Origin of the sequence: Microbacterium sp. p3-SID336, assembly GCF_025143365.1 — a bacterium.
Lineage (GTDB): Bacteria > Actinomycetota > Actinomycetes > Actinomycetales > Microbacteriaceae > Microbacterium.
In genome coordinates, this window is record NZ_JALXPE010000024.1 from 1 (window position 1) to 56,486 (window position 56,486).

Below are 56,486 nucleotides of genomic sequence, written 5' to 3' on the forward strand. Positions count from 1 at the left end.
CGTCTCTGCGACCGGCCTACTGCTCGTCGTCGAAGCGCACGCCGTAGGTGATGCCGCCCGGGGTCTCCGCGAGGCGGATCATCCCCAGCCGGTCGTAGAACGCGGCTGCCCCCGCGTTCGCCGGGTCCATGCCGAGGTGCAGGCCGGGCACCCCGCGGCGCCGCAGCTCCGCGAACAGCGTCTCGATGAGACGACGACCCAGCCCCTGGCCCTGCGTCTCGGGCAGCAGGTCGATGTGCAGGTGCGCCGGGTAGGCGGCGGCGTGCGGCTCGACCCCGGGCGCGCGGGTGTAGCCGTAGTCGATCAGCCGCTCCTCGCGACTCGCGGGCGCCGCCGGTCGGGGGTAGCGCTCCTGAAGGGTCGGCCACCACTCGTCGCGGAACCAGGCGTAGAACGCGTCGGTGTCGTCGGTCGCGACGAGGTAGCCGATCGCGTGCCCGTCCTCGCCCTCCACCACCCAGGCGAGGTCGGGGTGCCGTTCCACGTAGGGGACGGCGAACAGCGCACCCCAGAGGTCGTCGTCCGAGAGGATTCCCGTCGCGTCGTCGCCGGCGTCCGCCGTCTCGAGGCAGATCTCGTACATCGCAGGACGATCGGACGGACGGTACGGACGGATGCGCGACACGGGGGCTCCTCGGCTGGGGTCAGGTAGCGCTCAGCCTATCGGCGCCGTCGACGCGTTCCTGGGCTCCGACGACCCACGGCAGGAGCCAGGCGGCGAGCACGAGCACCACCCCGGCGCCGACGAGCGCGCCGCCGAGCGTGTCGGTGGCCCAGTGCACCGACAGGAACGTGCGGGACAGCGCCATCGCGACCACCCACAGCGCACCGGCGATGGCCATCCACACCCGCGGGAAGAGCACCCACAGCACCAGGGCGATCGTGGCGGCGTTCGCCGTGTGCCCGGAGGGGAATGAGCCGTAGTCGCTCACCACCAGCATGTCGTCCGGCCGCGCCCGTCCGAAGATGTTCTTCAGCAGCTGGACGGCAGCCGCGCTCGCGAGGAAGCAGATCGCCGCGAACAGCGCACCCCGCCATCGCCGCACCAGCACGAGGACCAGGATCGTGAGCAACGGCACCCCGAGGATGGCGACCCATCCGCCGCCGATCCAGTTGAGCGCGAGCGCGAAGTCGAGCATCCACTCGGCCCTGATCCGCGCGATCGTCTCGTTCCACCACTGGTCGAACGCGGGCGCCTTCGGGAAGACGGACACGACGAGCGCGCCCAGGGCAGTGGCCAGGAGAAGGCAGGCGACGCCCCACCAGAGCAGCATCCGTCGGTTCATCGTCCCATTCTGACCGATGCCGCCTGGATCCTCGGGACGTCGCCCTGAGCTCACGGAGCCAGCATGCCCACCGTGCGCGGACGCACGACGAGCCACAGCGCCAGGATGCCGACGGCCGAGCAGCCGACCATCACCGAGGCCATGCTGGTCGCAGTGATCCCCGCGTCGTGCGAGATCCACCCGACCACCGGGGAGACGAGCCCCGCGACGCCGAAGTTCGTGGCGCCGATGATCGACGCGGCCGTGCCGGCCGCCTTCCCGTGTCGATCCAGCGCGAGCACCTGCACGTTGGGCATGGTGAACCCGCATGCCGTCATGAACACGAACAGCGGGATGAGTGTTCCCCAGAGCCCCAGCCCCAGCTGATCGGTCACGACGATGGCGGAGCCGGCGAGCAGCAGCACGGCGGTCGAGTACGCCATGACCCACTGCGGCCCGAACCGAGCGGCGAGCCGCGACGCGGTCTGCACGCCGACGACGACCCCGAGCGAGTTGACCGCGAACACCAGACCGTACTGCTGCGCGTCCAGCCCGTGCGTCACCTGGAACAGGAACGGCGAGGCGGAGAGGTACGAGAAGAGTCCGGAGAAGGTCATGCCGCCGATCACGAGCACACCGAGGAAGACCCGGTCGGTGAGCACCGAGCGATAGCGCTGCAGCATGGTGGCGCCGCCGCGGTCCCTTCGCCGGGCGACCGGCAGCGTCTCGCGGATGAAGAGCACGGTCGACAGCAGCATCACCACGCCGTATGCGGCGAGGACTCCGAAGATCCCCCGCCACGGCATCAGCGTGAGCAGCCACGAGCCGATGAGCGGAGCCACCACGGGGGCGACACCCGACACGAGCGCGAGCCGGGAGAGCATGACCACCAGGCGTCGTCCGCCGAACAGGTCCCGCACGATCGCCATGGCGACGACGCCGCCCGCGGCCGCCCCGATCCCCATCAGCACCCTGGCCGCACTGAGCAGGCCGAGGTCCGGCGCGAACGCGGCACCCAGGCTCGCCAGGACGTGCAGAGCGGTGACGGCGATGAGCGGCACGCGTCTGCCCACCTTGTCGCTGAGCGGCCCCACGACGAGCTGTCCCAGCGCGAAGCCGATCATGGTCCCTGTCAGGGTCAGCTGGATCGCGGCCGCGGTGGTCTGGAAGTCCTCCTCCAGCAGCGGGAACGCCGGGAGGTAGAGGTCGATCGTGAACGGCCCGAGCGCGGTCAGCGCGCCCAGCAGGATGATGGAGAGCGTGCGGCGGCCGAGGGAGAGGGCGTCGCCGGGGTGCAGCATGACCGGCGCGGTCTCGGGGTTCGAGCCCAGCGTGCGGATCGCGCCGGTCGCTGTGGAGGTGCGGATGCTGCCGGTCGCGGTGCGCTCGGCGGGCACGGAATCGGGTGCGGGCGGGACGGAATCGGGCGCGGGCGGAGACGTCGGCGCGGATGCGGGAGTGGGAACGGAGTCGGTGCGCGGCGCGTCGGGCACGAGGTCCTTCCGGTGTCGAGGGCGATGTCGAATCGATTCGAGAAACGAACCCCTCATGCTACCGCGCCCATCGGCACCGCACCGGAAGCCGAAAGGCGCCCCGCGCAGTGCGGGGCGCCTCCGATCGGGCAGGACGGTCAGCGGGCGATGCGCGCGAGCCCCTGCTCCAGATCGGCGATCAGGTCCGCCACATCCTCGATGCCGACCGACAGCCGCACCACGTTCTCCGGCACGGCCAGCTCGGTGCCGCGCACCGAGGCGTGCGTCATCTCCGGCGGATAGCCGATCAGCGATTCCACGCCGCCCAGCGATTCCGCGAGCTGGAACAGCTCCGTGCTCTCGGCGAACGCACGGGCGGCGTCGGCACCGGCGGCGAGGCCGAGCGACAGCATGCCGCCGAAGCCGATCATCTGCCGCCCGGCGACCGCGTGGCCGGGGTGGGCGGCCAGACCCGGGTAGTACACCTGCGCGAACTCGGGCCGCGACGCCGCCCATTCCGCGATCGCCTGGGCGTTCTCGGAATGCTGGTGCATGCGCACCGCGAGCGTCTTGATGCCGCGCGTCGTGAGCCAGGCGTCCAGCGGCGCCGAGACGGCACCGACCGCGAACTGCTGGAACTTCACCTGCTCGACGAACCTGTCGTCTCCGAACACAACGGCGCCGCCGAGCACGTCGGAGTGCCCGCCCAGGTACTTGGTGGTGGAGTGCACGACCAGGTCGGCGCCGAGGCCCAGCGGCTGCTGCAGCGCCGGCGACGCGAAGGTGTTGTCGACCACCACGAGCGCGCCCGCCGCGTGCGCGACCTCGGCGATCAGTGCGATGTCCACGATCTTGAGCAGCGGGTTGCTCGGGGTCTCCAGCCACACGATCCGCGTCTCCGGACGGATGGCCGCGCGCAGCACGTCGATATCCGACAGCTCCACCGTCGTGGTCTCGATGCCCCACGGCGCCAGCACCCTGGTCAACAGGCGGTACGTGCCGCCGTACACGTCGTTGCCGAGTAGCACGTGATCGCCCGGCTTCAGTATGCCCCGCAGCAGGGCGTCCTCCGCGGCCAGCCCGGACGCGAACGACAGGGCGTCGACGCCGCCCTCCAGCGCCGCGAGCTGCGTCTCCAGAGAGGAGCGCGTGGGGTTGCCCGCCCGGTTGTACTCGTAGCCGTCGCGGAAGCCGCCGATGCCGTCCTGCACGTGCGTGGACGACTGGTAGATCGGCGGGATGATGGCGCCCGTGGTCGGGTCGGGCGCCTGTCCCGCGTGGATGGCTCGGGTGGCGAAGGCATGCTCGGACATGACCTCAGCCTACGACCGGGCCGTCCGCGCGGGTTGCCCCTGTTACGCCGCGCGTCAGCGTGCCAGGTACGCGAGCAGGTCCTGCCGGGTGAGGACCGTGTGCGGCTTGCCGTCCTCCGTCACGAGCAGGGCGTCGGCGTCGGCGAGGGCAGCGCGCGCCTGTGCCACCGGCGCGTGGATGCCGATCAGCGGGAGCCGCTCCCCCACGTGGGAACCCACCGCGTCCGTCGGCTCGGCGTCTCCGCGGAAGAGCAGGTCGAGCAGCCCTTTCTCATCGACCGTTCCCACGACCTCGCCCATCATGACGGGCGGCTCGGCGCTCAGCACGACGAGCTGCGACACCTCGTACTCGGTCATCATCGCGATGGCTTCCAGCACGGTGTCCGTGGGGTGTGCGTGCACGAGCTCCGGGAGCCCTTGGCCCTGCCGCGCGGGGCGCGCCGCGAGCACGTCCGCCACGGTCTCCCCCTCCTCCACATCGCTGAAGCCGTAGGAGCGCATCCATCCGTCGTTGAAGATCTTCCCGAGGTAGCCGCGACCCCCGTCCGGCAGCAGGACGACCATCACCGCCTCGGGGGGAAGCTCGCGCGCCACGCGGAGCGCGCCGACCACGGCCATGCCGCTGGATCCTCCGACGAGGATGCCCTCTTCGCGGGCGAGCCGCCGTGTCATCTCGAACGCCTCGGCGTCGCTCACGGCCACGATCTCGTGCGGGACGGTGGGGTCGTAGGCACCGGGCCAGATGTCCTCCCCGACGCCTTCGACCAGGTACGGCCGCCCGGTGCCGCCGCTGTACACGCTGCCCTCGGGGTCGACCCCCACGATCCGCACCCGCCCCTCGGACACCTCGCGCAGGTAGCGGCCCGTGCCGGTGATGGTGCCGCCGGTGCCGACGCCCGCGACGAAATGCGTCACGGCGCCCTCGGTGTCGCGCCAGATCTCGGGGCCGGTGGTCTCGTAGTGGCTGCGCGGCCCGTTCGGGTTCTCGTACTGGTTCGGCTTGAAGGCGCCGGGGATCTCCCTGGCGAGCCGATCGCTGACGCTGTAGTACGACTCCGGGCTGTCGGCGGCGACCGAGGTGGGGGTCACCACGACCTCGGCCCCATAGGCGCGGAGCACGTCGATCTTGTCCTCTCCCACCTTGTCGGGGAGCACGAAGACGCAGCGGTATCCGCGCTGCTGTGCGACCAGCGCGAGCCCGACGCCGGTGTTCCCGCTGGTCGGCTCCACGATGGTGCCGCCGGGCGTGAGGTCACCGGCTTCCTCCGCGGCATCGATGATGCGGGTGGCGATCCGGTCCTTCGACGAGCCGCCGGGGTTCAGGTACTCGAGCTTCACGAGGACGGTGCACGCGACACCCTCGGTGACGCGGTGGAGCTTCACGAGGGGCGTGTCGCCGACGAGGTCGACGATGGAGTCCGCGTAGCGCATGAGCCCAGGATACGGCGGCAGACGAGCGCCCCACACCGGTATGACGGAGACGGCTGCGGACGGTATTCCGGCTGATCGCGCGCGAAATGTTAGCGTGCCTGCGGGTGCCGGTCGCCCCCGGGGCCGCCGCCTGTCGAGTGTTTCGCTCTGCCTCGACCACGGCTCCGGTCGCGGCGGAGCTCCGACCGAAGGAGCAGCACATGACCGTCCGACCATCCGTCTTCTGGCTGCGCGCCGCCGCCGTCCTCGCCCTCGGCTCCGCGCTGCCGTTTCTCGGCGCATCGCGAGGATCCGCTCCGGGAGCCGACGACGTCACACCCCCCGCGAGTACTGCCGCCCCGGAACGCACCGCCCGGCCCGGAGAATCCCCCGGGCACCACGGTCATGCACGGGGAAGCGCGACGAAGAACCCCCTGATCGTGGCGCATCGGGCGGGCACCGCCGACTATCCGGAGAACACCCTCGAAGGCATCCGTGGGTCTCTGCAGGACGGCGCTGACGCCCTGTGGCTCACCGTGCAACTGTCCCGCGACGGCATCCCGGTGCTCTACCGCCCGGTCGATCTCGCGGCGAACACGAACGGGGCGGGCATGGTCGCCGAGAAGACCGCCGCGGAGCTCACGCAGCTCAATGCGGGGTGGAACTTCAGCCCCCGAGGCTCCGCGGACACCCCCTATCGCTCGACCCCCGCTCTGCTGCCCACGCTCGCGCAGGCGCTCTCCGAGGTCCCGGCCGACGTGCCCCTCTTCCTCGACCTGAAGCAGGCGGATCCGGTGGCGCTCGCCGATGCGGTCGTGACCCTGCTCCGCCGGAGCGGCCGCGTCGATCACACCGTGATCACCTCGACGGACGCCGCGGCGACGGGACGCGCCAGGGAGGCGGGCGACGTGCAGGTCGCGGAGGACCGGGACGTGACGCGCGCACGGCTGCTCGACATCGCCCTCGCGCACCGGTGCGATACGCCCCCCGCCGCCGGGACGTGGATGGCGTTCGAGGACCGCCGCACGGTCACGGTGAGCGAGACCTTCACGCTGGGCACCGCGACGACCGAGGTGGAGGTCACTCCCTGGGATGCCGAGGCGGTGTCGTGCCTCGACCCGAAGGACCGCGTGAACCTCATGGCCATCGGCGTCGCGGATGCTGCGCGCTACCGGGAGCTCGCGCGCCTCGGCGTGGACGCCCTCCTGGTGGACTCCCCGCGCGAGGCGGCCACCTGGGCGACCCGCAGCGCACACTGACGCGGTGGCCGCCTCGCGGGAAGGCCGGCGCCCGAGCGGGCGCGCCGGAGGGCCGGTCGCAGCGGCGCGGACGGGAACCGCTCAGCCCGGGGCGCTGCGGAGGTGAACACGGGGCGTGCCGGAGGGCCGGTCACCGTGTGGCGGCCGGCCCTCCGGGTGTGTTCCCTTCCCGTGTCCTTTCGTGTGTTCCCTTACGTCTGCTCCCGGGGTTACCGGGGCATGGTGAGGACGAGGTCGAAGCTGAGGTCGGGCGTGGTGCGATAGTTCGCGTGCACGCTCGCGGCGAGGACGTTGGTGCCCTCCACCAGCAGCTTCGCCGGGACCTGGAACGTCACCTTCGCACCCGCCGCCGTCGTCGACCGCGGGGCCGCCGTGGCGTAGGTGTTCTGGGTGATCGTGCCGGTGGGCAGATTCGCCCGATCCAGCTCGACCCCGTTCAGGTAGAGCACGACCCCGTCGTCGGCGATCACCGACACCGTCCCGTCCTTCACCGTCGACGCACTGGTGACCGTGAACGTCTTCCGGAACTGGGCGCTCAGCGGTTTCGTGGCCAGGTTGGTCGGGTCGATGTTCGTCGCCACGGTCGTGCCCCGACCCAGCACCGCCGCCCCCGTCGCCCACGACGACGCGTCGAACCCGGTCGTGTTCCAGGTCGTCGGCAGCACGTCCGCCGAGTACCGCCACGACCACGACGACCCCGCCGGCACCGACACCGGCGGCCCCACCGGAGCTACCGCGGTGGTCGTCGTCGACACCGACACCGGCGTGGAGCTGGTGCCCGCCGCCGCGACGGCGCTGACCGTGTAGGTGTAGGCGGTCGACGCGGTCAGGCCCGTGTCCGTGAACGAGGTCGTCGGAGCGGTCACCGTCCCCACCTTCACCCCGTTCCGGGTGATCACATACGTCGCCGGGGCCGTCCCACTCGACGGCGCCGTCCACCGCAGCGCCACCGAGGTGGCCGACGGTGTGGCCGTCAGTCCGGTCACCGCGTTCGGCGCGGGCGCCGGAGCGGTGCCGCGTTCGGCGGTGAACGCCAGATCAAAGCTCAGGTCCGTGGTCGTGCGGTAGTTCGCATGGATCGACGCGGCCAGCACGTTCGTGCCCTGCACCAGCACCCCGGCAGGGACCGTGAACACGGCCCGGCTGCCCACCGCGGTCGCGTTGGACACCGCCGTCGTCGCGAGCGTGTTCTGACCGATCGTGCCGGTGGGCATCCGCACCCGACCGAGCTCCACCCCGTTCAGATACACCACCGCCCCATCGTTGGCGACCACCGACACCTTCCCGTCGACCACCGTCGTCGGATCGTCCACCGTGAACGACTTCCGGAACTGCGCACTCAACGGCTTCGTGGCCAGGTTCGTCGGATCGATGTTCGTCCCCGCACCCGACACACCCCGCGCGAACAGGCCCTTACCCGTCGCCCACGACGACGCATCGAACCCAGTCGCATTCCAGTTCGTCGGCAGCACGTCGGACGAGTACCGCCACGACCACGTGTCACCATTCGCGACCATCGTCAACGCGGTCGACGACGCCGGAGCCACCGTGAACGCCGCCGTCGACGCCGAACGGTTGCCCACCACATCCCGCGCCCGCACGAAGTAGTCCGTCGCGGTCGACGACACCGGCACCACATACGACGTCGACGTCGTGGTCGCGATCACCCGATTGCCCCGCAGGACCTCATACGTGACCTTCGCCGCATCCGTCGACGCCCCCCACGACAACGTCGTCGTCACCCCGTCCGCGTTCGGCGTCGACGTGATCGCCCCCGGCGTCGACGGCGCCACCGCATCACGCGGCGCGAACCGGACGAAACCACCCGACCACTGCTCCGACCCCGTCGACAACTGCGAACGGTTGAAATCGCCACCCACCCACAGCGTTCCGGTGCTGTCGAAGAATGTGCCCCAGGCGCCATAGCCGGCCCGGGCCTCCACCGCGGGCGACCAGTCCGGGATGTACTTCCCGGTCTTCACATCCCACGCACCCATGAGGTTGATCTTGTCCGCCTCTGTCCAGCCGTCCTGCACGGTGCTGAAGCTGTACGAGTCGTGGTAGACGTAGTCGCCGCAGTGGCAGCCGCCGATCACCACGGAGCCGTTGGTCTCCACCGTCTGGAGGTCTCCGCCCGACCGGGTGATGGAGCCGCTGAGCCGCTCGAACGTGTTGCGGTCGTACGAGACCATCGAGTGCTCCGAGCCGCCGAGCCAGACGCGGCCGCCGACCTCGACGACGCCGAGCTGCCAGATGTTGCCGGAGTACGTGCCGTCGGCGTTGATGGTGGCCTTGCTGAACTTCGGCACCCACAGCGGCGACACCAGCGGCGCGCCGGCCGTGGTCTGGATCGCTGCCGCCGACGGCGTCGATGTGGTCGACTTCATCTTGAAGTAGCCCGAGAAGTAGGCGCGGTCGCCCTGGGCGTTCGCGTCGACCGCCGCGGCCGTGCCGTTCAGGTTCGCGTTCCAGTTCGTGTCCGGCTTGCCCGTGGCGAGCACGATGCGCCCGCCGTTCCACGCGGAACCGGTGGTCGGCGTGGCTGAGACGGACGTGAGGTGCGTCATGGCACCGGCCACGTAGAGGTAGCCGTTCTGCACGTCGAGGTCCTTGATGTACGGCGTGGCGCCGGTCGCCCGATGCTCCGCCTTGACCTGCCAACCCGAGAGCTGCCCGGTCGCCGGGTCGAGGATCGCGAGACCCGGCTGTGCCGTGCCGTTCACCGTGGAGAACTGTCCGCCGATCGCGAGGCGCCCGTCCGGCAGCGCCTGGATCGACTTCACCTGCGCGTCGAGCTTCGGGCGGAACGTGGAGATCCACTCCCCCGTCTTCACGTCGAAGGCGGCGAGGAACGGCTGCTCGACCTGGCCGACGCCGTCTTTGGTCTGCTGCACGAACTGGAAGTTGCCGCCCACGAAGACCTTGCCGGCGACCTCGCCGAAGTCGGCGACCTCCACGTTGTTCTCGTTCGTCAGCCCGTTGGCGAGACCCGACACCCCCCACGCCGTCTTGCTGGCGTACGTGTTCGGGATCGCGGGCAGGGTGCTGGCCGGGGTGCCTGTGGTGGGCACCGTGCCGAAGTCCATATCCGACAGCAGCAGCCGCGGGCGCAAGTACACCTGCGTGAACGGCGTCGCGTAGCCCTGTCCTGTGGGCGCCCACAGATACGACGACGCATCCGTGGTGCCAGTGACCGCAGAGCCGTACGCCCACCCCATGCGGTAGCCGTGCGTCGCCCGCTGCGAGAAGACGACGTTGTATAGTCCGGTCTGGCCGGTGAGGTTGCTCGTCGTGCCGCCCGTTCCAGAGGAGAACACCGGGAATCCGAACTCCCAGCTGTTCACGAGATGTTGGGCACCGAACGTCCACACCCACCGGTCACGGTCCTTCAGATGGATGCGGAGGTTCAGGTAGTTGGATCCCTCAGCATTCGTCGCACGCTGCACGCGAATTCCGTCCGTCAAAGCGTCGACGCGCCTGCCGTAGATGAGCGCGTCCACCGTCTTCGCGGGAAGCTCCGCCGGCGCGAACGCCGCCGGTCCGGTGGGCGTGTTCGCCACCGCCTCCGGGGTGCCGAGGCCGTTGTAGCCTTCCTTCCAGCCCTCGCGGCCGCGGCCGACGAGTACCCACCCGCCGCCGTCGGTCGTCTGGTCGCAGTAGAACTGCTGCGGATACACCAGCCCCGGAGTGACCAGCCAGTACACGCCGTTCGTCGCGGCCGGGTTGTTCTGCTTGATCTCCCAGCACGACGCCGCCGCCGTCTCCTGCGTCTTGCCGTCGGGCCCCGTCGCCGCGGATGCCGAGAGATTCGGCACCAGCAGAGACCCCATCACGGCGAGTGCGGCGACCGCCGCCCCCGCGATCGCGCGCGCTCTGCGCCCGGGCGATCTCACTCCTACAACACTCATCGGTTTCCTTCTGGCTTCTGTCGCCAGGCCCGAATGTCCCCGATGCTCGCACAGTGCGAGCGGGCGGCTTCTGGTCCTGCCGACGCGAATGAACACATCCGAACACCCCGAAGCCCCACCTGCACGACTGCCCCAGCACCCGTGCGATCCGCCCACCCCTGGGCAGACATCCCCAGAATGTCCCTGCACGAGAGACGCACTCCAGGGCAGTTCATTACGCGAAAGCGCGAAATCGCCCGATGCCGCGTGCGGGCACGTCGACGGGGCGCCGCCGCGACTGTCGTGCAGTCCGCGGGCGACGCCCCGTCGTGGTGGTGCGGTGTCTAGCCCTTCGTGGAGCCCGCCAGCAGCCCTCGCACGAAGTAGCGCTGCAGAGCGAAGAACACGATCAGCGGCACGATGATCGATACGAAGGCTCCTGCCGTGAGCAGGTACCAGTCGTTGCCGCGTGTTCCGGTGATCTCGGCCAGCAGCTTCGTGATCGGCGCGGCGGCACCGTCGGCGAACACGAGGGCCACGAGCAGGTCGTTCCACACCCACAGGAACTGGAAGATCGCGACCGAGGCGATCGCCGGCATGGTCAGCGGCAGCACGATCCGGAAGAAGATCTGCCCCCGTGAGGCGCCGTCGACCCTGGCCGCCTCGATGATCTCCCCCGGGATCTCGGACATGAAGTTGTGCAGCAGGTAGATGGCCAGCGGCAGCGCGAACATGGAGTGCGCGATCCACACCTGCGCGTAGCCGTCCGAGGCACCGAGCGGCAGCGTGACCTGCAGTCCGAAGAGGTTCAGGCCGCGGGAGAACGAGCTCAGCAGCGGCACGAGCGCCATCTGGATAGGCACGATCTGCAGCGCGAACACGAAGATGAACAGCGCGTTGCGCCCCTTGAAGTCGATCCACGCGAAGGCGTAGGCCGCCATCGCCGCGATCATCAGCGGGACCACGGTCGCCGGGATGGTGATCGCGATGGAGTTGATGAACGACTCCAGGATCGTGAGCTGCGTGGTGCCCGACTGCAGCACGTCCACGTAGTTCTCGAGCGTCACCTGCGGGTCGGTGAAGAACGTCCACCAGCCCGTCGACTGGATGTCGTCGCGCGGGCGGAACGAGGAGATGAACAGTCCCAGCGTCGGAATCGTCCACAGGAACGCGATGAGGATGGAAGCGATCGACGCCCACGGCCGGGAGAGTCGCTTGCGTGCACGTCCGGCCGCGGCGTCGAACCCGCCACCGGTCGTGATCGCGCGGGTGCTGGCCGGGGTCTCGGTCTTCACGGTGTCGGTCATCGGATCTCCCGCTGCTTCTTGATCTGGCGCGCGTTGTAGATCACGATCGGCAGCACCAGGATGAACAGGATGACGGAGAGCGCGGCGCTGCGGCCGGCCTCGAACTTCGAGAACTGCGTGTACATCTCGTTCGCGAGCGTCGACGTGCCGTAGTTGCCGGCGGTCATCGTCCGCACGATGTCGAACACCTTCAGCGAGGCGATCGAGATCGTGGTCAGCACGACGATGAGAGCGGGCCGGATCGCGGGAACCGTCACCGAGATGAAGCGCTGCCAGGCGTTGGCGCCGTCGAGCTCCGCCGCCTCCAGCAGTTCGGTCGGCACGCCCTTGATGGAGGCCGAGAGCACCACCATCGCGAAACCGGTCTGCACCCAGATCAGCACCACGATCAGGAACAGGTTGTTCCACGGCTCATTCAGCAGCCACTGCTGCGGCGTGCCGCCGAACCAGACCAGGATCTGGTTCAGCAGACCGATCTGCTCATACTGCGGGCCGCGGTACTCGTACACGAAGCGCCAGATGATGCTCGCGCCGACGAACGAGATCGCCATCGGCATGAACACCAGGACCTTGTAGATCTTCTCGCCGCGGGTGCGGTCGATGAACACCGCGTACGCGAGGCCCACGATGGTCGACACGGTCGGCACCAGCAGCACCCAGATGATCGTGTTGATCACGGCGGTGATGCCGTCTGACTGCGTGAAGATCCACAAGTAGTTCGACAGGCCGACGAACTCCTTGCCGGAGGAGTTCCAGAACGAGGAGTACATCGTCTGGATCGACGGGAGGACCAGGCCGACGAGCAGCAGCAGCAGCGCGGGCGCCATGAAGGCGACGAGCTGGATCAGATAGCCCGCCCCGTCGCGGGAGCGGTAGTCCAGGAAGAAGAAGAGGGCGCCGACGAGGACGGCCACCCCCATCGCCCAGTAGTAGGAGTTGAAGAACCACATCACGGCGAGCGGGATGAGCAGACACATCGCCAGCCGGATGCCGGTGTAGAGCGGCCCCCGTCGTGGAGCGATGTCCACGAGGAGCAGGATGATCGCCACCACCACCGCGAACGCGATGACCACGGCGACCGCCTGCAGGATCGGCGGGAGCGAGCCGATCCACTGGAAGAAAACTGTCGCGTTCACGGATTCCCCTTCTTCACGCGGACGGATCGTCGGCGTCGCACCTCACTGTGCGCCGCCGCGGGTGCAGAGGGGCCGCCCCTGGTCGGAGCGGCCCCTCTCCCCGGATCAGCTGGCGGGCCAGCCGGTCTCGATCTGCGTGAGCACCTCGTCCGTGGAGGTGCCGTTGACCCAGGCGACCATGCCCTTCCAGAAGGTTCCGGCACCGACGGCACCGGGCATCAGGTCGGACGCGTCGAAGCGGAAGGTCGTCTCCGGGTCCTGCAGGATCTTGATGGTCTCCTGCAGGATCGGGTCCTTCGCGTTCTCCGGGTCGAGGCCGTTGTTGGCCGAGGTGACGCCGCCGAGGCTCACGCGGCTGTTCGCCCACTCCGGGCTGGACAGGTAGGCGAGCACCTTCTGCGTCGCCTCGGAGTCGCTGAACGCACCCACGATCTCACCGGCGCCGGTGACCGCGGTGTCGTCCTCGGACTCGCCGGGGAGCATGAACGCCCACACGTCGCCGTCCTCGGCGATGGTGGTGCCCTCCGGGTAGAAGCCCGAGAGGAAGGACGCCTGGTGCGTGAGCGCGCACTCGCCGGCGGCGAGCGCGGGCGCGACATCGCCGAACGCGGTCGAGTTGATCGAGCGGACGTCACCGAATCCGGCGTTGACGTTGGCCGGGTTGAGCAGGATCGCGCCCACCGAGTCGAAGGCCTGCTTGATCTGCGGGTCGGTGAACTTCACCTCGTTGGTGACCCACTGGTCGTAGACGTCGGGACCGGACTGCCGCAGCACGTAGTCCTCGACCCAGTCCGTGCCGGGCCAGCCGGTCGCGGTGCCGGACTCGAAGCCCGCGCACCAGGCGGGCGTGCCCGTGGCGGCCTGGATGGTCTCGGTCAGTGCCGTCATCTCGTCGAGGGTCTTGGGCACCTCGACACCCCACTCGGCGAACTTCGCCGGCGAGTACCAGATCCAGCCCTTGACGTTGGCCATCAGCGGCGCGCCGTAGAAGGTGCCGTCGACCGTGCCGTAGTTGACCCAGTCCTCGGTCCAGTACTCGTTGGCGTTCTTCTCGACCTCCTCGGGCGCAGGCTTGAGGAAGTCCCGCTTGGCGAAGTCCGCGAACAGGCCCGGCTGGGGGAAGATCGCGATGTCCGGCGGGTTGCCGCCCTGGGCGCGCGTGCCGAGCTGCGTCTCGAAGTCCTGGCTGCCCTCGTACTTGATCGTGATGCCGTTCTCGTCGGCCCAGTCCTTCCAGGACTCCTGGAGGAGTTCGGCCTCCGCGTCGACGATGGTCCCGTAGATCGTGACGGTGGCGTCGTCGCCTCCGCCGCCGCCGGTACTGGGCGCACCGCCCGGAGCCCCGCAGCCGGCGAGCGCGATGCCCGCGACACCCATCAGGGCGAGCGGCACGACGAGCCGGGAACGCTGTGACAGAGCCATGTGAATTCTCCTCTTCGAGTACAGGGTCCCGTGCGTGCGACGCCACCCCCGGCATCGATCGGGAACCGATTCCAGGCCAACATACTGGGGCCTCGCGCCCCGCACAACACAGAAGGGTCACAAGCTCACAACCTTTCGGGGCGAGCGACGTGCCGCGGATGGGAGCGCTCCCTCGTCAATCGTATGGAACCGGTTCCTTTTCCGCTGCCGAGCCGCTACGCTGTCTCCCGGCGAGCGCGCCGCCGCCATCCCCACACCGCCGTGGACCCTGGTCGAGGAGGACCGATGAGCACGATCGCGGATGTCGCGTCGCGTGCCGGGGTGTCGAAGGCGACAGCCAGCCGGGCCCTGAGCGGGCGTGGCTACGTCTCCGAGGACACCAGGCGCCGAGTGGCCGATGCCGCCGCCGACCTCGCGTACGTCGCGCACTCCTCCGCCACCAGCCTCGCCACCGGGCGCACGCAGACGGTCGGGCTGGTGATGCCCCCCGTCGACCGCTGGTTCTTCGCCGAACTGCTCGCCGGCGTGCAGGAGTCGCTCCTCGCCCTCGACTACGACCTCTCCCTCTACGGCGTGCCCGAGGGCTCGCAGACCAGGGAGCGTCTGTTCGAGAGCGTGCTGCCCGGTCGACGGTTCGACGGCATCATCGCCGTGGGGATCCAGCCCAGCGCCCGGGAGCTCGAGCGCCTGCAGCGCACCGGGCTCCCCCTCGTGAGCGTCGGGCCGTACAGCGAGGGATCCAGTGCGGTGTCCATCGACGATGTGGACGCCGCACGGATCGCCACCGAGCACCTGATCGACCTCGGGCACACGGACATCGTCTTCATGGGCGGGGCCACGGACTCCGGGGAGGCGAGCTTCGGCGCCACCCGCCGCGCGGAGGGATACCGGGACGCCCTCGCTGCGGCGGGGTTGTCGTCGCATGAACGTGTCATCGGCGCCGCCCCCAGCATGCCGGGCGGCTACACCGCGGCGGCGGGACTGCTCGGCGACCGCCGCCACCGGCCGACCGCGATCGTCGGCGTCTGCGACGAGGCCGCGATCGGCGCCGTGATCGCCGCGCGGCGCCTGGGCATCGCCGTGCCGACCGAGCTCAGCGTGGTGGGCATCGACGACCACGAGCACGCCGACATGTTCGCCCTCACGACGATCGGCCAGTCGCCGCGGGAGCAGGGGCACGAGGCCGTGCGGCTGCTCACCCGCCGGATGGAGGAGCCGGACGCGCCGATCGAGCATGTGTCAGCGGCCTCGACGCTCGTCGTGCGCAGCTCCACGGCCGCGCCGCGCTGAGCGCGCCCGATGCGCTCCGGCGTCTCCCGCCTCCGGATGCACGAAGGCCCGGCTGCACGGAGGTCGGGTGCACGAAGGGCCGGGACGCACGAAGGCCCCGGGCGGAACCCGGGGCCTTCGCAGAAGCGCTGGTGCGCTGGAATTACTTGAGGGTGACGGTCGCGCCGGCCTCTTCCAGAGCAGCCTTGGCCTTCTCGGCCGTCTCCTTGTTGGCGCCCTCGAGGACGGCCTTCGGAGCACCGTCGACGACGGCCTTGGCCTCGCCGAGGCCGAGCGAGGTGAGCTCGCGGACAGCCTTGATGACCTGGATCTTCTTGTCGCCAGCAGCCTCGAGGATGACGTCGAAGGAGTCCTTCTCCTCCTCGGCCGCGGCCTCGCCTGCGCCGCCAGCAGCACCGGCGACGGCGACGGGGGCAGCAGCGGTGACCTCGAACTTCTCCTCGAACGCCTTCACGAACTCGTTGAGCTCGATGAGGGTCAGGCCGGCGAACTGCTCGAGCAGCTCCTCGGTGGAAAGCTTCGCCATGATGTATCTCCTAGATAGATGGGGTTGTTGTACGAGAACGTCGGACGCTTACGCGGCCTCGGCGGTCTCGAGCTTTTCGCGAAGCGCATCGATGGTGGCGGCAGCCTTGCCCATCGTCGCCTTCATCATTCCCGCGGCCTTCGCCAGCAGAACCTCGCGGCTCTCGAGCGAGGCGTACGTGTTGACCTCGTCGGCGGTGAGGGCCTTGCCCTCGAAGATGCCCGACTTGATCACGAGAAGCGGGTTGGCCTTGGCGAAGTCACGCAGAGCCTTGGCGGTGGCGACGAAGTCACCGTGCACGAACGCGACAGCCGACGGCCCCTTGAGGTCCTCGTCCAGCGCGGAGATGCCGGCCTTGTTGGCGGCGATCTTGGTCAGCGTGTTCTTCACCACGGCATACTCAGCGTCCTGACGGATGCTGTTGCGCAGCTGCTTGAGCTGGGCAACCGTCAGACCGCGGTACTCGGTCAGCAGGACGGCGTTCGAGTTCTCGAATGACTTCGTGAGCTCGTTGACCGATGCATCCTTCTGCGCCATGGTCACTCCTTGGTGTGTACGAGGCGCCGCACGGTGGTGGGGCGCCGGCCTCCGACCCCCTGCAAAAGAAAAGAGCTCCGGCGCAAGCGCACGGAGCTCGGAAGTTCGTGACACCTGCGCGGGCCCCTGCGATGCAGAGCTTCGATCGCTGCGTGCTGACGCACACGACGATGACCAGCGGTCTTCGGTTACCGCTACTCTACCCCAGCCCCGGGCCTGCCCCAAATCGCCGGCGCCACGGGTACAGAGGCGGCGTGTACAGGGTGGCAGGGTCCCCACCCGGGGTTAGGGTTCTCAGGTGACCCCCGAACTCCACGCTCGCATCGTCGCGGACTCGCGCGACCGCGTGGCCTGGATGCGGGCCCGGTCGCGGGGCATCACCGCCACCGATGTCGCGGGGCTCACCAGCGAGCGGTCGATCGCGCGGGCCGCGGACTCCAAGCTCGGCGGCGGTCCCCGCTTCGGCGGCAACGCCTACACCGACCACGGCCGGAGGCGGGAGCCGGAGATCGCGGCCTGGGTCGCCGCGACGCACGGCATCATGCCCTCGTCCGCGCTCTTCCGCGCCGAGGTCGAGCACCGGCACCTGGCCACGCCCGACGGCATCGCGGTCGACGCGGGCGGACGCATCAGCCTTGCCGAGATCAAGACCACGAATAAGGCCTTCCGCGGCATCCCCCGCACCTACCTGCGCCAGGTGTGGTGGCAGCAGCACGTGCTGGGCGCCGAGCGCACGCTGTTCGTGTGGGAGGAGCATGTGGACTTCTCCCCCGTGCACGACGAACCCCGGTGCGTGTGGATCGATCGCGACGAGCGCGAGATCGCGAAGCTCGTCGGACTCGCCACCGACCTGATCGACGAGCTCTACCGCCGCACGACCGGCCGCGCGGTGCCCGGCCGCACCGCGGAGGCCATCTCCAGCAGGCGCGAGCACCTGCGCGAGCGCGACGCCTTCCGCGCCCTCGCCCTCGCCGACTGAACCCGCGGCGGAGCGCCGCCACCGCGTCACGTGCACGTGTTGTTTCCGCCGAGTCCGAGCAGTCCACCCACCGAGAGCGTACGCGTCGCCGCCGGTGAGACCCACGCCGTCCCGGGCTGGACGGCCTCGACCCGCACCGTGTTCGAAGAGCCCAGCAGGCTGCCGAGCAGGGTGCTCAGGAGTCCGGAGCTGATGGTCGCGGAATAGGTGTACGGCCCGGTGCCGCCCTGGCTGACCGAGCCGTTGTCGACCGCCACGTTGTTGATCGACAGCCGCTGCTGCGCCTTGGGATAGGGCGAGGTCCACGTGATGGTGAAACCGGTGAACGTGCCGAGCAGGCTCGACACGCTGCAGGAGGTGATGACGGGTGTGGCGAGCCTGGCCGCCGTGAACGTGCCGCCCGCGTACTCGCCGTCGGAGAACGACGCCTCCGTCGCGGGAATCGCCGACAGCGACGACGCGCCGAGCAGCACGGCGATGCCCACGACTCCGGCGAGCGCTCGTCGCCGCCCGCTCATGATGCGCCTCCCGGGGGTGGCAGCTCGCGGCGTCGGCGCCGGATGGCGATCCCGCCCGCCGCCAGCAGCACCGCACCTCCGAGCACCGCGGGCAGCCACGGCGGTGATCCCGTCGCCGCCAGGCTGCCTCCCGGCCCGACCACCGCGGTCTCTCCGGCCCCGTGTGCCAGCACGCGCACCTGGGTGCTTCCGGCGCCGTCGTGCGGTTCGAGCGCGATCGTCAGGCGCAGGTGCGCCGTGTCGGTGTCGGCGATCTCGGTGAGCGCGACCTCGCGACCGTCGCGGGGGATGCGCCACTGCGTCCGCAGAGGCGTCGCTCCTGGCAGGCACTCATCGCCCTGCCACGGCCGCGAGCACAGGGCGATATCGAGGCGCAGCGGCGCGTCCCCGGTGGCACTCACCCCGATGCGCACGGAACCGGGCTCGGGCGCCCTGGCGCTGACGGTCACATCCCACCCGACGGACTGTCCCGGCAGCAGGCCGCGGGCAGCCTCCCAGTCCGCGACCGAGACCAGCCGCAGCACCCGGCCCTGGATCACCTCGGTCGTGGGCGCTGCCCACGCCGCCGATGACACCCCGAGCACCAGGAACGCCGCCAGCGCGAGCACGGCGGAGGCGGCCCGGCGCGTCACGGCGACTCCCGCTGCGTCGGACCGGCGCGTCGCGGGAGGCGCGGCCAGAACGCCCACACCACGAGGGTCGTGGCCGCGACGGTCAGTGCGCCCAGGACCACCGGGTCCCCCAGCGCCACGACGACCGCCGCCACACCGGGCACCGAGAACAGCACCGTCCGCACCGAGGTCACCGGATAGGGGAACGGGTCCTCGGCCGTGTTCGCGTCGCCACGCAGCGTGAGGAGTCGTTCGGATGCGGTCGCCCCCGGCCGCACGGCCGTGACGCGGTGGGTCACCGGCAGCTGTCCGGGCCGGTCCACCGTGACCACGTCGCCGACCTCGACCTGCGCAGCGGGCACGCGCTGGACGACGGCCACGGAGCCGGCGGGGATCGTGGGCGACATAGAGCCGGTGCGGAACAGGATGAGCGTGATCTGCGCGGTGACCGCGAGGACCACCAGCACGAGGCACACCGCCCCCGCCGCGGCGGCCAGCCACAGCAGGACGTCCGCGAGCGCGCGGCCGAGTCCCCGTACCGGCGGGCGCACCGCCGCGGTGTCGGGAGAGGACGCGGCCTGCTCGCGCAGCGCGCGCCTGGTGAGCCCCGTCATAGCCCCTCCCCTCTCGCTCGTGCTCATCGCCGTCAGGACGACGTGCCCTGGATCTGCCAGGTCTGCGTCATGGTCAGGCCCTGTGCCGCGTTGGGCGCCGTGGTCGGCAGCGTCACCGCCACGCAGTAGTTCACCTGGGTGCCGCCGTTCGCCGCGACCGCCTGGGTGGTGGCGCCGCTCGTGGTGAGCGCCGAGCCGTCGGCCACCACGGCGGTGCCTGCGGGGTAGGTGCTCGCGCTGCGCGCCGTGCCCGCGATGGTGCGCACGCCATAGGTGAGGTACGCCGCGAGCCCCGTGCCGCCTGGGGTTCCTGCGGTGAGCTGCAGGACGCCCGCGACCGAGGGGTTCGCGGTGCGGACGCTGAACAGCGCATACGTGGTGGTTCCGGGGGCCATGGCGGTCGGCGGCAGCTGGAAGTTCAGCACGGCGGCGGCGCCGGTCGTGGCGTGGCTCGCGAAGGTCGCGCCGTCGGCGGCCCCGACGATGTCGAAGCGCCCCGCGGTGAACGTCGCGGTGCCGAACTCGGAGTCGTTCCAGGCCGCGAGGGTCGCGGTGGCCCCGATGCCGAGCACCAGTCCGCCGGCGAGCACGGCCCTGACTCTGCGGGAGCGGATCCTCCGCCTCTCCCGCATCCGCCTGCGGGTCGTCATGGCCTGCTCAGTTCGTCGAGGTCGCCGTGAACGTCCACGTCGCGTCGGTGACGAGACCGGGCTCCAGCGCCGCGTCCGCCGTGACGGCGAAGCACAGCTGGACGGCGGTGCCCGCCGCGGCGGTCGTCGCGCCGGCCGTGAGCGGCACCGTGGTGACCCCGGTCTGCGCGTCGAGGGTGGCGCCGGTCGCGACAGGGGTGCCCACAGCCGAGGCCGCATCGCAGGTCGCTCCGGGAGCCAACTGGTAGATCGCGTAGCCGAGGTGGTCCGCGTTGGACGTCGCCGCGGGGTCGGCGGTGGTGCCGTCGGCCACCAGGTCGGCATCCGAGGTGGTGCCCGCCGCGAGGCGTACCCAGAATCCCGCGTAGACGGTGTCGGTCGGCGACATGTTGCCGACGAGACCCGCGGGCAGCGTGAACGCCAGCGTCGCCGCGGTGCCGCCGGCGTCGACGTCGTGGTCCGCGAAGGTGGTCCCGTCGGTCGAGCCCTCCAGGTTGAAGGCGCCGGCGGTGAACGTGCCGGTCGCGAACTCGGAGTCGTTCCAGGCGGCGAGAGTGACGGCCACCCCCACCCCGAGGACGAGTCCTCCCGCCAGCACCGCGAGGACCTTGCGCTGCGTCGTTGTGGTTGCCATGTCGTTCCCCCTCAGGAATCGGATGTCCGGGGGAACGCCGACGAGCCGATCTCTGGGAATTCTCCCGCGTGCTGGCATCCTCTCCGAGCCCTCGGGGAGAGACAAGGCGATCCCGCGCACGACCGTCGCTCATCCCGCGCAGACCGTGCGGACAAGACGTCACCGCTCCGCCAGCACCGTCCCGTCAGCGGCGCCGCGTCTCCCCGACCGATCCGGGCGCGGCGAGCACGCCACCGGCCTCCGCGGCGACCTCCGCCGCGATGGTGTCCAGCAGCGGCGAGCGCAGGTTCCACTGCTGCCAGTACAGCGCGACGCGCAGCGTCGGTCCGCCGAGCGGCACGAGCTCGCGCGACTCCTGCAGCCGCGGCACCATGCCCCACCCGAGCCCGAGTGACACGGCGACCGCGTAGTCGTGCGAGGCGGGGACGTAGTGCCGGGGCACGCCCTGCTGCCCCACCGACATCGCCGCGAGCCACTCGTGCTGCAGCGTGTCCCTGCGGTCGAAGTCGACGAAGGGAGCCGCGGCCAGGGCCGCCGCGGTCACCCCGTCCGGGAACCATCGCTTCGCGTATCCGCGCGCGGCCATGGCACGGTACTCGAGCACGCCGAGCGGAGTCACCGCGCAGCCGGCCACCGGGGTCTCCTCGCTCGTGACCGCGACCATCACGGTGCCGGACTCCAGCAGCCGCGCGGTGAAGTTCTGATCGTCCCTGTGCAGGTCGAAGTCGATGTCATGGGCGGCTGACAGGCGCGCCATCGGCCGCAGGAACCAGGTGGCCAGGGAGTCGGCGTTCACCGCGAGAGGGATCGTGATCCGGCGCCCGGAGCCGGTGTCGTCGATGCCGACGCCGGCCAGCGCGTCGTGCTCGAGGAGGGCGACCTGACGGGCCAGACGCACCACGGCCTCGCCCGCCTCGGTGAGCCGTGCCGGCTTACTGCGCACGAGGAGGATGCGTCCGAGCTGCTCCTCCAGCGCCTTGAGCCGCTGGCTCACGGCCGAGGGCGTCACGCGCAGCCGCCGGGAGGCCGCATCGAGCGTCCCCTCGTCGGCGACGGCGGCCAGGGTGGCAGCCAGCTCCGGATCGATCCTCACATTAGCGATGCTAATGGTTCGGTAGGAATCTTCGCTTCCCCTCACGGCGAGGGCGTTCCTAGTGTGGAATCATGCTCACCGTCCTCGCCGGTCTCGGACTCGGCCTGTCGCTCATCGTGGCCATCGGCGCCCAGAACGTCTTCGTGCTGCGCCAGGGCATCCGACGGGAGCATGTCCTCGCGGTCGTGATCGTGTGCGCCGTGTCCGATGCGGTGCTGATCGTCGCCGGGGTTGCCGGGCTGGGCTTCCTGCTGCAGTCCGCGCCCTGGCTGGTCGTGGTCGCGCGCTGGGCGGGGGCCGGGTTCCTGCTGGGCTACGGACTGCTCGCGGCACGTCGCGCCTGGCGGGGCGGGGAAGAGCTCGTGGTGGACGCCCCGGCCGCGCCCCCGACCGCGGTCGGCAGCACCGGAGCGACCGCCGTGCAGACCGCCGCGCGCACGGGCACGCGCCTCGCGCCGGTCGTGCTCACCACGCTCGCGCTCACGTGGCTCAACCCGCACGTCTACCTCGACACCGTGCTGATGCTGGGCTCCATCGCCGCCACGCACGGCGATCAGCGCTGGCTCTTCGCAGCCGGCGCCATCGCGGCCAGCGTCCTGTGGTTCACCGCTCTCGGATTCGGCGCCCGCCACCTCGGCCGCTGGCTGCGCACCCCGCGCTCCTGGCGCATCCTCGATGCGGTGATCGCCGTGATCATGGTGACCCTGGCGATCAGCCTCGTGCTCCCCGTGCTGGGCGGCTGAGCTCAGCGGCCCTCGATCTGCGCGAGCCGCGCGCGCACCAGCTGCTCGACGGCCGCCGCCGGCAGCGGATGCTCGGGCTGGAAGCGGATCGTGCCCTTGTCCAGACTCAACCCGGGGTGGTCGGCCAACAGCTCGGCCACCTCGGAGACCGCCGCGGGGCTGAACGGGTACACGCCGATGTGCTTCTTCGCCCGCATCACCGAGAGCAGGGACTTCCCGCGGTGCACGAGCGCCGGCATGCCGTAGCCGGTGCCCTGCTCCGCATCGGGCACGACACCACGCGCGATCGCGTACACCCGCTCGATGGCCTCACGGTCCGCCGGCGCGAGCCCGGCGAGGTAGTCGTCGATGGTCCCCACGAGGGCATCCTGCCACCGATCCGCGACCCGGGCCAGGGGCGAGAGCTGCGGTCAGGCGCCGTCGAGCGGACGCATGATGCGCGTGAGGAACCGCTGCGTCCGCTCCTGACGCGGGGCGCTGAACAGCTCGGACGGAGGTCCCTGCTCCACGATCACGCCGCCGTCGAGGAAGAGCACGTGGTCGGCGGCCTCCCGCGCGAAGCTCAGCTCGTGGGTCACCACCGCCATGGTCCATCCCTCGTCCGCGAGCTCCTTGATCACCAGCAGCACCTCCCCCACCAGCTCGGGGTCGAGCGCGCTGGTCGGCTCGTCGAACAGCAGCAGATCCGGCTTGAGGGCCAGCGCCCTGACGATGCCCACCCGCTGCTGCTGCCCGCCGGACAGCTGATGCGGCCGCGCCTGCGCCTTGTCGGCCAGCCCCACCCGGTCGAGCAGGGCGTGCGCCTCGGCCACGACCTCGTCCTTCGGGCGACGCTGCACGCGCCACGGCCCCTCGATCACGTTCTCCAGCACCGTGAGGTGCGGGAACAGGTTGTGGTGCTGGAACACCATCGCCGAGCGGTCGCGCAGGGCCAGGCGCTGCTGCTTCTCGATGCGCGGCTTCGGACGGGCCTCCGGCGCGAAGTCGATCTCCGGACCGCCGTCCACCACGATGGTCCCGGCGTCGGGCCTCTCCAGGCCGTTGAGCGCCCGGAGCACCGTGGTCTTGCCCGACCCGCTCGGGCCGATCAGCACCACGACCTCGCCACGGTGCAGCGTCAGGTCGACCCCGCGCAGCACCTCGTGGCCGCCGAAGCTCTTGTGCAGGCCGCGCGCCGTGAGCAGCGCCTGCGCCGGGTTCTCAGTGGGCGACATGGCGGTCCAGCCTCCTCTCCAGCGCGCTCTGCCCGAAGGACAGCACCAGGCAGATGACCCAGTAGACCAGGGCGGCCGCCAGATACAGCACCATGAACTCGAGCGTCGTGGACGCGATCTGCTGCGCCACCTTGAACAGCTCCGTGACCAGGATCAGCGACGTCAGGGAGGTGTCCTTGACGAGCGAGATGAATGTGTTGGACAGCGGGGGCACCGACACCCTGGCCGCCTGCGGCAGGATGATGCGCGTGAGGGTGCGCGTGCGGTTCATGCCGACCGTGTACGCCGCCTCCCACTGCCCCTTCGGCACCGACAGGATCGCGGCCCGCACGACTTCGGCCCCGTAGCCGCCCACGTTGAGCGACAGGGCGATGATGGCGCTCGGCCAGGGATCGAGCGTGACCCCGACCGACGGGAGCCCGTAGAAGATCACGAACAGCTGCACCAGCATCGGTGTGCCGCGGATGACGGAGATGTAGAACCGCGCGACGCCCGACACCACCGGGTGCACCGAGATGCGCATCAGCGCGACGCCGATCGCGATCGCGAGCCCCAGGACGAACGACACCAGAGCGAGCGGGATCGTCGCCGTCAGCCCCGCCCAGGCGATCGGCCAGAGCGAGTCCAGGAACAGCTGCCAGGGGTCCTGCATGGGTTACTGCGTGACGTCGTCGCCGAAGTACTTGTCGCTGATCTCGGCGAGCGTGCCGTCCGCCCTGAGCTCCTCCAGCGCGGCGTCGACGGCCTCCACCAGCGACTCCTTGTCCTTCGTGAACACGAACGCCTGCTCGCCCGCGTCCTCGGTCTCCGCCGCGATCTTCAGGCCCGTGGGGCTGTTGGTCTTCTCGTAGTCGAGGAAGGTGAGCTTGTCGTTCACGGTCGCGTCGACCCGACCCTGACGCAGCAGCTCGACCGCCTGCGCCCAGCCCTCGACGCCCTCGACGGTGGCGCCGGACTCCGTGGCGAGTTCGTACCAGTTGCTCGTGAGGGACTGCGCGGTGGTCTTGCCCGCCAGGTCGTCGAAGGAGGAGATCGAGTCGTCGTCCTCCGCGACCACGATCACGCCGGGGGACACGGTGTACGGCTCGCTGAAGAGGTACTTCGCCTCGCGCTCGTCGTTGATGGAGACCTGGTTCGCGATCACGTCGAACCGGCCGGCGTCGAGGCCCGCGAAGATCGCGTCCCACTGCGTCTCCTGGAACTCGACCTCGAGGCCGAGCTTGTCGGCGACCGCCTGGATGATCTCGACGTCGAACCCGGTCAGGTCACCCGAGCCGCCGTCGCCGTGGAAGCTGAAGGGCCGGTACGTGCCCTCGGTGGCGACGGTGAGCGTGCCGTCCTTCACGAGCCCGAAGTCGGAGCCGGCGGAGCTGCTGTCGTCGGTGGACGCGGGCGTCGTGGACCCGCTGCAGGCCGTGAGCGCGAGCGCTGCGGCGGCGAGTGCGGAGACGGCGATGAGACGACGGGACATGGACCCTCCTGGGGTGAAGAGGCGCGCTGCGAGTGTACGCGTGCGACGCGGGACCTCCCCACGATACGTGCCCCGCAGGCACCCGAGGGCCGCGCATGACGCCGCGTTTCATGCCGACACGCAGAAACGCCCCCGGGCGGACCCGGGGGCGTTTCGATGCGTCAGGCTCAGATGGCGTTGACGTCCAGCGGGATGCCGGGGCCGAACGTGGTCGACACGGCGCCCTTCTGGATGTAACGGCCCTTGGCCGACGACGGCTTGAGGCGGACGATCTCCTCGAGCGCGGCGGCGATGTTCTCGTTCAGCTGCTCGGCGGAGAAGGAGGCCTTGCCGACGACGAAGTGCACGTTGGCGTGCTTGTCGACGCGGAACTCGATCTTTCCACCCTTGATGTCCTCGACGGCCTTGGCCGGGTTCGGGGTCACCGTGCCGGTCTTCGGGTTCGGCATCAGGCCACGCGGACCCAGCACCTTGCCGAGACGACCGACCTGGCCCATGAGCTCCGGGGTGGAGACGGCCGAGTCGAACGCGGTCCAGCCGCCGGCGACCTTCTCGATGAGCTCGGCGCCGCCGACCTCATCGGCGCCCGCGGCGATCGCAGCCTCGGCGGCGGGGCCGGTGGCGAACACGATGACGCGGGCGGTCTTGCCGGTGCCGTGGGGCAGGATGACGGTGCCGCGCACCATCTGGTCCGCCTTGCGGGGGTCGACGGCGAGCTTCAGCGCGACCTCGACGGTCGAGTCGAACTTCGCGGAGCCCGTCTCCTTCGCCAGCGCGACGGCCTCGGCGGGCGTGTAGTAGCGGTCTGCCTCGATCTTCTCGGCGGCAGCCTTGTAAGCCTTGGACTTGGTAGCCATGTCTGTTCTCCTCAGCCCTCGACCGTGATGCCCATGGAGCGGGCGGTGCCGGCGATGATCTTCGAGGCAGCCTCGATGTCGTTCGCGTTCAGGTCGGCCTGCTTCTGCTCGGCGATCTGACGGACCTGCTCCTTGGTGATCTTGCCGACCTTGACGGTGTGCGGGGTGGCCGAGGCCTTCTGCACGCCGGCGGCCTTCTTGATGAGCTCAGCCGCGGGCGGGGTCTTCAGGACGAACGTGAAGCTGCGGTCCTCGTAGACGGTGATCTCCACGGGGATGACGTTGCCGCGCTGCGACTCGGTCGCGGCGTTGTACGCCTTGCAGAACTCCATGATGTTGACGCCATGCTGACCGAGCGCGGGGCCGATCGGCGGCGCCGGGTTGGCTGCACCGGCGTTGATCTGAAGCTTGATCAGGCCGGTCACCTTCTTCTTCGGTGCCATTCTCTTTCCTTTCATCGAGGCGGCTGCCGGAGCATCCGCTTCTCCCACGTCACCGGCCCTTCCGGCACGTGGTCGTCTGCGCGCACGCCGAAGCGGCACACAAACCATACGAGTCTACCCCATGCCGATGCCGCCCTCGGTCGGGGCGGATCCGCCACCCGTCCCGAAACGAGAACGCCCCGCCAGACGGACCGGCGGGGCGTTCTGCATGACAGCGATGTCAGATCATCTTGGTGACCTGGTCGAACGACAGCTCGACCGGCGTCTCACGCTCGAACAGGGAGACGAGCACCGTGAGCTTGCCGCTCTCCGGCTTGATCTCGCTGATCGAACCGGGAAGACCCGCGAACGAGCCCTCCTTGATCGTGATGGTCTCGCCGACCTCGAAGTCGACCTCCGCCGGCAGCGGACGGGCGACGGCGACGCCGCCCTTGGCCGCGATGTTCTTCGCGGTCGGGACGTCCTTGACCTCGACGAGCGACTTCAGCATGTTGAAGGCCTCTTCGAAGCGCAGCGGAGTGGGGTTGTGGGCGTTGCCCACGAAGCCCGTGACACCCGGGGTGTGGCGGACGACCGACCAGGTGTCCTCCGTCAGCTCCATGCGCACCAGGACATAGCCGGGGATGCGCACCCGCGTGACCATCTTGCGCTGGCCGTTCTTGATCTCGACCACGTCTTCCATCGGGACCTCGACCTGGTAGATCTCGTCCTCGACCTCGAGCGTCGACTTGCGCTGCTCGATGTTGGCCTTCACCTTGCGCTCGAAGCCCGCGTAGGAGTGGATCACGTACCACTTGCCCGGGAGCATGCGCAGGTCCATGCGGAACGCCTCGTACGGGTCCTCGTCGGACTCGGACTCGTCCTCGTCGGACTCGGCCGCCGGACGGTCGTCCTCGCCGTTCACGTCGGGGCCGTCGTAGGGGGTGACCTCGTCGGCCGCCTCGGCCTGCTGCTCCGCGACCTCCTCGGCCACGGATTCGTTGAGGACCTCAGCGGCGGCCTGGGACTCCGCTGCTTCGTCCAGGTTGAGAGCGTCGTTCACGATCGCGTCCGCCTCCGGGTCGTCGATGTCGATGTCGATGTCTTCCGTGTCGTCGTCGCCGTCCTCGTCCTCGACGTGGACCGCGACGTGCTCGGCCGAGGTGACCGAGAGCTCCTCTGCGGCGAGCACGTTGCCCTCCTGGGCCTCGTCCTCCTCGCTGGACTGCTCTGCGGCGGTCGCCCAGTCGGCGTCGTCGGAATATCGTTCAGACACGTTGCTTCTTCTCCATAGCTGCGGCGGGTGCCGCGGGGGTCATCAGCCAGGGATTCCGAACACGTAGTGCGTCAGGAGCCCGAAGACGTAGTCGAGACCGTAGACGATGCCCATCACGATCACGACGAAGACGAGCACCACACCCGTGAACTTGAAAAGCTCCTTGCGGGTCGGCGTGACGACCTTGCGAAGTTCGGCGATGACCTGGCGGATGAACAGGGCGATGCCCCCGAAGAACCGGGAGAAGGGGTTGCCCTTCTTCTGGCGCGTGGCGCCGGCCGCGACGACATCGCCGCGCGGTTCGTCCTGATCCATCCTGAATGTACCTTTCGTGTGTCAGCGTTGCGCTGACGCGCAGGGCGGACAGGAATCGAACCTGCAACCTGCGGTTTTGGAGACCGCTGCTCTGCCAATTGAGCTACCGCCCTAGAGGCCCTGCGGCCTCGGGGAGCCCCCTGCGCCCTCCCCTGCACCGACATCTCTAAGACGCCAGGCACAGCGAAAGAATGCAGAGAACAACTGCTCCCCAAGCATACGGCATCGATCCGGTGGCGCCGAACCGGATCGATATACCGGCGTTGTTGCTAGGCTCGGCGGGCGGGAAGCAGTGAGAAGAGGCGCGTGTGGGTGGGGATGTGCAGCAGTTCCAGGTGGATCTGCGCGGAGTCGTCGATCTGCTCAGCAGACACATCTACTCCAGCCCCCGGGTGTACCTGCGGGAACTGCTCCAGAACGCGCGCGACGCCATCGCCGCGCGACGCGAGGTCGACGGCGGCGGCAGCCGCATCCGCATCACACCCCTGACACCCGAGACCGGTGAGTTCGTGCTGCGCGACGACGGGGTCGGCCTCACCGCCGCCGAGGTCGCCGACCTGCTCGCCACGGTCGGCCGCAGCTCCAAGCGCGACATCTTCGACCTGCCCCGCAGCGACTACCTCGGCCAGTTCGGCATCGGCCTGCTCAGCTGCTTCATGGTCGCCGACACCATCGTGATCCGCTCGCGCAGCGCCAGGGGCGGAGCCCCCGTCGAGTGGACGGGCAGCGCCGACGGCACCTTCCGGGTGCGCGAGCTCGACGAGGAGCTCCCGGTCGGCACGAGCGTGCACCTGGTGCCGCGCTTCGACGCCGACGACCTGCTGCGACCAGCCGCCGTGCACGAGCTCGCGACCGCCTTCGGCGAGTTCCTCCCGGTCCGCGTGACCGTGGACGCCCAGGGCGGCGGGGAGCTGGACATCACCAGGGAGCCGCCGTTCCTCGACGCCGCCGGCGACCCCGACGCCGCGGTGGAGTACGGACGGGGGCTGCTGGGAGCCGCACCCCTCGACGTGATCGAGCTGCACGAGCCGGCCACCGGCACACGAGGCCTCGCGTACGTCCTGCCGTCCGCCCCGCCTCCCGGAGCACGCCAGGCCACGCGCATGTACCTCGGACGCATGCTGCTGGCCGAGCGCGTGGACGACGTGCTGCCGGACTGGGCGTTCTTCGTGCGCGCCGTCGTCGACTCGACGGGGCTCGCCCCCACCGCGAGCCGGGAGTCCCTGGTCGAGGACGCGGCGCTGGAACGCGTGCGCGAACAGCTCGGCGCCGGCATCCGCCGGTGGGTGCTGGAGCTCGGGCTGCGCGAACCGCATCGCCTCGCCCAGTTCGTCGCCGTGCACGAGGTCGGCCTCAAGTCGCTCGTGCGCCACGACGAGGAGCTCGCGCGCTTCATCACGCGCTGGCTCACGGTCGAGACCACCCACGGCACACTCCGCATCGGCGACCTCGTCGAGCGGTATCCCCACATCCGCTACGCGCAGACCGTGGACGAGTTCCGCCAGGTCGCCGGCATCTCGCCCGCCGACGAGGTGCTGGTCAACGGCGGCTACCTGTACGACGCCGACCTCGTGCGCCTGCTCCCCGAGCTGCACCCCCACGTCACGGTCGAGAAGGTCGACGTGTCCGGCGAGCTCGACCGACTCGACCCTCCGCCCCTCGACGACCGGGAGGCGGCCGTGGCGCTGGAGGAGCGCGCGGGAGCCGTCCTCGCCGCCTCCGACTGCGCGGTGGTCGTGCGTGCGATCGATCGTCCCGACCTGTCCGGGCTGTACGTCGCCGACCCGGAGGTGCTGCGCGCGATCGACCGCGGGCGCACCAAGGGCATCACCGGCTCGCTGTGGGGCGGCGTGCTCGACCGCATCGACCAGACGCTGTCGGCCGCGCGGGACGACGACCTCAGCGCGCGCCTCTGCCTCAACTGGTCGAACCGCGTCGTGCGGGCCCTCGTCCGCGTCGAGGACGAGGCGGTGTTCGCCCGGACCGTGCAGCTGCTCTACATCCAGGCGCTGCTGGCCGGCCACCACCCGCTGCGCGACGCCGACCGCGCCCTGATGACCACCGCACTCGCCGACCTCGTCGCCCTCTCCGCCGGCATCGAAGGGGACGCCCTCCCCTTCGGCGACGCCCGCTGACACCCACTCGAAGGATCCCCATGGCACGTCCGAAGAAGCGCTTCCAGCAGCTGATCGAGGAGATCGATCGCACCCCGTGGGGCCCGGCAGAGCAGGCACTGGTCGCGGAGGCCGTGGCCCTGGCCGTCGAGCTCGGCGACGAGCGCCTGGAGTACGAGGCGCGCATGCGGCAGACGGCGTCGGCGAACATGGTCGGCGCCACCGACGTCATGCTCAACTCCTTCGCGTGGTGCCTGGCGCACCACGACGCCGACCCGCAGCGGTTCCCCGCCGACCTCGACAACGGCGGCGCCGACCTGATGTGGCAGTTCAAGTGGATGGCCTCGTCGCTGCGGTCCTCCCCCGCGTTCTCGCAGGAGCAGATCGCCGCAGTGCTCGACGACATGGAGACGCACTACCGCGCGGCGGGGCTCGGCCTCAGCGGGGTCCTGACCGCACGCTTCGAAGACGCCTGGGACGCCGGGCGGCTGGACGAGGCGGAGGCCCTGCGCGTGCAGCTCGAGGCCACGCCGCGCGACGACCACAGCCACTGCGACGCGTGCGGCCGCAGCCAGTTCGCCGGTTTCTTCGCGGAGACCGACCGCGACGCCGACGCCATCCGGCTCGTGGAGGAGATGATCGAGGGCGGGTTCTCCTGCGGCGAAGAGCCCGAGCACGCTCTCTCCCGCGTGCTGCTGCCGTACCTGCGGGCCGGCCGGTTCGACGAGGCGAAGACCGCCCACCTGCGCAGCTACCGTCTCGCTAAGGACAACCCGGACAACCTCCGCATCGTCGCCAACAACATCGTGTTCGCCGCCGTCACCGGCAACGAGGCCAGGGCGCTCGCGCTCGTCGAGAGGCACATCGCCTGGCTCGCACACGACGGCCTCAACGTCGACGCGCACTTCGCCGCCCTGACCGCCTTCGCCGTCGCCCTCGACCGGGTCGCCGCCGCCGGTCATGGTGACACCCCGGTGCGCGGGGCGGACTCCCCCGCCCTCGTCCCGCTGCTCGGCAGCCACGACGGCCCGTGGAGCGCCGCCGACCTCGCAGCCGCCGCCTGGAGCGTCGCCGAGCGGATCGGCGCCCGCTTCGACGAGAGGGACGGCACGGACGGGCACGCGCGCAGCCTCGCGCGCATGCGCAGCCTGGCCACCGAGAGCTACGACCTTCCCATCCGCTCCGATGCGTTCGTCGCACCCGCCCCCGCGACCACCCCGGCCGATGCGGACGAGTGGTTCGAGCGCGCCATGCAGCTCGCGCAGTTCGGCGCCGAGCACGAGACGCTCGAGGCCCTGCCGCGGGCGCTCGAGGTGGAGGACGCGGACCGCCGCGCCCAGCTGCTCTCGATGCGCCTCGGCATCCTCGTGGCACTCGGCCACGTCGACGAGGCAGCCGACGTGCTGCCCGAGCGCATCGCCGCCCTGCGGGCCGCGGGCCGGGAGGAGCAGGCCGACCTCGAGCAGCGCCTGGGCCTCGCCACGTTCGGGCTCGACACCGACGACACCAGAGCCGCCCTGGAGGAGGAGCTCGCCACCGCCGACCGCCTCCCCGCGTGGTCCCGCGGCGACCTCGCCCTCAGCCGCGCCTCCCTGCACCTGCGGGCCGAGGAGCCCGATGCCGCCCTCGACCTCGCCGAGCTCGCCGCCAGGGCCTTCACGGAGGCGGAGGACACGCGACTGGCGAACACCACGACGCTCGTCGCGATCGGGGCGCTGCTCGGCAAGGGCGAGCTGGAGGCCGCGACCACCCTGCTCGACCGCTTCCTCTCCCAGGACGACCTCTCGGCGGGCCACCGCGCCAACGCCCTGCAGACACGCGCCCGCGTGCGCGGAGGCACCGGCTCCTACCTGGACGGTGCGACGGACGCGGACGAGGTGTGCCGCTTGCTCGCGGAGCTCGGTACCACCCAGGCGCTGGCCGACGCGCACGTGCTCGCGGCCGCGCTGTGGGAGGACGCCGAGCAGCCCGAGCGCGCCGTCACCCGCTACCGACTCGCGGCCCGACTGCGCGCAGAGGCCGGCGGCGATGCGACCGGCGTCGACTTCCGGCTGGCCAGGGCGATGCTGCGTGCGGGCGACGCCCCGGAGGCTGCGGAGCTGTTCGGCGACGTGCTGCAGCGCGAGGAGCAGGGCGATGTCGCCCCCGGGTCGCGCGGGATGACCGCGTCGATGCTGGCCAGGGCCCTCGTCGAGTCCGGGGAGTTCGGCCAGGCCGTGGGCGTGCACGGGTACGCCGCCGAGCTGTTCGGCGAGGCGGAGGAGCACGCCGAGCAGGCCATGGCGATGACGGAGCAGGCGAAGATCCTCGCCCGCTTCGACGAGCACGAGGACGCCGTCCGGCTGCTCGAAGGCGCGGCCGAGATCGTGCGCCGCGCGCCGGAGGCGGTGGGAGCACTGAGCGAGGTGCTGCACAGTCTCGGCCAGGCCTACGGCGGACGGCGCGACGAGCGCGCGTTCCCGCTGTTCGACGAGGTGGCCGCGCTCGCCCAGCAGCACGAGGCCGGATGGCTGCTCGCCGACGTCACCGATTCCCGCGGCCGCGCGCTGGCCGAGCTCGGGCGCATCGACGAGGCCGTGTCGGCCGTGCTGACCGCGGCCGACGGATTCGCCGCCCTCGGCGACCAGGGCTCCGCCGGCAGCTCCGAGCTGTTCGCCGCGCGGGTGCTGGCCGGAGACGGCCGCGCGACCGACGCGGTGCCCGTCTATCGCACCGCGCTGGAGCACGCGGAGAGCTTCCCGCCGCTGCGTCAGGTGGCGGCGCTGGAGCTCGGGGACGTGCTGGAGGGTCTCGGCCGCCACGGCGAGGCCGCGGAGGCGCGGGCGCTCCTGGAGACCTGAGCCCCGGAGCGCCCGGCTCCCGCTAGAACAGCTGCCGCCAGTTGGCCCTGGCCAGGTCGAGCAGCTCGTCACCGCGGCCCGACATGACCGTGCGGATCGCATACAGCGCGAAGCCCTTGACCTGGGCGGCCTCGATCGCGGGCGGCATCGACAGCTCCTGGCGCTCGGTGACGACGTCCAGCAGCGCGGGGCCGTCGTGCGCGAGCACCTCGCGCACCGCGTCCGGCAGCTCGTCGCTGCGCTCCACGCGGCGGGCGAAGATGCCCATGGCCTCGGCGATCGCCGCGAAGCTCGGGTTCTGCAGCCCCGTGGCATAGGTCACGAAGCCCGCGGCCTTCATCTCCAGCTCCACGAAGTTCAGCGAGGCGTTGTTGACCACGATGGTCTTCACGGGGAGCCTGTTCTGCGTCAGCGTGAGCAGCTCCCCCAGCATCATCGACAGGCCGCCGTCGCCCGCGAGCGCCACGACCTGGCGGTCGGGATGCGCGACCTGGGCGCCGATGCCGTGCATCAGCGCGTTGGCCATCGAGCCGTGCGTGAACGAGCCGATCAGGCGCCGATCCTTCGTCATGGACAGGTACCGCGCCGCCCACACGGTCGGCGAGCCGACGTCGGCCGTGAAGATCGCGTCGTCCGCGGCGTGCTGGTCGAGGAGACGCGCGAGGTACTGCGGGTGGATCGGACGGTCGCCCTTGGCCGGCACCGCCAGCTCGTCGAGCTTCTTGCGCGTCTTGCGGTAGTGGGCTACCGCGTCGTCCAGGTGGTCGCGGTCGTCCTTGCGGGCGAGCCGTGGGAGCAGCGCCTCGACCGTCGCCCGCACATCGCCGACCACGCCGAGGTCGAGCGGGTGCCGCTTGCCGAGCTGCGAACCGCGGATGTCCACCTGGATCGTGGTGGCGTGCTCGGGGTAGAACTGCTCGTACGGGAAGTCGCTGCCGAGCACCAGGAGGGTGTCTGCCGCCTCCATCGCCCGATAGCCCGAGGCGAATCCGAGCAGCCCGGTCATCCCCACGTCGAACGGGTTGTCGTACTCGATGAACTCCTTGCCGCGCAGGGCGTGCACGATCGGCGCTCCTAGCCGGTCGGCCAGCGCCACGACCTCGTCGTGCGCACCCTCGACACCCGCTCCGGCGAGGATCGTGACACGGTTCGCGGCGTTGAGCATCGTCGCCGCCTTCTCCAGCTCCGCCGGTCCCGGCACGATGACGGGACGGGTGCGCGGGATGACGACGGCGCGGTCGTCCTCGATCTCGGAGAGCGCCACGTCTCCGGGGATGACCAGCACGGCGACACCGCGCTCCTCGATGGCCGCCCGCATGGCGATCTCCATCAGCCGGGGCATCTGCTTCGGGTCGGCCACGTACTCCACGTAGACGCTGCATTCGCGGAACAGCTCCTGCGGATGCGTCTCCTGGAAGTAGCCGGTGCCGATCTCGGTCGTGGGGATGTGCGCGGCGATCGCCAGCACCGGCACGCGCGAGCGCTGGGCGTCGTACAGCCCGTTGATGAGGTGCAGGTTGCCGGGGCCGCAAGAGCCGGCGACCACCGCCAGCTCGCCGGTCGTGCCGGCGTCGGCGGCGGCGGCGAACGCGGCGGCCTCCTCGTGACGCACGTGGACCCAGCGGATGCGACCGTCCTTGCGCAGCGCGTCCGTGAAGCCGTTGAGGGAGTCCCCGGGGATGCCGTAGACCCGGTCGATCCCGTTGGCGTGCAGAGTCTTGACGATGTTCTCAGCGACGTTGGCCATACTCCGACCCTACGCCCGGAGAGCGGGCGCGGCTCGGGCGTTGACACGCGGAGCACCCCTCCTCATCCCCCTTCATCTCCTCGTCGAGGGGCGACGAGAAAAAGGAGATCTCACGCCCTGAAGGAGCGGATGCGGCATCCGGTCCTTCAGAACGCGAGATCTCCTTCGAGGCGCGTCGCTCGCGGGTACGCGACTCAGCCGATGCGGATGAGCTTCTTGTTCACGAACTCGTCGGCGGCCAGGTGACCGAGCTCCCGTGCCGTGCCGCTGCGCTTGATGCCGCCGAAGGGCAGCTCCGGGCTGTCGGCGAGCACGAGGTTCACGTAGACCATGCCGGCCTCGATGCGGTCGGCCACCCGCTCCGCCTGCGCCTCGTCCGTCGTGAAGACGTAGGAGCCCAGGCCGAACGTGGTGTCGTTCGCGAGCGCCACCGCCGCGTCCTCGTCGGCCACGCGGTACACGACCGCGGCAGGCCCGAACAGCTCCTCGCGGTAGACGTCCATCTCCGGGGTCACGTCGGCGAGCACGGTCGGCGCGAAGAACGCCCTGTCGCGCGTCCCGCCCGTGAGCAGGGTGGCGCCCTGAGCCACGGCCGTGTCGATCTGCTTCTGCAGGTTCTCCGCGGCCGCCTCGGACGACACCGGCCCGAGGACCGTGTCGTCGAGCGTGGGGTCGGTCGCCTCGACCGCTGCCATCGCAGCCGTGAACTTCTCCACGAACGCGTCGTACAGCTCGTCGACGATGATGAAGCGCTTGGCGCCGTTGCACGCCTGACCGTTGTTGTCGAGGCGCGCGTCCACCCCCGCCTGCACCGTGGCGTCGAGGTCGTCGGTGGACAGCACGATGAACGGGTCGGAGCCGCCCAGCTCGAGCGCCACCTTCTTCAGGTTGCGGCCGGCGACCTCGGCGACGGCCGCACCGGCGCGCTCGGACCCCGTGAGGGAGACGCCCTGCACGCGCGGGTCGGCGATCATCGCCGCGATCTGGTCGTTCGTCGCGAGCACGTTCTGATACGCGCCCTTCGGGAACCCGGCGTCGTGGTAGATCGCCTCGATCGCCGTCGACGACTCGGGGCACTGCGGCGCCGGCTTGAGCAGGATCGTGTTGCCGACGATCAGGTTCGGCGCCGCGAAACGGACGATCTGGTACGCCGGGAAGTTCCACGGCATGATGCCCACGAGCGGCCCCAGCGAGGAGCGGCGGATGATCGCCGACCCCTCGCCGAGGATCTTGATGGGCTGGTCGGCCATGATGTCCTCGGCCTGGTCCGCGTAGTACTCGGCGATGTCCGCGGCGAAGTCGACCTCGCCGAGGGCGGCCTCCCGAGGCTTGCCCATCTCGCGCACGAACACGTCGGCGAGTTCCTCGCGACGCTCACGGTGCAGCTCGGCCGCACGGCGCAGCAGCGCGGCGCGCTCGGCCACCGTGGTCGCGCGCGACCACTCGCGGTGGGCGGTGTCGGCGGCCGCGACCGCCTCCTCGATCTGCGCGTCCGTGAACGTGTCGTACGCGGCCAGGGTCTCGCCGGTGGCGGGGTTGACGACGGCGTAGTCGGTCATGTCTGCTCCTCCTCTTGCCGCCCGGTCAGGAGACCGGGATCAGCGTGTACTTGGTGGACAGGTACTCGTGGATGCCCTCGAAGCCGCCCTCGCGGCCGACGCCGGACTGCTTGACGCCGCCGAAGGGAGCCGCCGCGTTGGAGACGACGCCCACGTTGAGACCCATCATGCCGGTCTCCAGCGCGTCGATCATCCGCTGCCCGCGCTGCAGGTTCTCGGTGAAGACGTACGACACGAGCCCGTACTCGGTGTCGTTCGCGAGGCGCACCGCCTCCTCCTCGGTCTCGAACGTGGCGATCGCGAGGACCGGGCCGAAGATCTCCTCGCGGAGGATCGCGGACCCGGGGACGACATCGGTGAGGACGGTGGGCTCGTAGAACGTGCCGGTGCCCTCGACGGCCTTGCCGCCCGCGAGCAGGGTCGCACCGCGCTCGACGGCGTCGTCCACGAGCTCCCCGGCCTTGGCCACCGCATCCTCGTCGATGAGCGGGCCGATCGCCACGCCCTCCTCGGTACCGCGGCCGATCTTCATGCCGTTGACGCGCTCGGTCACGCGCTTGGCGAACTCGCCCGCGACGTCCTTGTGCACGATGAAGCGGTTCGCCGCCGTGCACGCCTGGCCGATGTTGCGGAACTTCGCGGCGAGCGCACCGTCCACGGCCTTGTCCAGATCGGCGTCGTCGAACACGACGAACGGGGCGTTGCCGCCGAGCTCCATCGACACCCGCAGCACACCCTCGGCGGCCTGGGCGATGAGCTTGCGGCCCACCTCGGTCGAGCCGGTGAACGACAGCTTGCGCAGTCGCGGGTCGGCGATGATCGGCGCCGACAGCGCGCTGGACTTGGAGGTCTGCACGACGTTCACGACTCCGGCGGGGAGGCCGGCCTCCTCCAGCAGCTTCGTGAAGTAGATGGTCGTGAGCGGCGTGAGTGCCGGCGGCTTGATCACCACGGTGCAGCCCGCGGCGAGAGCCGGCGCGATCTTGCGGGTGGCCATCGCGAACGGGAAGTTCCACGGCGTGACGAAGAACGACGGTCCGACGGGGCGCTGCGACACGACCATGTGGCCGGTGCCCTCGGGGTTGATGCCGTAGCGGCCGCTGATGCGCACGGCCTCCTCGCTGAACCAGCGCAGGAACTCGCCGCCGTACGCGACCTCACCGCGCGCTTCCGCCAGGGGCTTGCCCATCTCGAGCGTCATCAGCAGCGCCAGATCCTCCTTGTGCGCCTGCACGAGGTCGAACGCGCGGCGGAGGATCTCGCTGCGGACGCGCGGGGCGGTCGCCGCCCACTCGTCCTGCGCGGCGACGGCCGCGTCCAGGGCGCGGATGCCGTCGGCCGGGGTCGCGTCGGCGATCGTGCGGATGACCGCACCGGTCGCCGGGTCCTGCACGTCGAAGGTGGCGCCGGTCTCGCCGTCGATCCACTCACCGCCGATGAAGAGGCCGGTGGGGATGCTGTCGAGGAGTGCCTGCTCAGTCTGGGTGCTCATGAGTTCTCTTTCTGTGCGGGGGTCGTGGGGCGTCGACGGCTGGGGGGCGCGTCGAGGCCGAGGGTCTGGCCGCGGAAGAAGGCCGGGCGGCGGATGGCGTTCCAGATCATCACGGCGACGCCCACCACGATGATGAGGATGCCGAGGATGAACACGATCCCGATGCCGCCGATCTCCGAGCCGGAGCCGTACGCCGGGTCCATGGAGTCGATCAGGGTCGTGAAGAAGAGGACGGCGAGGATCAGGCCGCCCACCAGGGGGAACAGGAACGTGAAGAAGAAGTTCCTGGTCGAGTCGAACCACTGCTTGCGGAAGTACCACACGCACGCGAACGCCGTGATGCCGTAGTAGAAGCAGATCATCATGCCGAGCGTGAGGATCGTGTCCCACAGGGTGTCCTCGCTGACCACGCGCATGACGGCGTAGAACGCGGAGGCCACGATCGCCGACACGATGGTCGCGTAGCCCGGCGTGAAGAACCGCGGGCTGACCTTCGCGAACGACTTCGGCAGCGCGCCGTAGTGGCCCATCGCCAGCAGCGTGCGCGCCGGGCCGACGAAGGTCGACTGCAGCGACGAGGCCGAGCTGGTCAGCACCGCGAGCGACACGAGGAACGCGAGCGGGCCGAGGATCGGGCCGGACAGGAAGAAGAACACGTTCTCCTGGATGTCTTCGTTGCCGAGGCCCAGCTCGCCCGTGCCGACGCCCGCGAACATGATCATCGCGACCGCGAGCAGCAGGTACAGCGACACGATCGTGAGCACCGTGACGGTCGCCGCGCGGCCCGGCGTCTTCTCCGGGTCCTTCGTCTCCTCGTTCATGGTGAGGGTGACGTCCCAGCCCCAGAAGATGAAGATCGACAGCGACAGTCCCGCCGCGACGGCGCTGAACGACGAGATCGCGAACGGGTTGAACCAGTTCAGGTCGAACGGCTGGTAGTCGAAGCCGTTGCCGCTCACCGCCTGGGTGATGGCGGCGACCGCGAAGAACACCAGCACGAGGATCTGGAAGCCGACGAGCCAGTACTGCAGCTTCTGCGTCGTCTGCATGTCCCGGTAGGACACCCAGGTCGCGCCGAGCATGAACAGCAGGCACACGCCGATGTTGATCCAGGTGACCCCGGCGAGGTCGGCGATCTCGGGGTTGCCCGTGATCTGCGAGAGCAGCAGGAACAGGAAGTCCACTGCCACGCCCGCGAGGTTGGACAGCACGAGGATCGTCGCCACGACCAGGCCCCAGCCGGCCATCCAGCCGACCCAGGGTCCGAACGCGCGGGCCGCCCAGGTGAACGAGGTCCCGGAGTCGGGCATACGGTTGTTGAGCTCGCGGTAGCCGAAGGCGACCAGCAGCATCGGGATGAACCCGACCAGGATGATCGCCGGGATCTGCGCGCCCACCTCGGACGCGGTCGGGCCGACCGCCGCCGTGAAGGTGTAGGCGGGGGCGATGCACGAGATGCCGATCACGACGGCGCCGATCAGGCCGACGGTGCCGGCGGAGAGGCCCTTCGTGGAGATGCCGGTCGTGACGCCGGATGCGGGCTCCGTCGCCCGGTTGGTGCTGCTCATCAGCGGTCTCCTGCTTCGTTGCGGGTGCGCGGGACGACGATCATGGGAACGGGCAGCTCGTGCAGCATCTTCGCCGCCGTGGAGCCCAGGAACAGCCGACGGGGCTGCGCCAGCCGGCTGGAGCCGACGAGCACGACCTCGCCGGGAAGGAACGAGAGGTGGGCGACGGCGTCTTCGACCGTCTCTCCCGGGGCCTCCTCGACGACGGCGCCGAGCCCCTCGGGCAGCGCCTCGGCGGCGACGGCCAGCACGCGGTGCGCGTGCTCGCTGCCCGCGAGGCGGATCGCGCCCGTGTCGAGACCCGGCGGCACGTCGAACGGCACCAGTGACACGAGCCGCAGCGACACCCCGGCGGCTCCCGCCAGCGCGACAGCCTGGTCGAGGACGCCCTCCGCGCCGGGCCGGGTGCCCACCGCGACGGTCACCCGGGGAAGCACGTGGTCGTCCTGCTGCGCGATGCCGGCCGGGGCCAGCGCGACCGGGATGGTCGAGGAGTGCAGCAGCTCGGACGCGACAGTGCCGAGGCGGTGGCGGCCGAACAGCCCGCCGCCCGCCGCGCCGATCACGATCACGCTCGCGTCGAACTCCTCGCCCGCGGCGACCAGGCCCTCCGCGAACGACTCCGAGAAGCGCACGTGCCCGCTGCGGGTGAGCTCCTGCGGCAGGCGCACGACCGCGTCCTTCAGCCACTTCCGCGCCTGCGCCCTGATGTGCTCCTCGTACGCGCGCTCCGGGGGGACGGCCGCGCTCCGGGTGCCCTCGTTCGGCAGCACGATCACGAGGTGCAGCGTGGCGCCGATGCTGCGTGCCAGGCGCGCGCCCAGCGCTGCCGCGTCGGCACCGGCGTCCGTCGCGGTGTACCCGACGACGACCGAGCCGGTCATCAGCTGCCGCTCTCGGAGGACGTGGCCTCGCGGCTGGCGTCGACGATGTTCGCCGCGGCGAGGCGGCCCATGCGGATCGCGCCGTCGACGTGCTGGTACCCGGCGCCCGCCATGTCGCTGCACGCGAAGTGGATGGGACCGACCGGGGTGCGCAGGTCGGCGCCGTAGCGGTGCAGCCCGCCGAGGTCGAAGCTCGCGGCGTACGCCCCGCGCGTCCACTCCTCGGAGCCCCAGTCGCTCTCGTAGTACACGACCGGGTTCTTGGCCTCGGGGCCGTAGTAGTGCGACAGGGACTCCAGGATGCGCTCCTTGCGCTCCTCCGCGGAGAGCTCGAACACGCCGTCGGCGTTCGCGTCGGACACGAAGCCGACCAGGGTGCCGCGCTCGTCGCCGTGGTTGGAGTTGTCGTACGCCTCGTGCGACAGCTCGTACGGGCTGAACGCGGTGCCGCTGAGGCCCTGCTCGCGCCAGAACGGCCGGTCGTACACGGCGTGCACCTTGATGACGAAGCCCATCGACAGGTGCTGGTGCAGCTGGTGCTGCCGGCGGGGCAGCGGCGGGACGAACGAGATGCGGCTGTACAGCACCGGCGCGTGCGCGAGGATCGCGTAGCGAGCGCGGACCGTGAGCTCGTCGGTGGTCGCGACGACACCGGAGTCGGACCACTCCAGGGTGCGCACGGGCTGGTTCAGCAGCACGTCCTCGCCCAGGCGCTCGGCGAGGCGCAGCGGCACCTGCTGGAGACCGCCCACCACGCGCTTGTCGAGGATGAAGTCCGCGTCGACGAGGTTCGAGTAGGAGCCGGCGGAGGCGGCCATCAGCAGCGACTGCAGCAGCGAGAACGCGTGCGTCGGCTTGGTGAGCATCGCCGAGCCGGTCGCGAAGGCGAGGTTGCGCACGGCCTCGTCGTCGTCGGTCTGCGAGCGCAGCCAGGCATCCCACGAGATGGAGTCCCACTCGGCGGCGTTCGGGTGCTCCCAGGGCTTGTCGGGGTCGATCTCCGCGACCAGGGCGTCGAGGATGCCGGTGATGCGGGCGATCACGGCTTCCGTCTCCGGCGACACGGGGAACATCTCGCCGGTGAAGCGGTGCGCCTTCCCGTCCGGGCCCACGTAGACGCTGTCGCCCTCGCGATAGCGGCTGTAGGTCTCCAGACCCAGCTCCTCGATCGTGTCCTTCAGCGCGTCCTGGTCGGGCGAGACCCACTGGCCGCCGATCTCGAGCATCGCGCCGTCGATCACGTCGGTCCACAGGCGTCCACCCACGCGGTCGCGCGCCTCCAGCACGGCGACGGACAGGCCGGCCTTGCGCAGGTCGTTGGCGGCCGTGAGCCCGGCGGCACCGGCGCCCACGATCAGCACGTCTCTCGTGATCTCAGCCATCTGCAACTCCTTCGTCGTCGGGGGAAGCGGGGAGGAAGTACCGGTCGCGACCCGAAATCCCCCGATCCGGGGTCGCGACCGGACAGGGTGTCAGGCGGCGGCGAGCGCCTGCGCGACGATGTCGAGGCCCTCGTTCAGCAGGTCGTCGCCGATCGAGAGCGGCGGCAGGAACCGGATGACGTTGCCGTACGTGCCGCAGGTGAGCACGATCACGCCCTGAGCGATGCAGGCCTTGGCGACCGCGGCGGTCAGTGCGGCGTCGGGTGCCTTGGTCTCCGGGTCGACGAACTCCGCGGCGATCATCGCGCCATGGCCGCGCACGTCGCCGACGCGGGGGTCCTCAGCCTGGATCGCGGTGAGGCGTGCGGTGAGGATCTCGCCGATCTCGGCGGCGCGCTCGATCAGGCCGTCGTTCTCGAACACGTCGATCGCGGCGAGGGCGGCGGCGCACGCGATGGGGTTGCCGCCGTAGGTACCGCCGAGGCCGCCCGAGTGCGAGGCGTCCATGATCTCGGCGCGGCCGGTGACCGCCGCGAGCGGAAGGCCGCCCGCGATGCCCTTGGCCGTGGTGATGAGGTCGGGCTCGATGCCGAACAGCTCGCTGGCGAACATGCGGCCCGTGCGGGCGAAGCCGGTCTGCACCTCGTCGGCGATGAACACGACGCCGTTCGCGTGGCACCAGTCGACGATCGCGGGGAGGAAGCCCTCGGCCGGGACGATGAAGCCGCCCTCGCCCTGGATGGGCTCGATGATGACGGCGGCGAGGTTGTCGGCGCCGATCTGCTTCTCGAGCTGCAGGATCACGCGGGCAGCGGCCTCCGGTCCGGCGAGACCGTCGCGGAACGGGTAGGACATCGGGGCGCGGTAGACCTCGGGCGCGAACGGCCCGAAGCCGCTCTTGTACGGCATCGACTTGGCGGTCAGTGCCATCGTGAGGTTGGTGCGGCCGTGGTAACCGTGGTCGAAGGCGACGACAGCCTGTCGGCCGGTGTGCTTGCGCGCGATCTTGATGGCGTTCTCGACGGCCTCGGCGCCCGAGTTGAACAGCGCGCTCTTCTTCGCGAAGTCGCCGGGGGTGACCCGGTTGAGCGCCTCGGCCACGCCGACGTACGACTCGTACGGCGAGATCATGAAGCAGGTGTGCGTGAACTGCGCGGCCTGGGCGGCGACGGCCGCGGCGACCTTCGGGTGCGCGTTGCCGACGGTGGTCACCGCGATGCCCGAGCCGAGGTCGATGAGCGAGTTGCCGTCCGCGTCGACGACCACTCCCCCGCCTGCGGCGACGGCGGCGACCGGCACCGTGTGGCCGACGCCGGCGGCGACCGCGTCCGCCTTGCGCGCGAGGATCTCGGCCGAGCGCGGCCCGGGGAGGTCCGTGACGAGGCGACGCTCCTGCGGGAGGTCGGGTCCGCCGAGGGGGGCTGCGGGGGCTGCGGTGTCGAGGAGTGCCATGCTCGCGAGCGTACGGCCGGTGCGCGGCGGTCGCATTCGCCCAGTCGTACAATCTGATGAGCGGATTCACCGGACTGTACAGAGCGGAGGCGTCGATGGCCGCACGGGATGAGCCGACGCTGCGGGCACTGCTCCACCGGCGCGACCTGGGACTCCGTCTCGTCTCCGTGAGCGGCGACCTCGCAGACGGCGCGCTCGACCGACCGCTGCGGTGGGTGCACAGCTCCGACCTGGGCGACCCCACTCCCTTCCTGGCGGAGGACCTGGTGCTGCTGACGACGGGCGCGCAGTTCGACGACGACGACATTGCCGCCTACGTCGGACGGCTCGCCGATCGCGGCGTGCTGGGGCTCGGCTTCGGCACCGAGGTCCGCCGCTCGGGCATCCCCGACGAGCTGATCGCGGCGTGCGCCGCCCACGGCATGCCCCTGTTCGAGGTGCCCTACCGCACCCCGTTCATCGCCGTCGCGCGGGCGCACTCCGAGGCCATCGCGGCGCAGGCCTACGCCCGCCGGTCCTGGGCGCTGGACACGCAGCGCGCCCTGGCTCTCGCCGCCCTGCGGCCGCGCGGTCTCGACGCGATCGTGGCCGAGCTCGCCCGCCGCCTGGACACGTGGGCTGGGATGTTCGACGCCGCCGGCGCCCTGCGCCACTCCCATCCCCGCGACGCGGTCCCGTCGGACGTGTTCGTCGAGCTCGGCGCCCGCGTGCAGGAGATCCTGGACCGAGGGCTCGAAGCCGGGCAGTCCCTCACGCTCGGCGCGCACACCTTCATGCTCTTCACCGTCGGCCGCGGCGGCCATCTGCGGGGCGTGATCGCCGTGGCGCAGGAGACGCTCGACCAGGAGGCGCGCTCGGTGGTCACGTCGGTGATCGCCATGGCCGGCCTGGCACTCGAGCAGAGCGAGCAGCTCGCCCGCGACCGCCGCCGACTGCATACCCAGCTGCTGCGCTCGCTCCGGGGAGACGACCCCGCGCTCGCCCGCCGGGTGCTGGGCGGCCTTCCCGCGTCGCCGATCGTGGTGGCCGTGACCGGCGACGCCCCGGCCGAGCCGCTGCTCGACTGGTGGGAACGGCAGCGGGCGGAGCACGGCACCGCCGCGTTCGTCGCCGAATCCGACGATGGGATGACGATGTGCGTGGCCGCCGACGACGAGGAGCTGCTGGACGAGGTGGCGCAGCGGTTCGCCGTGCGGATCGGCGTCTCCGACCCCGAGGGCTACACCGCGTTCTCCCGCGCCCACGCGCAAGCGCTCACGGCGCTGCGCCAGCCGGGGCCGCGGGAGGCGGCGCGCTACGCCGACACGGTCGGCTCGCGGCTGCTCACGGCTCTGGCCACCGACGAGGCCCGGCTGGTCGCGGAGTCGCGGCTCGCCCCGCTGCGGGAACAGGATGCGGCGCAGGGCACCGCACTGGAGCACACGCTGCGCACCTGGCTCGAGCACGACGCCCGTGCGGAGCCTGCCGCGGCGGCCCTGGGCATCCACCGGCACACGCTGCGGGCGCGCATCGCCCAGGCCGGCGCCCTTCTCGGGGCCGACCTGTCGACGTTCCCCGCGCGGGCTGAGCTGTGGACGGTGCTGCAGACGGCCCGCGACTGACGCCGGCCTCAGCCCGGCGCTCCGCCGAGAGCCGGACGCCCCCGCTCGGCGAGGACCGTCCGGGAGCGGGCGACGTCGGCGGCGGTCTGCGCGACCAGGTCGTCCACGGTGTCGAAGCACACGGTGGGGCGCAGCCGCGCGACCAGAGCGACGGACAGACGCCGCCCGTACAGGTCGACGTCCGCATCGTGCAGATGCACCTCGACCCGACGCGCACGGCCGCCGCGGAAGGTGGGGTTCGCGCCGACGCTCACCGTGGCCTCGCGGAGCCGGTGTTCCTCGTCGATGCGAGCCCAGGCGGCGTAGATGCCGTCCTCCGGCAGCGGCTCCGACCCGAGAGCGAGGTTCGCCGTGGGGAAGCCGAGGCCGCGCCCCCGACCGTCTCCGTGCACGACGAGCCCGTCGAGCGGGGGCCGAGGCGGTCCGCTCACCCCTCGGTCGCCGGCGTGATCGCGCGGTAGCGGCTCTGGTGGAACACCAGCGGCTCCACGTCGTCGAACACGGTGACGTCGCCGATCTCGTAGAGCGCGATCTCATGGTCGCCACCGTCGAAGGTGCTGTGCAGGCGGCAGGTGAGCCACAGTGCCGCGTCGGCGATTAGCACGGCGCCGTCGTCGGTGCGGTGCCAGGCGTGGCCGCCGAAACGGTCGCCGTCACGCGCGGAGAGCGATCTGCTGAGCGGTTCGTGATGCGCCGCGAGCACGCTCATGCCGAGTTCCGGGACCGCGCGCAGCACCGGCCAGGTCTTCGAGGTGCGTGCCGCGCTGACGGCGACGAGTGCGGGCTCGAGGGAGATCGAGGTGAACGAGTTGACGGCCATGCCGACGGCGCGGTCGTCCACGTGGGCCGCGAGGGCGACCACCCCTGTCGGGTAGACCGAGAAGGCGCGGCGTAGCGCGCGGTCCCGCGGCAGGGCATCGGTCACGGCAGTCGTCATGGCGGGTCCTTTCGTTAGTCAACTTTGACTATTGCGACTATAGACAAATTTGACCATGCAAACAACCGTCATCCGCGATGCGAGCCGTTAGCATGAACCCCATGTCCACCACCCGACTCGTCGTCCTCGGCGCCGTGAAGCAGTTCCAGCCGGTGCACGGCTACTTCCTCCGCCGAGAGCTGATGACCTGGCACGTGGACGAGTGGGCGCACATCCAGCCCGGTTCCATCTACAACGCGCTGCGCGCACTGGAGGTGGACGGCTATGTCGCCGAGAGCGGCACCGAGACGGAGGGCAAGCGCCCCGCCCGCACCACCTACCGCATCACGCCCTCCGGCGAGGTCGAGCTGCAGCGGATGCTGCGCGAGAACCTCTGGAACGTCGCCGCCTTCGACACGCAGGCCATCATGACCGTCGCCTCGTTCATGTTCGTGCTGAGCCGGCAGGAGGTGATCGCCGGCCTCGAGCACCGCCTGATCAAGAGCGACGCGATCATCACGCAGAACGGCTTCGACGTGCAGGACACGCTGCGCTCCGAGACCACGCCGAAGTACGTGCGCGAGATCTTCGACCTCTCCACCGCGCGGCTCACCGCGGAGAAGGAGTGGCTGATCGCCCTGCTGGAGCGCCTGCGCGCCGGGGAGTACACCTTCGCGGGTGAGACGCCGGAGCCCGCCGATGACCCGGCAGGGCCCACCGAGCCGGCGTCCGCGCGTGCCGCGGGAACGACGAACGCGAAGTCGCCGACGGCCGCGAAGGCGGACGCGACGGCGGCGAAGGCCCGCGGGAAGGGAACCCCGAGAGCAGCCGCGAAGCCGTCCGCGGCGCGCTGAGCCCCGCCCGCACACCGTCGGCGTCACGACGCCCGCCCGCGAGGCCACGTCGTACAGCACCATCGCCGCGTCGCCGAAAGCGCCCAGCGCGTCGTCGGAAGCGCCCCTGCGCGTCGTCGGAAGGGTCTCAGCGCGTCGCCAGGAGCTCCGCGATGGACGCGGGCGACAGCGCGGGGGTGGTGGCGCCGCGGTGCTGCGCCACAATCGCCCCGGCGGCGCACGCCCGCACCAGGGCCTCCTCCAGTGGTACGCCCTGGGCGAGCGCGGCGGCCAGAGCTCCGCAGAACGCATCGCCCGCACCCGTCGTGTCGACCGGGTCGATCGGGAACGCCTCGACGCGATGCACCGGACGGCCGCTGCGATGGAGGTCCACGCCCGCGGCCCCGCGCGTGAGCACGACCGCCCGCGCTCCCGCCGCCTGCAGGCGTGCCATCCCGCCGAGCTCCGCGCACTCCGTCTCGTTCACCACCAGCACGTCCACCACGTCGAGCATGCCGATCGCCGCCGCGTGCGCCGGCGCCGCGTTCAGCACCGTCACCGCGCCGTCCGCCCTGGCCGCCCGCAACGCCGCCGCCACACTCGCCCGCGGCACCTCCAGCTGCGCGAGCACCACGGCGACATCGGCGACGCCGTCCACCGCGTCCTGCACGGACAGTTCGCCGTTCGCCCCGGCCGCGACCACGATGCTGTTGTCGCCGCCCTCGAGCGCGAGCACGTGCGCGACCCCGGTCGGCGCGACCGCACTGCGACGGAGCACGGCGACCACCCCGGCCTCGGCGAGCGTGCGCTCCAGCAGGTCCGCGGCCTCGTCCTCGCCGACGACGCCCACGAAGCGCGACGGAGCGCCGGTGCGGGCGGCCGCGACGGCCTGATTCAGACCCTTGCCCCCGGGGAAGCGGCCGCCCGCGCGACCGAGCAGCGTCTCGCCGATGCGCGGAGGGCGCGACACCTCGACCACGAGATCGAGGTTCGCGCTCCCCACGACGGCGACGCCGGAGCGGCTGTCAGACACGCGCCATCGTCCGCCGGAACGACGAGCCCACGTGCGAGTCGGCGAGCGCCGGGGTCGGTGTGCCCAGCAGCCGTTCGCGCAGCGACTGCGGCTCCGCAGACGGCTCGGCGACGGCGCCGCGCTCCTTCAGGATCGGCAGCACGTGCTCGATGAAGTCCCTGGTCGACGCGGGCGGGATGACAGGGGCGAACAGGAAGCCGTCCAGGTCGGCGCCGTCGGCGAGCTCCATCATGCGGTCGGCCACCTGCTCCGGCGTGCCGACGATCGGCCGGGCGCCCACGCCGTGCGCGTGCCAGTCGCCGAGCACGTCGCCCACGGTCTTGTCGGCGAAGCGCGCGACCTGCGTCTGCGACAGCTCCGTGCTCAGCTCCGACATGGGCGTACTCGGGTCGTACGACGACAGGTCGAGGCCGGTGAACCACGCGTAGGACGCGACCGTGACCTCGGGGTTCTGCGCCTCGGCGACCTCGGCGTACGTGCGCCGCGCCTCCTCCTCGGTGCTGCCGACCACCGCGGCGAACGCCGACATGATCTTCACCTCGTGCGCGGCGCGGCCGTTCTTCACGGCCTCCTCGCGGATGGCGGTGGAGTGCGCGCGGAGCTGTTCCACCGAGCCGCTGCCGACGAAGATCGCCTCGCCGTGCTTGCCGCCGAATTCCCGCCCGGCCGGGGACGCCCCCGCCTGGAACAGCACCGGCGTTCCCTGCGGCGAGCGCTGCGTGTTGCCGTAGCCGTGGGAGCGGAAGTACGGCCCGTCGTGCGCGATGCGGTGCACCTTGGCCGGATCGGCGAAGCGTCCCGACTTGTCGCGTTCGAGCGCGCCCTCCTCCCAGGCCTCCTCCCACAGCTTGTAGACGACCTGCATGAAATCGTCCGCCATCAGGTAGCGCTCGTCGTGACCCACCATGGGCACGCCGAAGCCCTGCACGGCGGTGTCCGCGGTGCCCGTGGTGACGACGTTCCACCCGATGCGCCCCCCGGACAGGATGTCGAGCGTGGCCATCCGCCGGGCGAAAGAGTACGGCGGCTCCAGCAGGGTGGAGCCGGTGGCGACGAGGCCGAGCCGCGTGGTCTCCGGGATCAGCGCGGCGAGGATGATGGCGGGGTCGAGCCGCGGCAGGTCGAGACCTTCGACGGAGCAGATGTCGGGTCGCTCTCCCGCCACGTCCGCCCACCCCCACGCGTCGGCGAGGAACAAGAAGTCGAAGCCCGCGTCCTCGACCATGCGGGCGGTGTCGCGCCAATAGTCGAGCCGGTCGAACAGGTAGCGCCGGTTGTCCGGGTGGCGCCAGGTCGCGGTGCCGGAGTCGTTGGCCTGCGCGTTCTCGAAGAGTCCGAGTCGCAGCGTCTTCACGGGGTGCTGAGCGGTCATGGCTGGTGCCTTCCTTGTGGGTGGGGGATGTCGTTTCGGGGGTACGAGGGCGTGCCGGACGAGCCCGGGGGCGACGGAGCCACCCCCGGGTTCGGGGTGCGTGTCAGCCCTTGGCGGTGACCTCGCCGTCGCTCCACCACAGGACGCGCTTGCGCACGACCGCGAGGAGCACGATCAGGAGCACGCCGAGCAGGCAGAGCAGGGCGATGCTGGCCCAGGTCACCGGCAGGTTGGCCTGCGCGGCCGACGTGGTCACGAGCGAGCCGAGACCGGCCTGCTGCCCTGCGGCGACGAACTCGGCGACCGCCGCGCCGACGACCGCGAGGGGCAGGGCGATGCGGAGACCGGCGAACACGTAGGGCATGCTGCCGGGGAACCGCAGCTCCCGGAAAATCTCCCACCGCGAGGCGTGCAGGGTCTTGAACACGTCGAGCGCCTTCTGATCCACATCACGGAGTCCTGCGAGCGAGTTCACCAGCATCGGGAAGAAGACCACGAGGCCGGTGACGATGAACTTCGGCACCATGCCGAAGCCGAACGCCACCACGAGCGCCGGGGCGATCGCCACGATCGGCGTGACCATCACGATGATGACGAGCGGCATCACGGCGCGCTCGATGATCTGGAACTCCGCCATGATCACGGCCAGCAGGAACCCGGCGAGGATGCCGGCGGAGGCGCCGACCACCACCTCGAGAAGTGTCACCAGGAAGTTCGACCAGTACATGCCGGCGTCCTCGACCAGACTCGCGCCGATCGCCTCCAGTGTCGGCAGGACGTACGGGTTGGTCCAGGCCACCACCTGCCAGAGCAGGGCCGCGATCACGAACGTGATCAGAGTGGGCAGCCACGAGCCCCAGCGCAGCCAGACGGGCACCCCGCGGCGGGGCGTATCGTGCAGGCGCGCGGTGGCCAGGGTGGCGGTGGTGTCTCTCATCGTCAGCTCAGACATGGGCCTTCTCCGTCTGCGCGCGCAGCGCACCGCGCACGACTGCCTCCAGGTCGCGGAACTCGTCCGTCGCGTACGCCTCCTCGGTCCGCGGCCGCGGCAGGTCCACGTCGATCACCTCGGCGATGCGTCCGGGATGCGCGGCCATCACCACGATCCGGTCGGACAGCATGATGGCCTCGGGCACCGAGTGGGTGACGAACATGACCGCCTTGCGGTTGGACTGCCAGAAGTCCAGCAGGGCGATGCGCTGCAGGTCGCGGTTCATCTCGTCGAGGGCCGAGAACGGCTCGTCCATCAGCATGATTGCGGGGTCGAACACGAACGCCCTGGCGATCGCGGCGCGCTGCTGCATGCCGCCGGAGAGCTGCCCGGGGTACTTGGTCAGCGCGTGGCCGAGGCCGAAGGTGGACAGCAGCTCTGCGGGGTCGCGGAGGGCTCGGTCGCCGTTCGCTCCGCGGTTGATCCGCACCGGGAGCTCGACGTTCTCGCGCACGGTCTTCCATGGGAGCAGCGCGGGCGACTGCGGCACGAGGCCGATCTTCTTGTCGCGCGAAGCCGCGGTGACGCTCTCCCCGTCGATCGTGACGGTGCCGGAATCGGCGTCGAGGAGCCCCGCGACGACCTTGAGCAGCGTGGACTTGCCGCATCCGCTGGGGCCGATCACCGACACGAACTCCCCCATGCCGATCGTGAGACTCACGTCGTCGAGGACCGTGACCTTGGCGCCGTCGACGCCGAACGCCTTGGAGACGCCGCGCACCTCGACGCCCGCACCGTGTGCCGCGGTCATCACTTCTCCGACCAGACGAGGGTGTCGCCGTCGTACAGGTCGGCCACGAGGTCCGCGTCCATCATGTCGGTGATGGCGGGAAGGTCCTTCACGTCGCCGTACTCCTGCACGATCTCGTACTCGGGCTCCCACATGGCCTCGGTCTGCACGCCGGGGTTGCCGCCCGCGCTCTCGCGCACCCAGGCCGACTCGACCTCCCATGTCCGGGCGAGCTGGTCGCGCGGGAACGCCGCGCCCTGGCCGTTCTCCTCCGCCAGCTCCGCGAGCATGTCGATGCACTCGTCCGACTCGTCGAGGCAGAACTGCAGCGCCTTGAGCGTCGCGCGCATGAAGTCGGCGGCGACCTCGCGGTGCTCGTCGAGGAAGCGCGAGTTCACCTCCATGACGTTGTACGTGCCCTCGACGCCGAGGTCGGCCGGGAGGAACTCGCTGAACGGCAGGTCCTGCGCCTTGAGGGACTGCGGCTGGTTCGAGGCGTAGCCGACGATCGCGTCGACCTGCTCGCGCACGACCACGGTGGGGTCGTAGTTGGTCATCTTCACCATCTCGACCTTCGAGACGTCGACACCGGCCTCGTCGAGCATGGCCGAGGCGATGGGCGTGAGGTTGATGAAGTAGCCGAGCGATCCGCCCTCCAGGTCGGTCAGGTCCTTCAGCTTCTCGTTGCCGAAGATCGAGAACGGCGGCGTGGTGCCGTAGGTTGCGACCGCGGTGAGGTTCTTGCTGTTGGCGGCGGCGAGCATCACGTCGGATGCCGAGCCGAGCGCCGTGAACTGCGCCTGGCCCGACGCGACGAGCTGCTGGCCGTTCGCTCCGGAGGCGTTGATCTCGACGTCGAGGCAGAGGTCGTCGAAGTAGCCGAGCTCCTTCGCGAGGAACACGTCGATCTGCCCGGCGCTGGCCGAGTAGCCGTAACCGGAGATGTAGGTGATGGTGCCGGCATCCTGGTTCCGCTTGCAGGCGTCGCTGTCGCTTGCACTCGTGGGGGCGGTTTCGCCGCCCGGCGTCTGCGCGGAGCATGCTCCGAGCGTCAGCGCGGCGGCGAGAACGCACGTCAGGGTGGCAGTGGTGCGGAATCGGGTTTCCGCAGAGGAAGTAGCCATGAGGGTCCCTTCTCGGCCGTTCGTCATTGATGGCTCGATGAAAGTAACATAGTCAATCTTGACTAAGCAAGACCGAACTACTCTCGCCGAGCAGCGAGGACGACCGGCTGGTACCCGGCTCAGCGCGGCGCGTGGGCCTCCAGGAACTCGTACACGTCGGTGGTGTCCACGCCGGGGAAGGAGCCGGTGGGGAGGGTCGCCAGCAGCGTGCGCGGCGTCTTCACGTTCGGCCACGAGTTCTCCCGCCAGCGGCCCTCCAGCTCCGCGGGCGCACGGCGGCAGCACGCCTCGACCGAGTGCTTCGAGACGCCGCGGTGCGGGGTGTCCCGCCCCACGAACCACTTCGTGTCGTCGAACCGCACGCCCACGCTGACCGAGTGCAGCCCCTCGCTGGACGCCTCCACCCGAGCCGTGCACCAGTACGTGCCGTTGCCGGTGTCCGTGTACTGGTAGTACGGGTTGAAGCGGTCGTCCTCGTCGAACACGACCCGCGAGGTCCAGCGGCGGCAGCACATCTGCCCCTCGATGGCCCCGAGCCGGTCGGTCGGGAAGTTCACGTCGTCGTTCTCGTACGCCTTGGTGATCGTGCCCGACTCATGCACCTTGAGGAAGTGCACCGGGATGTCGAGGTGACGCGTCGCGAGGTTGGTGAAGCGGTGCGCGGCCGTCTCGTACGACACGGAGTACGCGTCGCGGAGGTCCTCGATGGAGATCGACCGCCGCTGCTTGGCGTCGATCAGCGCGGGCGCCACGTGCGCCTCCGGCATCAGCAGTGCGCCCGTGAGGTAGTTCGTCTCGACGCGCTGGCGCAGGAACTCGGCGTAGCTGCGGGGCTCGGCGTGTCCGAGGATGCGACTGGACAGGGCCTGCAGCACCGCCGTCCTGGCGTCGCCCTTCGCCGGAACCCGACTGGAGAGGTAGAGCCGTCCGTTGGCGAGATCCGCGACGCTGCGGGTGGTCTGCGGCAGGTCGGGGGCGTAGTGCAGCGTGAACCCCAGGTGCGCGGCGATCTCCGACGCGGTGCGCTGTGTGAGCGGCCCGCCGGGGTGCCCCACGGCTGCGAGCAGCTCGGCAGCCTTCGCCTCCAGCTCCGGGAAGTGGTTGTCCTGCCGGCGCATCAGGTGGCGCAGCTCCACGTTCGCCCGCCGTGCCTCCTCCGGCGTCGCCGCGCGCTCGTCCTTCAGGCGGTCGATCTCGCCGTGCAGGGCGAGCAGCGCCTTGAGCGCGTCGGTCGGCACGCTCTTCGCGATCCGGAACGGCTCGATGCCGAGCGCCTGGAACGTCTGCCCCTTCATCGCTCGCTCCAGCGCGATCTCGATCGCACTGCGCTCGTCGAGCGGCTCTCCCTCCAGCAGCGCGTCGATCGTGACGCCCAGGGCACGGGCGATGGCCTGCAGCTGCGTGAGCTTGGGCTCGCGCTTGCCGGTCTCGATCATGGAGAGCTGGCTCGGCGCGCGCTCCACGGCCGAGGCCAGCTCCTCGAGGGTCATGCCGCGCGAGGTGCGCAGCTGGCGGATGCGGCGACCGATCGTGAGGGCGTCGGTGTCTTCGGCAGCGTCTGCGGTGCTCATGGCCGGGATTCTGTCACAGAAACAGAAATCCAGGGAAATTTCTCTCCAGATCCGGCCAGGAGAGTCGCCGATCTTCACGCAGAGTGGTCACACGCCACCGGCGATGACGCCGGTCCCATCCGAGGAGACATCATGACGCACACCGCACAGAACCCCACTCCGCGCCCCGCCGGCCTGCGCGCCGGCGACCAGGTTCAGACCGCGGCGGAGCTCCAGGAGATCTGGGACACCGACCCGCGCTGGGACGGCGTCGAGCGCACCTACTCCGCCGACGACGTCATCCGCATCCGCGGCTCCGTCCGCGAGGACGCCACCCTCGCCCACCGCGGCGCCGAGAACCTGTGGAACCTCCTGCACACCGAGGACTACGTCCGGGCGCTCGGCGCCTACACCGGCGGCCAGGCCGTGCAGCAGGTGCGCGCCGGCCTCAAGGCCATCTACCTCTCCGGATGGCAGGTCGCCGCCGACGGCAACCTCGCAGGACAGACCTATCCCGACCAGTCGCTGTACCCCGCGAACTCCGTGCCGGCCGTCGTCCGTCGCATCAACAACGCGCTGCTGCGCCAGGACCAGCTGGAGCACGCCGAGGGCGAGATCACGCAGGACTGGCTGGCCCCGATCGTCGCCGACGCCGAGGCCGGGTTCGGCGGTCCCCTCAACGCGTACGAGCTCGCGCAGTCGCTCATCCAGGCCGGCGCCGCCGCGATCCACTGGGAGGACCAGCTGGCCAGCGAGAAGAAGTGCGGTCACCTGGGCGGCAAGGTGCTCGTGCCCACGCAGCAGCACATCCGCACGCTCAACGCCGCCCGCCTCGCGGCCGACGTCGCCGGCGTCCCGACCGTCATCATCGCCCGCACCGACGCCCTCGCCGCCGACCTGCTCACGAGCGACGTCGACGAGCGCGACCGGGAGTTCACCACCGGCGAGCGCACGTCCGAGGGCTTCTACCGCATCCGCCCCGGCATCGAATCGGTCATCAGCCGCGGTCTCGCCTTCGCCCCCTACGCCGACCTGCTGTGGGTGGAGACCGGCGAGCCCGACATCGAGCTCGCCCGGGAGTTCGCCGCCGCGATCCACTCCCGGTACCCCGGCAAGCTCCTGGCCTACAACTGCTCCCCGAGCTTCAACTGGAAGCGGCACCTGTCCGACGCCGAGATCGCCACGTTCCAGCAGGAGCTGGCCGACCTCGGCTACAAGTTCCAGTTCATCACCCTCGCCGGCTTCCACGCCGTGAACCACTCCATGTTCGACCTCGCCCGCGGCTACGCCGAGCGCGCCATGAGCGCCTACGTCGAGCTGCAGGAGGCCGAGTTCGCCGCCGAGGCCGACGGCTACACCGCCACCAAGCACCAGCGCGAGGCGGGCACCGGCTACTTCGACGTCATCTCCACGGCGCTCAACCCCGACAGCGCCACGCTCGCCCTCGCCGGCTCCACCGAGGCCGCGCAGTTCCACTGATCCCCACGCCCCCTCCGCGGCGCTGCCGCGCCGGGCGTGTGGCCCCTCTTGTCGCACCGTTCGACACCACCTGAAGGACTCACATCATGACCACTCCCACCGCTCCCCCGACGACCGCCCCGATCCAGACGACCCAGCAGGGTCCCGCGATCGAGGTCACCGGCCCGATCCGTGACCGCTACGACCAGATCCTCACCCCCGCGGCGATCGCCTTCCTGACCGAGCTGCACCATCGGTTCGCGTCTCGGCGGCACGACCGCCTGGCCGACCGGATGCGCCGCCGCTTCGAGATCGGCAACGGCCACGACCCGCGCTTCCGCGAGGACACCGCGCACATCCGCGCCGACGCCGACTGGCGCGTCGCCGGTGCGGGCCCCGGCCTGGAGGACCGTCGCGTCGAGATCACCGGGCCGACCGACCCGAAGATGACCATCAACGCCCTCAACTCTGGCGCCCGCGTGTGGCTCGCCGATCAGGAGGATGCCACGAGCCCCACGTGGAAGAACGTCATCGAGGGGCAGCTGTCCCTCCGCGACGCGATCCGCGGGAAGCTCTCGTTCACGTCCCCCGAGGGCAAGGAGTACCGGGTCACGGCTGAGCGCACCCCCACGATCGTGATGCGACCGCGCGGCTGGCACCTGCCGGAGAAGCACCTCGCCTTCATCGACCGCGCCGGCCGTCGCACTGCGGCTTCCGGTTCGCTGGTCGACTTCGGCCTCTACTTCCTGCACAACGCGCAGGCGCTGATCGACGCGGGGCGCGGTCCGTACTTCTACATCGCCAAGCTCGAGTCCAGCGAGGAGGCGAAGCTCTGGGACGACGTGTTCTCCTTCAGCGAGGAGTACCTCGGCCTCCCGCACGGCACGATCCGCGCGACCGTGCTGATCGAGACGCTGCCGGCCGCGTTCGAGATGGACGAGATCCTGTACGAGCTGCGCGACCACTGCGCGGGGCTGAACGCCGGCCGCTGGGACTACATCTTCTCCATCATCAAGAACTACCGCGGTCGTGGGGCGCGCTTCGTGCTCCCCGACCGCAGCGAGGTCACGATGACCGTCCCCTTCATGCGGGCGTACACCGAGCTGCTGGTGCAGACGTGCCACAAGCGCGGGGCCTTCGCGATCGGCGGCATGAGCGCGTTCATCCCGAACCGCCGCGACCCCGAGGTCACCGCCCTGGCGATCGAGAAGGTGTCCGCCGACAAGAAGCGCGAGGCCGGCGACGGCTTCGACGGCACGTGGGTGGCCCACCCGGACCTGATCCCCACCGCGCGCGCCGAGTTCGACGCGGTGCTCGGCGACCGCCCGAACCAGGTCGATCGCCAGCGCGACGACGTGCGCGTCCAGGCCTCCGACCTGCTCGACCTCCACATCGGGCGGCCCATCACCGCGCAGGGTGTGCGGGACAACGTGTCCGTCGCCATCCGCTACCTGGAGGCCTGGCTGCGCGGCCTGGGCGCCGTGGCCATCGACAACCTGATGGAGGACGCGGCCACCGCCGAGATCAGCCGCTCGCAGGTGTGGCAGTGGATCCACCAGGACCGCACCACGCAGGACGGCACCCCGATCACGGTGGACTACGTCGAGGAGCTGATCCGC

The 56,486-nt window shown here is 70.6% G+C and carries 50 protein-coding genes and 1 tRNA gene (1 of these 51 running past the window's edge); 10 read left to right on the plus strand and 41 right to left on the minus strand.

Features of this window, described 5'->3' with window-relative positions; genetic code table 11:
* Nucleotides 1-16 precede the first annotated feature (16 nt).
* The 5 genes from M3C17_RS08800 to M3C17_RS08820 all read right to left on the minus strand — a co-directional run bounded on the left by M3C17_RS08800 (nt 17) and on the right by M3C17_RS08820 (nt 5,481).
* Nucleotides 17-625: a GNAT family N-acetyltransferase gene (locus tag M3C17_RS08800; RefSeq protein WP_259977282.1), complete on the minus strand. Its 609-nt coding sequence runs from the start codon at nt 623-625 to the stop codon at nt 17-19.
* A gap of 19 nt (nt 626-644) precedes the next feature.
* The gene (locus tag M3C17_RS08805) at nt 645-1,286 is read right to left on the minus strand and encodes a phosphatase PAP2 family protein (protein ID WP_259977283.1); all 642 of its coding nucleotides are present in this window, start codon (nt 1,284-1,286) and stop codon (nt 645-647) included.
* A gap of 50 nt (nt 1,287-1,336) precedes the next feature.
* A complete protein-coding gene (locus tag M3C17_RS08810; RefSeq protein WP_259977338.1) occupies nt 1,337-2,566 on the minus strand; it encodes a multidrug effflux MFS transporter in 1,230 nt (409 codons plus the stop codon).
* Between the two features lie 329 nt (nt 2,567-2,895).
* Nucleotides 2,896-4,050 (minus strand): cystathionine gamma-synthase, encoded by a 1,155-nt coding sequence (locus tag M3C17_RS08815; protein WP_259977284.1) that lies wholly within the window; start codon nt 4,048-4,050, stop codon nt 2,896-2,898.
* A 54-nt stretch (nt 4,051-4,104) separates the two neighbouring features.
* Nucleotides 4,105-5,481 (minus strand): cystathionine beta-synthase, encoded by a 1,377-nt coding sequence (locus M3C17_RS08820; protein WP_259977286.1) that lies wholly within the window; start codon nt 5,479-5,481, stop codon nt 4,105-4,107.
* Nucleotides 5,482-5,681: 200 nt separating this feature from the next.
* On the opposite strand from M3C17_RS08820, the gene M3C17_RS08825 reads away from it, so the two are divergent.
* On the plus strand, nt 5,682-6,719 hold the full coding sequence (locus M3C17_RS08825) for a glycerophosphodiester phosphodiesterase family protein (protein WP_259977287.1): 1,038 nt from the start codon (nt 5,682-5,684) through the stop codon (nt 6,717-6,719).
* A 209-nt stretch (nt 6,720-6,928) separates the two neighbouring features.
* Here the strand turns inward: M3C17_RS08825 and M3C17_RS08830 are convergent, their stop codons facing one another.
* From M3C17_RS08830 to M3C17_RS08845, 4 genes are all read right to left on the minus strand, one after another.
* Nucleotides 6,929-10,612, minus strand: a complete 3,684-nt coding sequence (locus M3C17_RS08830; protein ID WP_259977288.1) for a fibrinogen-like YCDxxxxGGGW domain-containing protein — start codon at nt 10,610-10,612, stop codon at nt 6,929-6,931.
* A 338-nt stretch (nt 10,613-10,950) separates the two neighbouring features.
* The gene (locus tag M3C17_RS08835; protein ID WP_259977289.1) at nt 10,951-11,913 is read right to left on the minus strand and encodes a carbohydrate ABC transporter permease; all 963 of its coding nucleotides are present in this window, start codon (nt 11,911-11,913) and stop codon (nt 10,951-10,953) included.
* Nucleotides 11,910-13,049: a carbohydrate ABC transporter permease gene (locus M3C17_RS08840; protein ID WP_259977290.1), complete on the minus strand. Its 1,140-nt coding sequence runs from the start codon at nt 13,047-13,049 to the stop codon at nt 11,910-11,912. Before M3C17_RS08840 ends, M3C17_RS08835 begins: the two co-directional genes overlap by 4 nt.
* A gap of 105 nt (nt 13,050-13,154) precedes the next feature.
* Nucleotides 13,155-14,471: an ABC transporter substrate-binding protein gene (locus tag M3C17_RS08845; protein WP_259977291.1), complete on the minus strand. Its 1,317-nt coding sequence runs from the start codon at nt 14,469-14,471 to the stop codon at nt 13,155-13,157.
* A 285-nt stretch (nt 14,472-14,756) separates the two neighbouring features.
* Here M3C17_RS08845 and M3C17_RS08850 point away from each other — a divergent pair, with 285 nt between their 5' ends.
* Complete coding sequence (locus tag M3C17_RS08850; RefSeq protein WP_259977292.1) at nt 14,757-15,761, plus strand: LacI family DNA-binding transcriptional regulator; 1,005 nt, start codon at nt 14,757-14,759, stop codon at nt 15,759-15,761.
* 142 nt (nt 15,762-15,903) lie between these two features.
* On the opposite strand, the gene rplL is transcribed toward M3C17_RS08850, so the two are convergent.
* Together rplL and rplJ are read right to left on the minus strand one after the other, a co-directional pair.
* Entirely contained in the window at nt 15,904-16,287 is a 384-nt protein-coding gene (gene rplL / locus M3C17_RS08855; RefSeq protein ID WP_025104227.1) for a 50S ribosomal protein L7/L12, read from the minus strand.
* A gap of 48 nt (nt 16,288-16,335) precedes the next feature.
* Complete coding sequence (gene rplJ, locus M3C17_RS08860; RefSeq protein WP_101848489.1) at nt 16,336-16,824, minus strand: 50S ribosomal protein L10; 489 nt, start codon at nt 16,822-16,824, stop codon at nt 16,336-16,338.
* 298 nt (nt 16,825-17,122) lie between these two features.
* Here rplJ and M3C17_RS08865 point away from each other — a divergent pair, with 298 nt between their 5' ends.
* Entirely contained in the window at nt 17,123-17,803 is a 681-nt protein-coding gene (locus M3C17_RS08865; RefSeq protein ID WP_259977293.1) for a YqaJ viral recombinase family protein, read from the plus strand.
* A gap of 26 nt (nt 17,804-17,829) precedes the next feature.
* Here M3C17_RS08865 and M3C17_RS08870 read toward each other — a convergent pair whose 3' ends face one another.
* The 6 genes from M3C17_RS08870 to M3C17_RS08895 form a co-directional block, all read right to left on the minus strand.
* Nucleotides 17,830-18,321 carry a hypothetical protein gene (locus tag M3C17_RS08870; protein WP_259977294.1) on the minus strand — a complete coding sequence of 164 codons (492 nt, stop codon included), beginning with the start codon at nt 18,319-18,321 and terminating at the stop codon, nt 17,830-17,832.
* On the minus strand, nt 18,318-18,953 hold the full coding sequence (locus M3C17_RS08875) for an LPXTG cell wall anchor domain-containing protein (RefSeq protein ID WP_259977295.1): 636 nt from the start codon (nt 18,951-18,953) through the stop codon (nt 18,318-18,320). Before M3C17_RS08875 ends, M3C17_RS08870 begins: the two co-directional genes overlap by 4 nt.
* Nucleotides 18,950-19,546 (minus strand): signal peptidase I, encoded by a 597-nt coding sequence (locus M3C17_RS08880; RefSeq protein WP_259977296.1) that lies wholly within the window; start codon nt 19,544-19,546, stop codon nt 18,950-18,952. The genes M3C17_RS08875 and M3C17_RS08880 overlap by 4 nt, the downstream gene beginning before the upstream one ends.
* Nucleotides 19,547-19,578: 32 nt before the next feature.
* Nucleotides 19,579-20,196: a SipW-dependent-type signal peptide-containing protein gene (locus M3C17_RS08885; RefSeq protein WP_259977297.1), complete on the minus strand. Its 618-nt coding sequence runs from the start codon at nt 20,194-20,196 to the stop codon at nt 19,579-19,581.
* Nucleotides 20,197-20,203: 7 nt separating this feature from the next.
* Complete coding sequence (locus M3C17_RS08890) at nt 20,204-20,830, minus strand: SipW-dependent-type signal peptide-containing protein (RefSeq protein ID WP_259977298.1); 627 nt, start codon at nt 20,828-20,830, stop codon at nt 20,204-20,206.
* A gap of 184 nt (nt 20,831-21,014) precedes the next feature.
* The gene (locus tag M3C17_RS08895) at nt 21,015-21,923 is read right to left on the minus strand and encodes a LysR family transcriptional regulator ArgP (protein ID WP_259977299.1); all 909 of its coding nucleotides are present in this window, start codon (nt 21,921-21,923) and stop codon (nt 21,015-21,017) included.
* Nucleotides 21,924-21,994: 71 nt separating this feature from the next.
* Between M3C17_RS08895 and lysE the strand changes: the two genes are divergently transcribed.
* On the plus strand, nt 21,995-22,666 hold the full coding sequence (gene lysE, locus M3C17_RS08900) for an L-lysine exporter (RefSeq protein WP_259977300.1): 672 nt from the start codon (nt 21,995-21,997) through the stop codon (nt 22,664-22,666).
* Nucleotides 22,667-22,668: 2 nt separating this feature from the next.
* Here lysE and M3C17_RS08905 read toward each other — a convergent pair whose 3' ends face one another.
* From M3C17_RS08905 to M3C17_RS08945, 9 genes are all read right to left on the minus strand, one after another.
* Complete coding sequence (locus tag M3C17_RS08905; RefSeq protein ID WP_259977301.1) at nt 22,669-23,025, minus strand: iron chaperone; 357 nt, start codon at nt 23,023-23,025, stop codon at nt 22,669-22,671.
* A 51-nt stretch (nt 23,026-23,076) separates the two neighbouring features.
* Nucleotides 23,077-23,880 carry an amino acid ABC transporter ATP-binding protein gene (locus M3C17_RS08910; protein ID WP_259977302.1) on the minus strand — a complete coding sequence of 268 codons (804 nt, stop codon included), beginning with the start codon at nt 23,878-23,880 and terminating at the stop codon, nt 23,077-23,079.
* On the minus strand, nt 23,867-24,532 hold the full coding sequence (locus M3C17_RS08915; protein WP_259977303.1) for an amino acid ABC transporter permease: 666 nt from the start codon (nt 24,530-24,532) through the stop codon (nt 23,867-23,869). The genes M3C17_RS08910 and M3C17_RS08915 overlap by 14 nt, the downstream gene beginning before the upstream one ends.
* Before the next feature lie 3 nt (nt 24,533-24,535).
* Complete coding sequence (locus M3C17_RS08920) at nt 24,536-25,351, minus strand: amino acid ABC transporter substrate-binding protein (protein ID WP_259977304.1); 816 nt, start codon at nt 25,349-25,351, stop codon at nt 24,536-24,538.
* A gap of 167 nt (nt 25,352-25,518) precedes the next feature.
* Nucleotides 25,519-26,208, minus strand: coding sequence for a 50S ribosomal protein L1 (rplA, locus tag M3C17_RS08925; RefSeq protein ID WP_259977305.1), 690 nt, complete (start codon nt 26,206-26,208; stop codon nt 25,519-25,521).
* 11 nt (nt 26,209-26,219) lie between these two features.
* Nucleotides 26,220-26,651: a 50S ribosomal protein L11 gene (gene rplK, locus M3C17_RS08930; RefSeq protein ID WP_259977306.1), complete on the minus strand. Its 432-nt coding sequence runs from the start codon at nt 26,649-26,651 to the stop codon at nt 26,220-26,222.
* A gap of 220 nt (nt 26,652-26,871) precedes the next feature.
* A complete protein-coding gene (gene nusG, locus M3C17_RS08935) occupies nt 26,872-27,906 on the minus strand; it encodes a transcription termination/antitermination protein NusG (RefSeq protein ID WP_259977307.1) in 1,035 nt (344 codons plus the stop codon).
* A gap of 42 nt (nt 27,907-27,948) precedes the next feature.
* Entirely contained in the window at nt 27,949-28,221 is a 273-nt protein-coding gene (secE, locus tag M3C17_RS08940; RefSeq protein WP_259977308.1) for a preprotein translocase subunit SecE, read from the minus strand.
* Between the two features lie 40 nt (nt 28,222-28,261).
* Nucleotides 28,262-28,334 (minus strand) — tRNA-Trp (locus M3C17_RS08945).
* Between the two features lie 195 nt (nt 28,335-28,529).
* Between M3C17_RS08945 and M3C17_RS08950 the strand changes: the two genes are divergently transcribed.
* Both M3C17_RS08950 and M3C17_RS08955 read left to right on the plus strand, forming a co-directional pair.
* Entirely contained in the window at nt 28,530-30,356 is a 1,827-nt protein-coding gene (locus M3C17_RS08950; protein WP_259977309.1) for an HSP90 family protein, read from the plus strand.
* Nucleotides 30,357-30,376: 20 nt separating this feature from the next.
* Nucleotides 30,377-33,175 (plus strand): hypothetical protein, encoded by a 2,799-nt coding sequence (locus M3C17_RS08955; RefSeq protein ID WP_259977310.1) that lies wholly within the window; start codon nt 30,377-30,379, stop codon nt 33,173-33,175.
* Nucleotides 33,176-33,197: 22 nt separating this feature from the next.
* Here the strand turns inward: M3C17_RS08955 and poxB are convergent, their stop codons facing one another.
* From poxB to gabT, 7 genes are all read right to left on the minus strand, one after another.
* Complete coding sequence (poxB, locus tag M3C17_RS08960) at nt 33,198-34,922, minus strand: ubiquinone-dependent pyruvate dehydrogenase (RefSeq protein WP_259977311.1); 1,725 nt, start codon at nt 34,920-34,922, stop codon at nt 33,198-33,200.
* A gap of 194 nt (nt 34,923-35,116) precedes the next feature.
* Nucleotides 35,117-36,481 carry an NAD-dependent succinate-semialdehyde dehydrogenase gene (locus M3C17_RS08965; RefSeq protein ID WP_259977312.1) on the minus strand — a complete coding sequence of 455 codons (1,365 nt, stop codon included), beginning with the start codon at nt 36,479-36,481 and terminating at the stop codon, nt 35,117-35,119.
* Between the two features lie 25 nt (nt 36,482-36,506).
* Nucleotides 36,507-37,973, minus strand: coding sequence for an NAD-dependent succinate-semialdehyde dehydrogenase (locus M3C17_RS08970; protein WP_259977313.1), 1,467 nt, complete (start codon nt 37,971-37,973; stop codon nt 36,507-36,509).
* The gene (locus M3C17_RS08975) at nt 37,970-39,541 is read right to left on the minus strand and encodes an APC family permease (protein ID WP_259977314.1); all 1,572 of its coding nucleotides are present in this window, start codon (nt 39,539-39,541) and stop codon (nt 37,970-37,972) included. The genes M3C17_RS08970 and M3C17_RS08975 overlap by 4 nt, the downstream gene beginning before the upstream one ends.
* Entirely contained in the window at nt 39,541-40,425 is an 885-nt protein-coding gene (locus M3C17_RS08980; protein WP_259977315.1) for a universal stress protein, read from the minus strand. Before M3C17_RS08980 ends, M3C17_RS08975 begins: the two co-directional genes overlap by 1 nt.
* Nucleotides 40,425-41,807, minus strand: a complete 1,383-nt coding sequence (locus M3C17_RS08985; protein WP_259977316.1) for an NAD(P)/FAD-dependent oxidoreductase — start codon at nt 41,805-41,807, stop codon at nt 40,425-40,427. The genes M3C17_RS08980 and M3C17_RS08985 overlap by 1 nt, the downstream gene beginning before the upstream one ends.
* A gap of 90 nt (nt 41,808-41,897) precedes the next feature.
* Nucleotides 41,898-43,259, minus strand: coding sequence for a 4-aminobutyrate--2-oxoglutarate transaminase (gene gabT / locus M3C17_RS08990; protein WP_259977318.1), 1,362 nt, complete (start codon nt 43,257-43,259; stop codon nt 41,898-41,900).
* 56 nt (nt 43,260-43,315) lie between these two features.
* Here gabT and M3C17_RS08995 point away from each other — a divergent pair, with 56 nt between their 5' ends.
* Nucleotides 43,316-44,860, plus strand: coding sequence for a PucR family transcriptional regulator (locus M3C17_RS08995; protein ID WP_259977320.1), 1,545 nt, complete (start codon nt 43,316-43,318; stop codon nt 44,858-44,860).
* 8 nt (nt 44,861-44,868) lie between these two features.
* Here M3C17_RS08995 and M3C17_RS09000 read toward each other — a convergent pair whose 3' ends face one another.
* Both M3C17_RS09000 and M3C17_RS09005 read right to left on the minus strand, forming a co-directional pair.
* On the minus strand, nt 44,869-45,291 hold the full coding sequence (locus M3C17_RS09000) for a riboflavin kinase (protein WP_259977322.1): 423 nt from the start codon (nt 45,289-45,291) through the stop codon (nt 44,869-44,871).
* The gene (locus tag M3C17_RS09005) at nt 45,288-45,797 is read right to left on the minus strand and encodes a flavin reductase family protein (protein WP_259977324.1); all 510 of its coding nucleotides are present in this window, start codon (nt 45,795-45,797) and stop codon (nt 45,288-45,290) included. Before M3C17_RS09005 ends, M3C17_RS09000 begins: the two co-directional genes overlap by 4 nt.
* Nucleotides 45,798-45,898: 101 nt before the next feature.
* Here M3C17_RS09005 and M3C17_RS09010 point away from each other — a divergent pair, with 101 nt between their 5' ends.
* Entirely contained in the window at nt 45,899-46,630 is a 732-nt protein-coding gene (locus tag M3C17_RS09010; protein ID WP_259977326.1) for a PadR family transcriptional regulator, read from the plus strand.
* A 127-nt stretch (nt 46,631-46,757) separates the two neighbouring features.
* Here M3C17_RS09010 and M3C17_RS09015 read toward each other — a convergent pair whose 3' ends face one another.
* The 6 genes from M3C17_RS09015 to M3C17_RS09040 all read right to left on the minus strand — a co-directional run bounded on the left by M3C17_RS09015 (nt 46,758) and on the right by M3C17_RS09040 (nt 53,430).
* Nucleotides 46,758-47,642, minus strand: coding sequence for a PfkB family carbohydrate kinase (locus M3C17_RS09015; RefSeq protein ID WP_259977327.1), 885 nt, complete (start codon nt 47,640-47,642; stop codon nt 46,758-46,760).
* Nucleotides 47,635-49,014 carry an NtaA/DmoA family FMN-dependent monooxygenase gene (locus M3C17_RS09020; RefSeq protein WP_259977331.1) on the minus strand — a complete coding sequence of 460 codons (1,380 nt, stop codon included), beginning with the start codon at nt 49,012-49,014 and terminating at the stop codon, nt 47,635-47,637. Before M3C17_RS09020 ends, M3C17_RS09015 begins: the two co-directional genes overlap by 8 nt.
* Nucleotides 49,015-49,117: 103 nt before the next feature.
* Nucleotides 49,118-49,966 carry an ABC transporter permease gene (locus M3C17_RS09025; RefSeq protein ID WP_259977332.1) on the minus strand — a complete coding sequence of 283 codons (849 nt, stop codon included), beginning with the start codon at nt 49,964-49,966 and terminating at the stop codon, nt 49,118-49,120.
* Nucleotides 49,959-50,756, minus strand: coding sequence for an ABC transporter ATP-binding protein (locus M3C17_RS09030; protein ID WP_259977333.1), 798 nt, complete (start codon nt 50,754-50,756; stop codon nt 49,959-49,961). The genes M3C17_RS09025 and M3C17_RS09030 overlap by 8 nt, the downstream gene beginning before the upstream one ends.
* A complete protein-coding gene (locus M3C17_RS09035; RefSeq protein WP_259977334.1) occupies nt 50,756-51,859 on the minus strand; it encodes an ABC transporter substrate-binding protein in 1,104 nt (367 codons plus the stop codon). Before M3C17_RS09035 ends, M3C17_RS09030 begins: the two co-directional genes overlap by 1 nt.
* Before the next feature lie 119 nt (nt 51,860-51,978).
* A complete protein-coding gene (locus M3C17_RS09040; protein ID WP_259977335.1) occupies nt 51,979-53,430 on the minus strand; it encodes a helix-turn-helix domain-containing protein in 1,452 nt (483 codons plus the stop codon).
* Between the two features lie 132 nt (nt 53,431-53,562).
* Here M3C17_RS09040 and aceA point away from each other — a divergent pair, with 132 nt between their 5' ends.
* Nucleotides 53,563-54,888, plus strand: a complete 1,326-nt coding sequence (gene aceA / locus M3C17_RS09045; RefSeq protein WP_259977336.1) for an isocitrate lyase — start codon at nt 53,563-53,565, stop codon at nt 54,886-54,888.
* 86 nt (nt 54,889-54,974) lie between these two features.
* Nucleotides 54,975-56,486, plus strand: the 5' portion of a protein-coding gene (gene aceB, locus M3C17_RS09050; protein WP_259977337.1) for a malate synthase A. The gene runs 144 nt beyond the window's last position; 1,512 of the gene's 1,656 nt are visible here — the first part of the coding sequence; its start codon is at nt 54,975-54,977; its stop codon lies beyond the right edge, outside the window.

What these genes read in the sequence shown, in the direction of transcription:
- M3C17_RS08850 (WP_259977292.1), top strand. Translation starts at nt 14,757, where the DNA reads ATGAGCACGATCGCGGATGTCGCGTCGCGTGCCGGGGTGTCGAAGGCG.
- secE (WP_259977308.1), bottom strand. Translation starts at nt 28,221, where the DNA reads ATGGATCAGGACGAACCGCGCGGCGATGTCGTCGCGGCCGGCGCCACG.
- M3C17_RS08915 (WP_259977303.1), bottom strand. Translation starts at nt 24,532, where the DNA reads ATGCAGGACCCCTGGCAGCTGTTCCTGGACTCGCTCTGGCCGATCGCC.
- M3C17_RS08890 (WP_259977298.1), bottom strand. Translation starts at nt 20,830, where the DNA reads ATGGCAACCACAACGACGCAGCGCAAGGTCCTCGCGGTGCTGGCGGGA.
- M3C17_RS08845 (WP_259977291.1), bottom strand. Translation starts at nt 14,471, where the DNA reads ATGGCTCTGTCACAGCGTTCCCGGCTCGTCGTGCCGCTCGCCCTGATG.
- M3C17_RS08985 (WP_259977316.1), bottom strand. Translation starts at nt 41,807, where the DNA reads ATGGCTGAGATCACGAGAGACGTGCTGATCGTGGGCGCCGGTGCCGCC.
- rplL (WP_025104227.1), bottom strand. Translation starts at nt 16,287, where the DNA reads ATGGCGAAGCTTTCCACCGAGGAGCTGCTCGAGCAGTTCGCCGGCCTG.
- M3C17_RS08970 (WP_259977313.1), bottom strand. Translation starts at nt 37,973, where the DNA reads ATGAGCACCCAGACTGAGCAGGCACTCCTCGACAGCATCCCCACCGGC.
- M3C17_RS09030 (WP_259977333.1), bottom strand. Translation starts at nt 50,756, where the DNA reads ATGACCGCGGCACACGGTGCGGGCGTCGAGGTGCGCGGCGTCTCCAAG.
- M3C17_RS08870 (WP_259977294.1), bottom strand. Translation starts at nt 18,321, where the DNA reads ATGAGCGGGCGGCGACGAGCGCTCGCCGGAGTCGTGGGCATCGCCGTG.
- M3C17_RS08920 (WP_259977304.1), bottom strand. Translation starts at nt 25,351, where the DNA reads ATGTCCCGTCGTCTCATCGCCGTCTCCGCACTCGCCGCCGCAGCGCTC.
- M3C17_RS08885 (WP_259977297.1), bottom strand. Translation starts at nt 20,196, where the DNA reads ATGACGACCCGCAGGCGGATGCGGGAGAGGCGGAGGATCCGCTCCCGC.
- M3C17_RS09035 (WP_259977334.1), bottom strand. Translation starts at nt 51,859, where the DNA reads ATGGCTACTTCCTCTGCGGAAACCCGATTCCGCACCACTGCCACCCTG.
- M3C17_RS09025 (WP_259977332.1), bottom strand. Translation starts at nt 49,966, where the DNA reads ATGTCTGAGCTGACGATGAGAGACACCACCGCCACCCTGGCCACCGCG.
- gabT (WP_259977318.1), bottom strand. Translation starts at nt 43,259, where the DNA reads ATGGCACTCCTCGACACCGCAGCCCCCGCAGCCCCCCTCGGCGGACCC.
- M3C17_RS08965 (WP_259977312.1), bottom strand. Translation starts at nt 36,481, where the DNA reads ATGACCGACTACGCCGTCGTCAACCCCGCCACCGGCGAGACCCTGGCC.
- M3C17_RS08810 (WP_259977338.1), bottom strand. Translation starts at nt 2,566, where the DNA reads ATGCTGCACCCCGGCGACGCCCTCTCCCTCGGCCGCCGCACGCTCTCC.
- aceA (WP_259977336.1), top strand. Translation starts at nt 53,563, where the DNA reads ATGACGCACACCGCACAGAACCCCACTCCGCGCCCCGCCGGCCTGCGC.
- poxB (WP_259977311.1), bottom strand. Translation starts at nt 34,922, where the DNA reads ATGGCCAACGTCGCTGAGAACATCGTCAAGACTCTGCACGCCAACGGG.
- lysE (WP_259977300.1), top strand. Translation starts at nt 21,995, where the DNA reads ATGCTCACCGTCCTCGCCGGTCTCGGACTCGGCCTGTCGCTCATCGTG.
- M3C17_RS08995 (WP_259977320.1), top strand. Translation starts at nt 43,316, where the DNA reads ATGAGCGGATTCACCGGACTGTACAGAGCGGAGGCGTCGATGGCCGCA.
- M3C17_RS09005 (WP_259977324.1), bottom strand. Translation starts at nt 45,797, where the DNA reads ATGACGACTGCCGTGACCGATGCCCTGCCGCGGGACCGCGCGCTACGC.
- M3C17_RS08815 (WP_259977284.1), bottom strand. Translation starts at nt 4,050, where the DNA reads ATGTCCGAGCATGCCTTCGCCACCCGAGCCATCCACGCGGGACAGGCG.
- M3C17_RS08880 (WP_259977296.1), bottom strand. Translation starts at nt 19,546, where the DNA reads ATGACGGGGCTCACCAGGCGCGCGCTGCGCGAGCAGGCCGCGTCCTCT.
- M3C17_RS08975 (WP_259977314.1), bottom strand. Translation starts at nt 39,541, where the DNA reads ATGAGCAGCACCAACCGGGCGACGGAGCCCGCATCCGGCGTCACGACC.
- M3C17_RS09040 (WP_259977335.1), bottom strand. Translation starts at nt 53,430, where the DNA reads ATGAGCACCGCAGACGCTGCCGAAGACACCGACGCCCTCACGATCGGT.
- M3C17_RS08825 (WP_259977287.1), top strand. Translation starts at nt 5,682, where the DNA reads ATGACCGTCCGACCATCCGTCTTCTGGCTGCGCGCCGCCGCCGTCCTC.
- rplJ (WP_101848489.1), bottom strand. Translation starts at nt 16,824, where the DNA reads ATGGCGCAGAAGGATGCATCGGTCAACGAGCTCACGAAGTCATTCGAG.
- M3C17_RS08805 (WP_259977283.1), bottom strand. Translation starts at nt 1,286, where the DNA reads ATGAACCGACGGATGCTGCTCTGGTGGGGCGTCGCCTGCCTTCTCCTG.
- M3C17_RS09010 (WP_259977326.1), top strand. Translation starts at nt 45,899, where the DNA reads ATGTCCACCACCCGACTCGTCGTCCTCGGCGCCGTGAAGCAGTTCCAG.
- M3C17_RS09020 (WP_259977331.1), bottom strand. Translation starts at nt 49,014, where the DNA reads ATGACCGCTCAGCACCCCGTGAAGACGCTGCGACTCGGACTCTTCGAG.
- M3C17_RS08835 (WP_259977289.1), bottom strand. Translation starts at nt 11,913, where the DNA reads ATGACCGACACCGTGAAGACCGAGACCCCGGCCAGCACCCGCGCGATC.
- M3C17_RS08980 (WP_259977315.1), bottom strand. Translation starts at nt 40,425, where the DNA reads ATGACCGGCTCGGTCGTCGTCGGGTACACCGCGACGGACGCCGGTGCC.
- M3C17_RS08955 (WP_259977310.1), top strand. Translation starts at nt 30,377, where the DNA reads ATGGCACGTCCGAAGAAGCGCTTCCAGCAGCTGATCGAGGAGATCGAT.
- M3C17_RS08820 (WP_259977286.1), bottom strand. Translation starts at nt 5,481, where the DNA reads ATGCGCTACGCGGACTCCATCGTCGACCTCGTCGGCGACACGCCCCTC.
- rplA (WP_259977305.1), bottom strand. Translation starts at nt 26,208, where the DNA reads ATGGCTACCAAGTCCAAGGCTTACAAGGCTGCCGCCGAGAAGATCGAG.
- M3C17_RS08910 (WP_259977302.1), bottom strand. Translation starts at nt 23,880, where the DNA reads ATGTCGCCCACTGAGAACCCGGCGCAGGCGCTGCTCACGGCGCGCGGC.
- rplK (WP_259977306.1), bottom strand. Translation starts at nt 26,651, where the DNA reads ATGGCACCGAAGAAGAAGGTGACCGGCCTGATCAAGCTTCAGATCAAC.